This is a genomic window from Rheinheimera sp. (assembly GCF_037442525.1).
GTDB lineage: Bacteria > Pseudomonadota > Gammaproteobacteria > Enterobacterales > Alteromonadaceae > Pararheinheimera.
Genome location: NZ_JBBIQD010000006.1, coordinates 114584 through 171466, shown reverse-complemented (window position 1 = coordinate 171466; position 56883 = coordinate 114584). Strand labels below are relative to the sequence as shown.

56 protein-coding genes (2 of these 56 only partly in view) are annotated in these 56883 nt (G+C 53.0%); 32 read left to right on the top strand and 24 right to left on the bottom strand.

Going from position 1 to position 56883, the window contains the following annotated elements; translation table 11 throughout:
* The 5 genes from WKJ03_RS11215 to WKJ03_RS11195 form a co-directional block, all read left to right on the top strand.
* Nucleotides 1-296, top strand: the final stretch of a protein-coding gene (locus WKJ03_RS11215) for a glycosyltransferase (protein WP_337842296.1). Its footprint begins 502 nt before the window's first position; the window shows 296 of its 798 coding nt (coding positions 503-798); its start codon lies off the left edge, out of view; its stop codon occupies nt 294-296.
* 87 nt (nt 297-383) lie between these two features.
* On the top strand, nt 384-1361 hold the full coding sequence (dusA, locus tag WKJ03_RS11210; protein ID WP_337842295.1) for a tRNA dihydrouridine(20/20a) synthase DusA: 978 nt from the start codon (nt 384-386) through the stop codon (nt 1359-1361).
* A gap of 166 nt (nt 1362-1527) precedes the next feature.
* Nucleotides 1528-1806 carry a hypothetical protein gene (locus tag WKJ03_RS11205; protein WP_337842294.1) on the top strand — a complete coding sequence of 93 codons (279 nt, stop codon included), beginning with the start codon at nt 1528-1530 and terminating at the stop codon, nt 1804-1806.
* A gap of 3 nt (nt 1807-1809) precedes the next feature.
* Complete coding sequence (locus tag WKJ03_RS11200; RefSeq protein WP_337842293.1) at nt 1810-1935, top strand: hypothetical protein; 126 nt, start codon at nt 1810-1812, stop codon at nt 1933-1935.
* A 521-nt stretch (nt 1936-2456) separates the two neighbouring features.
* On the top strand, nt 2457-2663 hold the full coding sequence (locus WKJ03_RS11195; protein ID WP_337842292.1) for a PspC domain-containing protein: 207 nt from the start codon (nt 2457-2459) through the stop codon (nt 2661-2663).
* Between the two features lie 46 nt (nt 2664-2709).
* On the opposite strand, the gene prmA is transcribed toward WKJ03_RS11195, so the two are convergent.
* The 6 genes from prmA to cutA all read right to left on the bottom strand — a co-directional run bounded on the left by prmA (nt 2710) and on the right by cutA (nt 8323).
* On the bottom strand, nt 2710-3588 hold the full coding sequence (prmA, locus tag WKJ03_RS11190) for a 50S ribosomal protein L11 methyltransferase (RefSeq protein ID WP_337842291.1): 879 nt from the start codon (nt 3586-3588) through the stop codon (nt 2710-2712).
* A 103-nt stretch (nt 3589-3691) separates the two neighbouring features.
* On the bottom strand, nt 3692-5035 hold the full coding sequence (gene accC / locus WKJ03_RS11185; RefSeq protein ID WP_337842290.1) for an acetyl-CoA carboxylase biotin carboxylase subunit: 1344 nt from the start codon (nt 5033-5035) through the stop codon (nt 3692-3694).
* Between the two features lie 14 nt (nt 5036-5049).
* Nucleotides 5050-5502 carry an acetyl-CoA carboxylase biotin carboxyl carrier protein gene (gene accB / locus WKJ03_RS11180; RefSeq protein WP_337842289.1) on the bottom strand — a complete coding sequence of 151 codons (453 nt, stop codon included), beginning with the start codon at nt 5500-5502 and terminating at the stop codon, nt 5050-5052.
* Between the two features lie 29 nt (nt 5503-5531).
* Nucleotides 5532-5990, bottom strand: a complete 459-nt coding sequence (gene aroQ, locus WKJ03_RS11175) for a type II 3-dehydroquinate dehydratase (RefSeq protein ID WP_337842288.1) — start codon at nt 5988-5990, stop codon at nt 5532-5534.
* Nucleotides 5991-6243: 253 nt separating this feature from the next.
* Nucleotides 6244-8016: a protein-disulfide reductase DsbD gene (locus WKJ03_RS11170; RefSeq protein WP_337842287.1), complete on the bottom strand. Its 1773-nt coding sequence runs from the start codon at nt 8014-8016 to the stop codon at nt 6244-6246.
* Nucleotides 8009-8323, bottom strand: coding sequence for a divalent-cation tolerance protein CutA (gene cutA, locus WKJ03_RS11165; RefSeq protein WP_337842286.1), 315 nt, complete (start codon nt 8321-8323; stop codon nt 8009-8011). The genes WKJ03_RS11170 and cutA overlap by 8 nt, the downstream gene beginning before the upstream one ends.
* Before the next feature lie 221 nt (nt 8324-8544).
* On the opposite strand from cutA, the gene WKJ03_RS11160 reads away from it, so the two are divergent.
* From WKJ03_RS11160 to WKJ03_RS11150, 3 genes are all read left to right on the top strand, one after another.
* The gene (locus WKJ03_RS11160; RefSeq protein ID WP_337842285.1) at nt 8545-8835 is read left to right on the top strand and encodes a co-chaperone GroES; all 291 of its coding nucleotides are present in this window, start codon (nt 8545-8547) and stop codon (nt 8833-8835) included.
* 42 nt (nt 8836-8877) lie between these two features.
* Nucleotides 8878-10512, top strand: coding sequence for a chaperonin GroEL (groL, locus tag WKJ03_RS11155; RefSeq protein WP_337842284.1), 1635 nt, complete (start codon nt 8878-8880; stop codon nt 10510-10512).
* 216 nt (nt 10513-10728) lie between these two features.
* Complete coding sequence (locus WKJ03_RS11150; RefSeq protein WP_337842283.1) at nt 10729-11457, top strand: hypothetical protein; 729 nt, start codon at nt 10729-10731, stop codon at nt 11455-11457.
* Between the two features lie 46 nt (nt 11458-11503).
* Here the strand turns inward: WKJ03_RS11150 and WKJ03_RS11145 are convergent, their stop codons facing one another.
* Nucleotides 11504-13558: a S9 family peptidase gene (locus tag WKJ03_RS11145; protein ID WP_337842282.1), complete on the bottom strand. Its 2055-nt coding sequence runs from the start codon at nt 13556-13558 to the stop codon at nt 11504-11506.
* A gap of 182 nt (nt 13559-13740) precedes the next feature.
* On the opposite strand from WKJ03_RS11145, the gene WKJ03_RS11140 reads away from it, so the two are divergent.
* The 6 genes from WKJ03_RS11140 to WKJ03_RS11115 all read left to right on the top strand — a co-directional run bounded on the left by WKJ03_RS11140 (nt 13741) and on the right by WKJ03_RS11115 (nt 18677).
* Nucleotides 13741-14778: an FAD:protein FMN transferase gene (locus WKJ03_RS11140; RefSeq protein ID WP_337842281.1), complete on the top strand. Its 1038-nt coding sequence runs from the start codon at nt 13741-13743 to the stop codon at nt 14776-14778.
* A 3-nt stretch (nt 14779-14781) separates the two neighbouring features.
* Complete coding sequence (locus tag WKJ03_RS11135; protein WP_337842280.1) at nt 14782-15678, top strand: virulence factor BrkB family protein; 897 nt, start codon at nt 14782-14784, stop codon at nt 15676-15678.
* Nucleotides 15659-16612, top strand: a complete 954-nt coding sequence (gene pip / locus WKJ03_RS11130) for a prolyl aminopeptidase (RefSeq protein ID WP_337842279.1) — start codon at nt 15659-15661, stop codon at nt 16610-16612. Before WKJ03_RS11135 ends, pip begins: the two co-directional genes overlap by 20 nt.
* The gene (dtd, locus tag WKJ03_RS11125) at nt 16613-17050 is read left to right on the top strand and encodes a D-aminoacyl-tRNA deacylase (RefSeq protein WP_337842278.1); all 438 of its coding nucleotides are present in this window, start codon (nt 16613-16615) and stop codon (nt 17048-17050) included.
* 9 nt (nt 17051-17059) lie between these two features.
* Complete coding sequence (locus WKJ03_RS11120) at nt 17060-17959, top strand: bifunctional GNAT family N-acetyltransferase/hotdog fold thioesterase (protein WP_337842277.1); 900 nt, start codon at nt 17060-17062, stop codon at nt 17957-17959.
* 100 nt (nt 17960-18059) lie between these two features.
* The gene (locus WKJ03_RS11115) at nt 18060-18677 is read left to right on the top strand and encodes a restriction endonuclease (protein WP_337842276.1); all 618 of its coding nucleotides are present in this window, start codon (nt 18060-18062) and stop codon (nt 18675-18677) included.
* Nucleotides 18678-18859: 182 nt separating this feature from the next.
* Here the strand turns inward: WKJ03_RS11115 and WKJ03_RS11110 are convergent, their stop codons facing one another.
* Together WKJ03_RS11110 and hutC are read right to left on the bottom strand one after the other, a co-directional pair.
* Nucleotides 18860-20887, bottom strand: coding sequence for a methyl-accepting chemotaxis protein (locus WKJ03_RS11110; protein ID WP_337842275.1), 2028 nt, complete (start codon nt 20885-20887; stop codon nt 18860-18862).
* Between the two features lie 227 nt (nt 20888-21114).
* Nucleotides 21115-21849 carry a histidine utilization repressor gene (gene hutC, locus WKJ03_RS11105; RefSeq protein ID WP_337842274.1) on the bottom strand — a complete coding sequence of 245 codons (735 nt, stop codon included), beginning with the start codon at nt 21847-21849 and terminating at the stop codon, nt 21115-21117.
* A 110-nt stretch (nt 21850-21959) separates the two neighbouring features.
* Here hutC and hutI point away from each other — a divergent pair, with 110 nt between their 5' ends.
* Complete coding sequence (hutI, locus tag WKJ03_RS11100; protein ID WP_337842273.1) at nt 21960-23189, top strand: imidazolonepropionase; 1230 nt, start codon at nt 21960-21962, stop codon at nt 23187-23189.
* Nucleotides 23190-23244: 55 nt separating this feature from the next.
* Entirely contained in the window at nt 23245-24756 is a 1512-nt protein-coding gene (locus tag WKJ03_RS11095; RefSeq protein ID WP_337842272.1) for a bifunctional diguanylate cyclase/phosphodiesterase, read from the top strand.
* Here WKJ03_RS11095 and WKJ03_RS11090 read toward each other — a convergent pair.
* A complete protein-coding gene (locus WKJ03_RS11090; protein WP_337842271.1) occupies nt 24753-25802 on the bottom strand; it encodes a formimidoylglutamase in 1050 nt (349 codons plus the stop codon). The two genes, WKJ03_RS11095 and WKJ03_RS11090, sit on opposite strands and share 4 nt — an antisense overlap.
* Before the next feature lie 5 nt (nt 25803-25807).
* A complete protein-coding gene (gene rraA / locus WKJ03_RS11085) occupies nt 25808-26293 on the bottom strand; it encodes a ribonuclease E activity regulator RraA (RefSeq protein ID WP_337842270.1) in 486 nt (161 codons plus the stop codon).
* A 183-nt stretch (nt 26294-26476) separates the two neighbouring features.
* On the opposite strand from rraA, the gene WKJ03_RS11080 reads away from it, so the two are divergent.
* From WKJ03_RS11080 to WKJ03_RS11065, 4 genes are all read left to right on the top strand, one after another.
* Complete coding sequence (locus tag WKJ03_RS11080) at nt 26477-28471, top strand: bifunctional diguanylate cyclase/phosphodiesterase (RefSeq protein ID WP_337842269.1); 1995 nt, start codon at nt 26477-26479, stop codon at nt 28469-28471.
* A 57-nt stretch (nt 28472-28528) separates the two neighbouring features.
* Nucleotides 28529-29053 carry a phosphatase PAP2 family protein gene (locus tag WKJ03_RS11075; RefSeq protein ID WP_337842268.1) on the top strand — a complete coding sequence of 175 codons (525 nt, stop codon included), beginning with the start codon at nt 28529-28531 and terminating at the stop codon, nt 29051-29053.
* A 124-nt stretch (nt 29054-29177) separates the two neighbouring features.
* On the top strand, nt 29178-31058 hold the full coding sequence (locus WKJ03_RS11070) for a methyl-accepting chemotaxis protein (RefSeq protein ID WP_337842267.1): 1881 nt from the start codon (nt 29178-29180) through the stop codon (nt 31056-31058).
* A 2-nt stretch (nt 31059-31060) separates the two neighbouring features.
* Nucleotides 31061-31741, top strand: a complete 681-nt coding sequence (locus WKJ03_RS11065; protein ID WP_337842266.1) for a transporter substrate-binding domain-containing protein — start codon at nt 31061-31063, stop codon at nt 31739-31741.
* Here the strand turns inward: WKJ03_RS11065 and WKJ03_RS11060 are convergent.
* The 5 genes from WKJ03_RS11060 to priA form a co-directional block, all read right to left on the bottom strand.
* Nucleotides 31731-32120, bottom strand: coding sequence for a DUF971 domain-containing protein (locus tag WKJ03_RS11060; RefSeq protein WP_337842265.1), 390 nt, complete (start codon nt 32118-32120; stop codon nt 31731-31733). The genes WKJ03_RS11065 and WKJ03_RS11060 overlap by 11 nt on opposite strands.
* Nucleotides 32120-33451, bottom strand: a complete 1332-nt coding sequence (gene hslU, locus WKJ03_RS11055) for an HslU--HslV peptidase ATPase subunit (protein WP_337842264.1) — start codon at nt 33449-33451, stop codon at nt 32120-32122. The genes WKJ03_RS11060 and hslU overlap by 1 nt, the downstream gene beginning before the upstream one ends.
* Before the next feature lie 11 nt (nt 33452-33462).
* A complete protein-coding gene (hslV, locus tag WKJ03_RS11050; RefSeq protein WP_337842263.1) occupies nt 33463-33981 on the bottom strand; it encodes an ATP-dependent protease subunit HslV in 519 nt (172 codons plus the stop codon).
* A 94-nt stretch (nt 33982-34075) separates the two neighbouring features.
* Complete coding sequence (locus WKJ03_RS11045) at nt 34076-34609, bottom strand: SPOR domain-containing protein (RefSeq protein WP_337842262.1); 534 nt, start codon at nt 34607-34609, stop codon at nt 34076-34078.
* Nucleotides 34610-34706: 97 nt separating this feature from the next.
* Nucleotides 34707-36878, bottom strand: a complete 2172-nt coding sequence (gene priA, locus WKJ03_RS11040) for a primosomal protein N' (RefSeq protein ID WP_337842261.1) — start codon at nt 36876-36878, stop codon at nt 34707-34709.
* Nucleotides 36879-37083: 205 nt separating this feature from the next.
* Between priA and rpmE the strand changes: the two genes are divergently transcribed.
* The 7 genes from rpmE to WKJ03_RS11005 all read left to right on the top strand — a co-directional run bounded on the left by rpmE (nt 37084) and on the right by WKJ03_RS11005 (nt 44926).
* Nucleotides 37084-37296, top strand: a complete 213-nt coding sequence (rpmE, locus tag WKJ03_RS11035; RefSeq protein ID WP_337842260.1) for a 50S ribosomal protein L31 — start codon at nt 37084-37086, stop codon at nt 37294-37296.
* A 680-nt stretch (nt 37297-37976) separates the two neighbouring features.
* On the top strand, nt 37977-38294 hold the full coding sequence (locus WKJ03_RS11030) for a hypothetical protein (protein ID WP_337842259.1): 318 nt from the start codon (nt 37977-37979) through the stop codon (nt 38292-38294).
* A 458-nt stretch (nt 38295-38752) separates the two neighbouring features.
* The gene (locus tag WKJ03_RS11025) at nt 38753-42007 is read left to right on the top strand and encodes a winged helix-turn-helix domain-containing protein (RefSeq protein WP_337842258.1); all 3255 of its coding nucleotides are present in this window, start codon (nt 38753-38755) and stop codon (nt 42005-42007) included.
* A 36-nt stretch (nt 42008-42043) separates the two neighbouring features.
* Nucleotides 42044-42409, top strand: coding sequence for a DP-EP family protein (locus tag WKJ03_RS11020; protein ID WP_337842257.1), 366 nt, complete (start codon nt 42044-42046; stop codon nt 42407-42409).
* A gap of 115 nt (nt 42410-42524) precedes the next feature.
* Nucleotides 42525-42971, top strand: coding sequence for a DP-EP family protein (locus WKJ03_RS11015; RefSeq protein WP_337842256.1), 447 nt, complete (start codon nt 42525-42527; stop codon nt 42969-42971).
* Between the two features lie 373 nt (nt 42972-43344).
* Nucleotides 43345-44457 (top strand): diguanylate cyclase, encoded by a 1113-nt coding sequence (locus WKJ03_RS11010; RefSeq protein ID WP_337842255.1) that lies wholly within the window; start codon nt 43345-43347, stop codon nt 44455-44457.
* Nucleotides 44458-44551: 94 nt separating this feature from the next.
* Complete coding sequence (locus tag WKJ03_RS11005; protein ID WP_337842254.1) at nt 44552-44926, top strand: rhodanese-like domain-containing protein; 375 nt, start codon at nt 44552-44554, stop codon at nt 44924-44926.
* A 313-nt stretch (nt 44927-45239) separates the two neighbouring features.
* Here WKJ03_RS11005 and suhB read toward each other — a convergent pair whose 3' ends face one another.
* The 3 genes from suhB to WKJ03_RS10990 form a co-directional block, all read right to left on the bottom strand.
* On the bottom strand, nt 45240-46043 hold the full coding sequence (gene suhB / locus WKJ03_RS11000; RefSeq protein ID WP_337842253.1) for an inositol-1-monophosphatase: 804 nt from the start codon (nt 46041-46043) through the stop codon (nt 45240-45242).
* Between the two features lie 80 nt (nt 46044-46123).
* Entirely contained in the window at nt 46124-46630 is a 507-nt protein-coding gene (locus WKJ03_RS10995; RefSeq protein WP_337842252.1) for a response regulator, read from the bottom strand.
* Nucleotides 46627-47859 (bottom strand): HAMP domain-containing sensor histidine kinase, encoded by a 1233-nt coding sequence (locus WKJ03_RS10990; protein WP_337842251.1) that lies wholly within the window; start codon nt 47857-47859, stop codon nt 46627-46629. Before WKJ03_RS10990 ends, WKJ03_RS10995 begins: the two co-directional genes overlap by 4 nt.
* A 172-nt stretch (nt 47860-48031) precedes the next feature.
* On the opposite strand from WKJ03_RS10990, the gene sixA reads away from it, so the two are divergent.
* Complete coding sequence (gene sixA, locus WKJ03_RS10985) at nt 48032-48520, top strand: phosphohistidine phosphatase SixA (RefSeq protein ID WP_337842250.1); 489 nt, start codon at nt 48032-48034, stop codon at nt 48518-48520.
* 74 nt (nt 48521-48594) lie between these two features.
* Nucleotides 48595-49548: a kelch repeat-containing protein gene (locus tag WKJ03_RS10980; RefSeq protein WP_337842249.1), complete on the top strand. Its 954-nt coding sequence runs from the start codon at nt 48595-48597 to the stop codon at nt 49546-49548.
* A gap of 65 nt (nt 49549-49613) precedes the next feature.
* On the opposite strand, the gene purH is transcribed toward WKJ03_RS10980, so the two are convergent.
* The 4 genes from purH to WKJ03_RS10960 form a co-directional block, all read right to left on the bottom strand.
* Nucleotides 49614-51200, bottom strand: a complete 1587-nt coding sequence (purH, locus tag WKJ03_RS10975; protein WP_337842248.1) for a bifunctional phosphoribosylaminoimidazolecarboxamide formyltransferase/IMP cyclohydrolase — start codon at nt 51198-51200, stop codon at nt 49614-49616.
* Nucleotides 51201-51543: 343 nt separating this feature from the next.
* A complete protein-coding gene (fis, locus tag WKJ03_RS10970) occupies nt 51544-51834 on the bottom strand; it encodes a DNA-binding transcriptional regulator Fis (RefSeq protein ID WP_008897208.1) in 291 nt (96 codons plus the stop codon).
* 18 nt (nt 51835-51852) lie between these two features.
* Complete coding sequence (dusB, locus tag WKJ03_RS10965) at nt 51853-52824, bottom strand: tRNA dihydrouridine synthase DusB (RefSeq protein WP_337842336.1); 972 nt, start codon at nt 52822-52824, stop codon at nt 51853-51855.
* A gap of 69 nt (nt 52825-52893) precedes the next feature.
* Nucleotides 52894-53100: a hypothetical protein gene (locus tag WKJ03_RS10960; RefSeq protein ID WP_337842247.1), complete on the bottom strand. Its 207-nt coding sequence runs from the start codon at nt 53098-53100 to the stop codon at nt 52894-52896.
* A gap of 20 nt (nt 53101-53120) precedes the next feature.
* On the opposite strand from WKJ03_RS10960, the gene WKJ03_RS10955 reads away from it, so the two are divergent.
* The 3 genes from WKJ03_RS10955 to WKJ03_RS10945 all read left to right on the top strand — a co-directional run bounded on the left by WKJ03_RS10955 (nt 53121) and on the right by WKJ03_RS10945 (nt 56567).
* Nucleotides 53121-53546 (top strand): copper chaperone PCu(A)C, encoded by a 426-nt coding sequence (locus WKJ03_RS10955; RefSeq protein WP_337842246.1) that lies wholly within the window; start codon nt 53121-53123, stop codon nt 53544-53546.
* A 38-nt stretch (nt 53547-53584) separates the two neighbouring features.
* Nucleotides 53585-54340 (top strand): TIGR04219 family outer membrane beta-barrel protein, encoded by a 756-nt coding sequence (locus WKJ03_RS10950; protein WP_337842245.1) that lies wholly within the window; start codon nt 53585-53587, stop codon nt 54338-54340.
* A gap of 91 nt (nt 54341-54431) precedes the next feature.
* Complete coding sequence (locus WKJ03_RS10945) at nt 54432-56567, top strand: response regulator (RefSeq protein ID WP_337842244.1); 2136 nt, start codon at nt 54432-54434, stop codon at nt 56565-56567.
* A 13-nt stretch (nt 56568-56580) separates the two neighbouring features.
* On the opposite strand, the gene WKJ03_RS10940 is transcribed toward WKJ03_RS10945, so the two are convergent.
* On the bottom strand, nt 56581-56883 hold the 3' portion of the coding sequence (locus tag WKJ03_RS10940) for a TIGR03899 family protein (protein WP_337842243.1). It continues 609 nt past the right edge of the window; 303 of the gene's 912 nt are visible here — the last part of the coding sequence; its start codon lies off the right edge, out of view; it ends in the stop codon at nt 56581-56583.

Genomic DNA, 56883 nt, shown 5'->3' with positions numbered 1-56883 from the left:
CGTATCAGGGGGCTGGCCAGGTGCAGTTGGAACCAGGAGCTGTAATTTACCCGAGTCATTACTTCTGTACACCGGAAGCCGGGTTGCCTAACTACAGTATTCACCACTTTAACGGTTCATGGTTTCCTGAGTATGAACGCCGGCCACTGCTGCGTATGACGGGTTACCAATTGGCTTTGCTGAAGAGGAACAAGGTACGTTCAGGTCAGTTGCCTTTGTTGCAAGGTGAGCATTTGATTGGCTGCCTGCGCCTGTTTAAACGTTACAGTCTGATGCTGGCCAGCTATCAAAGCTGAAATTTCATGGAAAATCGGCTAGAATCGCTGCCTTGCCCGGGCCAGCCTGTCCAGGCAGCGAAACCTGATAACTGAGCCGATTGCCACATGCCACACAGCCAACTCTCCCACCGTTTCTCCGTTGCGCCCATGCTCGATTGGACAGACAAACATTGTCGTTATTTTCATCGTCTGTTGTCACAACATGCAGTGCTGTATACCGAGATGGTGACGACAGGAGCCATTATTTATGGCCAGGGTGATTATCTGGGCTTTAACGAGGAAGAACATCCTTTAGTGGTGCAGCTGGGCGGTTCTGATCCGAAAGATATGGCGCGTTGCGCCAAACTTTGTGAAGAACGGGGCTATGACGCTATTAATATCAACGTAGGCTGTCCGTCGGACAGAGTGCAAAACGGTATGTTTGGCGCCTGCCTGATGGCACAACCACAACGGGTGGCTGATTGCGTGAAAGCCATGGCAGATGCAGTGGACATACCGGTGACAGTAAAAAGCCGCATTGGCATTGATGAGCTCGACAGTTACCAGTTTCTGGTTGATTTTATTGGCACCATCAGCGACGCAGGTTGCCAGCAGTTTATTGTGCATGCCCGTAAAGCCTGGCTCAGTGGTTTAAGTCCTAAAGAGAACCGCGAAATTCCGCCGTTGGATTACCCGCGTGTGTACCAGTTGAAACAGGATTTTCCGCAGCTTGATATCAGTATTAACGGCGGTGTCAAAACGGTGGATGACTGCCTGAGCCATTTGCAGCATGTGGATGGCGTGATGGTAGGGCGCGAGGTGTATACCAACCCCTTATTGCTGGCTGAAATTGACCAGGCCATTTATCAGGACAACAGGGCTGTTCCAACACCGCATCAGGTGGTGGAACTGATGATCCCTTATATAGAACGGCAGATGGCCACTGGCAGCCGATTTTGGCATATAGCCCGTCATATGCTTGGTTTGTTTCAGGGAGTGCCCGGAGCCCGCTTGTGGCGACGTCATTTAAGTGAGGTTGGGCATTTGCCTGACAGCGGTCCACAGGTGTTATTGGATGCCTTGGCCAAGGTGCCAAACAGATAGCTAAAAAGTGGTGAATTTCACCACTTTTTTTATTCCTACGGTTTTCGCTGAAATGGATGAGTAAAGCTAATACTCCAAGTTGTTGTTTATTAAAATATTATTTTTTTATTCAGTTTGGCACAGCAATTGAACTATCTGATTGTCCTTAACCCAATGGAGAATCACGATGAAAACTTTAATTGCTGCCGCTGTACTGTCTGTATCCGCTATCTCTGTGCCTGCTCAGGCAACGCAGGTTGATTTAGCAACCCTGACTGATTTCAGTGTAAAAGCCCTGACGGCTGATTTTATTGCCAAACAGATCAGTGACATTAAATACTCTGTATTGATGCAGGCAGAGCAAAGCATGGCTCAGTTAACTGCTGCAGCCGCACCACAACAAACTGAGCAGGCAGTGACTGACAAAGCCCCGGTGGTGAAAATTATCGATCAGACCGGAGAGTAACGGATGCTGATGTTAACTGTCTGGCTGTTAGGGTTGTTTTTATTACCTGTCGCCAGTGTCGGAGTGATCTCCCTGTTGTGGCACTGGCTGAGTCAGCCGCTAAAAATCCCTACGATAACCCGGTCTTAGCAGTACCGGGTTTTTTACATCTGCTCTGGGCTTCTCGTTTGCATTGGCTGATTCGCCATTCTGTTACAAAGCCTGTTTTCATTTCTTTGCCCATTGGTCCACCTTTACCTGCAACATAATCATTTTGACTAAAAAGTGGTCAAAAATTTATTTGTGCGATATTTAATCGTCACGCCGGGTTAATTAGCTTGCATTTAATGCAGTTAACTTATTGATATTTATAGTGAAAAAATAATTTCAAAATTTGGCATCAAAGTTGAATTAGATAGATATCAGTAAATCGCTGATCACTAAATTGACTAACTTGAGGAGAGATAAAATGGAAATGGTAGCTTTCGCTGTCGTAATGGCTTGGTTAAGTGTTGTGGCTGTTTGGGCTTACGACGAGTGTTAATAAATTCACCACTGCAGGCAAATAACATGACGCTGGTAATGCTTAACATTGCAGTCGTCTGGGCTCTGGCAGCAATGATGTGGTTTCTGGATCAGAAGGTCAGACAACAGACGGGGGAGTATGACAAATGAGAACAATCAATGATGGTTCGTGGTTTATCAACAAAGCGCGACGGAAAATTGCAGGGGTCTGCGCTGGCTTTGCCAGTTATTATGACCAACCCGTCTGGCTGGTCAGAGCCTTGGTGATCCTGCTGGCTTTGTGTTTTCCAGTTGCGGTCCTGGTGGCTTACGTGGCGGCTGCGGTATTTTTACCGGCGCGTTGGGTGATTTAGTATGAAGTGCTGTACCGCAGGTGGCTGTGGCCACCTGCCGAATTGATTAACGCTTACGGGCCGTCAGACGAACCCATTCTTCTTTGACCGCCACAGGGTCAAATTCGAATTCAGTCTGATAGGCAGCAATCACGGAATCGGCCTGGCTTTCCAGAATGCCAGACAATGCAAGTAAACCTCCGCTGCGAACATAAGCACTGATCACGCTGCTGAGTTCCGCCAAAGGCCCCGCCAGAATATTGGCCACCACCACATCAGCCTGCAGACTTGGCTGGTCTTTTGGTAAGTACAGCTCAATTTGTCCTGCAACACCGTTGCGCTCTGCATTTGCTTTGCTGGCTTCAATGGCCTGAGGGTCGATATCAATGCCAATCACCCGGGCAGCACCCAATTTCAATGCGGCTATGCCTAAAATGCCGGAGCCACAACCAAAATCAACCACTGTACTTTGGCTTAAATCCTGCGCATCCAGCCATTCCATACATAAGGAGGTTGTCGGGTGGGTACCAGTACCAAAGGCCAGGCCTGGGTCCAGCATCACATTGACTGCTGACGGGTCCGGAATATCACGCCAGCTGGGACAGACCCACAGCCGTTTGCCAAACTGAATAGGGTGGAAGTTATCCATCCATTCGCGTTCCCAGTCTTTATCTTCCAGCTGTTCCAGCTTGTACTGCACACCTTGTTTAAAGATGGCGGCTTGTTCCAGCTGGCGGATCACTTTGGGCATCGGGTGTTCAGCATCAAACAGACCCACTACGACCGTATTGGTCCAATACAGCACTTCCCCAGGCATGGGTTCATAAATAGGGGTGTCGGCGGCGTCGACAAAACTGACGGCCTGGGCTCCCCAGCTCATCAGCATGTCACTGACCTGTTCAGCTTGTTTTTCTGTGCTGTGCACACGAAGTTGGATCCAAGGCATACAAAAACTCGTTCAGCGGTAAAAGCAGGGGGCGAATTGTAGCAATAAAAAACAAAAAGGGTCAGAGCTTTGGCTCTGACCCTTCAGGTTATTTTCAGCACTCTTACTTCAGACCGAGTTTATGCTCTAAATAGTGGATATTGGTGCCACCTTTATTAAAGTTTTCGTCGTTCATAATCAGCTTATGCAGTTCGATATTGGTTTTAATGCCACCGACCACCAGCTCGCTCAGTGCGTTGCGCATCCGCGCTAAGGCGATATCACGGTTTTCACCGTAAGTGATCAGCTTGCCGACCATGGAGTCGTAGTTTGGCGGCACTGTGTAATCTGCATAGATGTGTGAATCCCAACGCACACCGTTACCACCCGGTGGGTGGAAGCGGGTGATGGTGCCAGGCGACGGGATAAAGGTCTTGGCATCTTCAGCGTTGATCCGGCACTCCACTGCGGCGCCGCGGATCACTACATCACTTTGTTTCAGACGCAGCTTTTCGCCGGCGGCAACACGCAGCTGCTCTTTGATCAGATCCACACCTGTGATCATTTCTGTCACAGGGTGTTCAACCTGAATACGGGTGTTCATTTCAATAAAGTAGAACTCGCCGTTTTCGTACAGGAACTCGAAAGTACCGGCACCACGGTAATTCAGGTCAATACAGGCCTGCACACAACGGCCGCCGATAAAGTCACGTTGCTGCTGGGTAATGCCCGGCGCCGGTGCTTCTTCCACTACCTTCTGGTGACGGCGCTGCATGGAACAGTCACGTTCGCCCAAATGGATGGCATTACCCTGACCGTCCGCCAGCACCTGAATTTCGATGTGGCGTGGGTTTTCCAGGAATTTCTCCATGTACACCATGTCGTTACCAAAGGCAGCTTTGGCTTCTGCTTTGGTCATCTCGATGGACGATACCAGCTCTTCTTCAGCACGAACCACCCGCATACCACGGCCACCACCGCCGCCAGCGGCTTTGACAATGATCGGGTAGCCAATACGTTTGGCAATAGCTTTGTTCGTCTCAGCGTCGTCACCGACGGCACCATCGGAGCCCGGTACACAAGGTACACCAGCTTTTTTCATCGCTTCAATGGCAGAAACCTTGTCACCCATCAGACTGATGGATTCGGGGCGCGGGCCGATAAAAATCAGGCCACTTTCTTCCACTTGCTGCGCAAAGTCGGCCCGTTCAGCCAAAAAACCATATCCAGGGTGAATAGCCTGGGCATTGGTCACTTCCGCGGCCGCAATCAAAGCCGGAATGTTCAGATAACTTTGTGGTGATGGGGCCGGGCCGATGCAAATGGTTTCGTCGGCCAGCAACACATGTTTCAGGTTGCGATCGACAGTCGAATGCACCGCCACTGTTTTAATACCGAGTTCTTTACAGGCGCGTAAAATACGCAGCGCTATTTCCCCCCGGTTGGCGATCAGGACTTTTTCTAGCATGGGACTGCCTTCTGTTATTCGATCACAAACAAGGGCTGGTCAAACTCTACCGGCTCGCCGTTTTCCACCAGAATTTGCGTCACAGTACCGGCTTTATCGGCCTGGATCTGGTTCATCATTTTCATCGCTTCCACGATGCACAGGGTATCACCGACTTTGACGCTCTGACCTACCTCAACGAAGGATTTGGCGGTTGGCGACGCGGCACGGTAGAAAGTACCGACCATAGGAGAACGCATCTGGTGACCCGAGATGGCTGGTTTGGCCGCCTCAGTCGGGGCTGCTGCGGCAGCTGCTACAGGGGCTGCGACCGGAGCCGGAGCTGCGGCGTATTGAACCGGTGCATACTGCTGAACAGGGCCGTTGCGGCTGATTCGAACCGATTCTTCACCTTCGGTGATTTCCAGTTCGTTAATACCTGATTCTTCCAGCAGTTCGATCAATTTTTTAATTTTTCTGATATCCATGACATAAGTGCCTGTGTTGTAGTGGATAGTTAATTGGTTGATTTTGTTGATAACTGCGATACAGCTGCTTGCAATGCAAACTGGTAACCCATGGCGCCAAAACCACAGATCACCCCTTTGGCTATATCGGACAAATACGAGTGCGCCCGGAAGGGTTCGCGGGCATGTACATTGGACAAATGCACTTCAATAAAAGGAATGGCGACGCTGAGCAGCGCATCACGAAGTGCAATACTGGTATGAGTAAAAGCGCCCGGGTTAATCAGAATGTAATCCTGTTCGCCCATCGCCTGATGAATGGCATCAATCAGCTCATGCTCGGCATTGGATTGCAGATGGCTGAGCTCGACCTGCATTGCTGCGGCTTGTTCGGTCAGTTGGCTGACAATCTGGGCCAGAGTCTGGGAACCATAGATCTGAGGCTCACGTTTTCCGAGCATGTTCAGATTTGGGCCATTGAGCAGCAAAATCTTTAATTTTGACGCCATAATACGCGAAGTTCCCCAAAAATTCTTATTGTGCAGTTTATCCTGCCAGAGCAGCTGTACAATTGCATCTTTTTTAAGCAGAGGCCAGGTGGTCCTGCAGTTTTGCGCCTTATTATAGTGAAATCGTTGCAAATGGCAGCAAAATACTGGTCTTATCAGCAGAGCGGAACTTTTTTGGCTGGTGGTGGACGATGGCAGCTAAAAGAGCGCAAAGCCAGTACAGAACTGACTTTGCTTGTGACCAATGCCAAGATTATTGGTTCAGTATTGCGGTTAAATGACGCTGAAAATCAGCAGGTCCCATAAAGCCGGTGACGCGGGATTGCGTCAGTTCCTGGCCGTTTTTGCCAAAAAGCAGCAAGGTTGGCAGGCCAATCACCTGAAAATGATCCAGCACTTGCTGATCAATCTCGTTGGCTTCTGTCACGTCGATTTTAATCAACACAAACTGGTTCATCAGGGTTTTGACGTCGGCGTCAGCAAAGGTGATGTGTTCAAACTCTTTACAGGCCACACACCACTCAGCAAACAAATCAACCAGCACAGGTTTGCCTTCTGCCGAGGCTTGCTGCACCGCTTGTTGCAATTCTTCCAGTGTATCCAGAGTCCGGAAGCCGGCTTGTGCCACAGGCTGAGCGGTCGTCACAGCAGGTGCTGGCAGCCAGTACCATAAGTTTGCGCCGACGGTACCGAGCACCAGGCTAAGGGCCAGCACCCAGCTGCTGCTTTGAGCCAGAGGCTGCTGTAACTGACGGGATAACGCATGCAGATACACCGCCAGCATCAACAGCAGCAGGCTCGACGCAACCACCACGGCGGAAAACGGCACAAAACGGGATAACAGCCAGACCGGCACTGCCAGCAGCAAAAACGCAAAAATGGTTTTGACCGCATTCATCCAGGCGCCAGCTTTGGGTAAGAATTTCCCGCCTGTGCTGCCCAGCACTAATAAAGGTAAGCCCATGCCCATACTCAGGATGTACAGCGTCAGCGCACCAAGTGCCAGATTGCCGGATTGCGCCACATACAAAAGCGCTGCTGTCAGCGGTGCTGTGGTGCAAGGGGAGGCCACCAGACCGGACAACACGCCCATCACAACGGCGCCTTTGACACTGCCACCTTGCTGTTGGTTGGACAGCTGGTTCACTTTACTGAGCCAACGTTCTGGCAGGCTCAGGTTAAACACACCAAACATCGACAGCGCCAGCAGCACAAATAAGACACTGATGGCCACTAACACCGCCGGGTGCTGAAAGTAAGTCTGGAATTGCAAGCCCAGGCTGGCCACCAATAAACCTAACAGAGAATAACTGATGGCCATGCCCTGCACATAAGCCATCGACAGGCTGAATGCGCGTTTACCACTGAGCTGCTGGCCCTGTCCGACAATAATGCTGGTCAGAATAGGGTACATAGGAAAAACACAGGGCGTGAAGGCCAGGCCCAGTCCCAACAGGAAAAACAGCGCCAGCGTGGTGACCAGGTTATCGCCCTGCAATTGCCCCAGCAGCTGCAGTTGTTCAGATACCGGGGCCTCTGTTGTCGTTGTGGCTGATGCCTGCACCAGAGCTGTTGCCGCCGCCGTGGTGGCGGTAAGCGGAATTTCGAGGGTCTGTACCGGGTAGCAGAGCCCGGCTTCAGCACAGCCTTGATAACGCACTTTAAGCAAGCCATCAGGCCCAACCTGGCTCAGCGGAATTTCCAGGATCACCTGGTGAAAGTAGACCTCAGACTCGCCAAAATATTCGTCGGTGATCAGGCGGCCTGGTGGAAACTGCGGGTGGGAAAAACTCAAATCCACGCCGGCAAATTTAAATTTATCTTTATAAAGGTAATACCCGTCTGCAATGGTAAAGCTGAGTTTCAGTGCGTTACTGTCCTGACGAAAATCGGCCACAAAGGCCTGTTCAACAGGTAAAAATTGCGGTTGTTGAGTCAGCTGAGCCAGTACGCCGCCAGGTTGCACCTGAGCCAGGCTGAGATGGGAAAAAAGTAAACACACAAAGAGCAGTAAGGATCTAATCACGTTCAGTTACCTCATACAGCCAAGTCTGATACGACGCCAATGCAGATTCTACAGGCAAAGCGATAATTTCCGGAACCTGATAAGGATGCAACGCCAGAATGGCCTGCTCTATCTGGACATAATCCTGCTTACGGGCTTTCAGCAGCAGAGGGATCTCTTGTGTCTGCTCTATTTTTTCTTGCCAGTTGTAAACAGAACGCACTGGGGGCAACAGATTCGCACAGGCAATTAAACGCCGTTGCAGCAAGTCATGGCTGATTTGCTCAGCGACGGCTGTAGTGGGGCAGTTGCAGAGAATAAGCAACATCATGGTCTCCTGATTTGGACATACCTTCACTGACCTGAGCGGCACAGTTTTTATTGCATGGTTTGGGTCTGTTTGCTGGAAAAATGTGCAATCAGTCTGGCTCAGGCATTTTTTTCGGCAGCAGCCCTTGGGATTGTAAGGGCTTTGCCCCATATAGCCAGTACTCAATTTTTAGCGTCAGCTAATTTATAAACAAACTCGCTTTTAGGAGATAAAAAAGCATGAACATTCGTCCATTACACGATCGCGTGATCATCAAGCGTCTGGAAGCTGAAAGCAAATCCGCTGGTGGCATTGTGCTGACTGGCGCTTCTGCTGAAAAGTCTACCCGTGGCGAAGTGGTGGCAGTAGGTAACGGCCGTATTCTGGAAAACGGTTCAGTGAAGCCATTAGACGTCAAAGTAGGCGACAAAGTGATTTTCGGCGCTTATGTAGAACGCACAGAAAAAATCGACGGTCAGGAATATGTCATCACCAAAGAAGACAACATCCTGGGCATTATCACTGAATAACTGAATTTTCCGTCTGAAAACCAAATTTGAGGATTAGTAAACATGGCAGCAAAAGACGTACGTTTTGGCGATGACGCCCGCAATAAAATGTTAAAAGGCGTAAACATTCTGGCGAATGCTGTTCGCGTTACTTTAGGCCCGAAAGGCCGTAACGTGATTCTGGATAAATCATTCGGCGCTCCGCTGATCACCAAAGACGGTGTGTCAGTGGCCAAAGAAATCGAGCTGGAAGACAAGTTCGAAAACATGGGCGCTCAGATGGTGAAAGAAGTGGCGTCTAAAGCCAATGATGAAGCCGGTGACGGTACTACTACTGCTACTGTACTGGCGCAAAGCATCATCAACGAAGGTGTCAAAGCTGTTGCCGCTGGGATGAACCCAATGGACCTGAAACGTGGTATCGACAAAGCTGTTGCTGCCGCGGTGGAAGAGTTAAAGAAACTGTCTCAGCCATGTGCCGATAGCAAATCAGTGGCTCAGGTAGGTACTATTTCTGCCAACTCAGACACTGAAATTGGTGAAATCATTGCCAGCGCCATGGACAAAGTGGGCAAAGAAGGCGTGATCACCGTCGAAGAAGGCCAGGGTCTGGCGAATGAGCTGGCTGTGGTGGAAGGGATGCAGTTTGACCGCGGTTACCTGTCTCCGTACTTCATCAACAACCAGGAAGCGGGTCAGGTGGAACTGGACAACCCATTCATCCTGACAGTGGACAAAAAAGTCAGCAACATTCGCGAGCTGTTGCCAGTGCTGGAAGGTGTGGCGAAATCTGGCAAGCCACTGCTGATCATTGCTGAAGACATCGAAAGCGAAGCCTTAGCAACCTTAGTTGTAAACAACATGCGCGGTATCGTGAAAGTGACTGGTGTGAAAGCGCCTGGTTTCGGTGACCGCCGTAAAGCCATGCTGCAGGACATTGCCGTACTGACAGGTGGTGTGGTGATTTCTGAAGAAATCGGTCTGGAACTGGAAAAAGCCACGCTGGAAGATTTAGGTACTGCTAAACGTGTGGTGGTCACTAAAGACAACACCACCATTATCGACGGTGCCGGTGAGCAGGACGCCATTGATGGTCGTATCAAACAAATCCGTCAGCAAGTGGAAGAAGCCACTTCTGATTACGACAAAGAAAAACTGCAAGAGCGTCTGGCCAAACTGGCTGGCGGTGTGGCTGTAATCAAAGTCGGTGCTGCTACTGAAATTGAAATGAAAGAGAAAAAACACCGCGTTGAAGACGCGCTGCACGCAACCCGTGCTGCCGTTGAAGAAGGTGTGGTGCCTGGCGGTGGCGTGGCTCTGGTGCGTGTTGCAGCGAAAATTGCTGGCCTGACCGGTGCCAACGAAGATCAGACGCACGGTATCAAAATTGCGCTGCGCGCTATGGAAGCGCCACTGCGTCAGATCGTCGACAACGCAGGTGACGAACCTTCCGTAGTCGTCAATGCAGTGAAAGGCGGTGAAGGCAACTACGGTTACAACGCGGCCAACGGCACTTACGGTGATATGGTCGAAATGGGTATTCTGGACCCAACCAAAGTGACCCGTTCTGCACTGCAGTTCGCTGCTTCTGTCGGTTCACTGATGATCACCACCGAAGCTATGGTGACTGAACTGCCGAAGAAAGATGCACCAGCTGCACCAGATATGGGTGGCATGGGCGGCATGGGCATGATGTAAGCCTGGCTGTTTAAGCACTGCACAAAACCCGGCCTGGTGCCGGGTTTTGTTTTTTTCGCTTTGCTTCAGCCAGGGTACAGCCTGGTTGCCTTAGCGTTAGGCCAAGCGCTGTGTTTTTGCTACACTGCCGCTCCTCTGACGATGTCTGGACTGACGGCACCTTTTGGCTGACCCTTGGTCTAACCCCGACCCTAAACAAAGGCTGGATACTAATTGATGCGAATTTTTTTGCTCCCTCTGCTGGTGTGCAGTGCAGTGCTGATGGCAGAAGAAACCGGTCAGGCCAATGCAGAAGGCAATGCGTTGTCTTATGCACTGAAGGTGGCGAAACCATTGAAAGCCAGTGTGCAGAGCCGTTGTCCGGATGACACGGCGTTGTCAGTCGTGCTGGATGCGGAAAAACAACAACTCTGGCAGGATTACTGGCTGGATCAGGCCAAAGCGGCAAAAGGTTCAGCACTTTATGCCTGGGTGTATGGCCCGGACTGGCTAACCCGCTTCAGGCACCAGTTGTTTCCTTTAACTGGCGAACTGCAGAGGCCAGCCCGCCTGGGTGACAGCTACCGTTATGAATACAGCTTTGAGCAGTCTGAGCAGGCAAATGTAGCCTTCCCGGATATGCTGGTGTTTGATATCCGCTTCAACGGTTTTCTGAACGCGCAGACGCCGGATTTACAAATCCAACTGAATAAAGACTTGAGCCGGGTGGCTGGAGTGGCGGATCTGGATTTGGCACTGAATCAGCGTATGGTGCACAACCCTTGCCTGGTGGCGACACTGAACAGTGCCGTGGAAGCAGAACAGGTGGAACTGAAAGTTGCAGGGAAATCAGTGAAACAGCTGCGCTTGAGTGATGAGTTATTACCCAGCCGGCTCTGTGTGGTGGAAATCCACCAGCAACAGCAGGTCGTCGGCTCATTTATGATGCCAGCCACACAATGCTGACCCTTGATGACAGGGGCCAGAGCGGGACTCTGACCCCAAGGCCTGTTTAGGGCTGGGTTCGGTATTTGGCAAACCAGGCCAGGCTGTATTCCACTTTACCAATCATTCGGCTGGGTTTGTTTGAAATTCCGTGTGGCGAGCCAGGGATACGTACCATCACAGTGTCGACCTTGCGCAGCTTCAGCGCCTGATAAAACTGTTCTGATTCGCTGATCGGCGTGCGTCTGTCTTCTTCGCCTGTCATTAGCATCACAGGGGTTTTGACATTGCCCACCAGCGATAAGGGCGAACGTTGCCAGTAGTGCTCCACATTTTCCCAAGGCGTGCCCGGAAACTGATGGTAAGTCTGGTACAGGTACGAATCCCCAGTCAGTACTTTACTCAACCAGTTAATAATAGGTTTAGCGACCACAGCCGCTTTGTAGCGGTCAGTCAGGCCAACGGCATAAGCTGAGGCGATACCCCCGGCTGACCCCCCGGCAATAAACAGGTTATCCGGGTCAACAAAACCCAGTTCAATCATCGCGTTGACCCCTGAATCGTGGTCGGCGTAATCCTCTTTCGAACTGTATTTACCATGCAACAACATGGCGAAACGCTCGCCATAGGAGGTGCTGCCTCTGTGATTGTCGTAAAACACTACATAGCCTTCTTTAGCAAACCGCTGCATTTCGGCGCTGAAATGCGGGCCATAGGCCAAATGCGGGCCCCCATGGATCTCCAGCAGCAGAGGGTACTTTTTGTTAGGGTCGAAATCGGGCGGGGTGATATACCAGCCCTGAATGGCTTCGCCATCAAAGGACGATTTGTAGTGAATTTCATGCACCTGCCCAAGCTTTTTATGGCCCAACAGGTCTTCATTTAATTCGGTCAGTACCCGGGTTTTGCCATCCACCAGCAGCGCTACATCGGCAGGCCGCTGCGGGGTGCCACGGGTAAAAGCTATCACTTCATTATTCAGGCTGTATTCGCCGCTTAAATACGGCTGTGGTAAACCGGCACCGGACAATTCATTGGTCAGTGGCGTCAGTTTGCCGGATAAACTGACCCGGGCCAAAGTGCGTTTGCCCTGGTCGTCAAACTGCACCACCAGTTCGTCATTATCCAGCCACTGCGGATTCTCAATGTCTCTGTCCAGCCCGGCCTGAAGGTCGGTTACTTTGCCGCTTTTCAGATCCATCACCTTCAGTTTGCCATTGGTGTAAGGCACCTTGGCATTGTTGCCCCAGACAAAAGCCAGCTTTTTGCCGTCTGGTGAAAAAACCGCTGCGCTTTCCTGGCCAGGCATGGAGGTCAGCTGGGTCAGTGCGCCAGTCTGCAGGTTGATTTGATGCAAATCGCTGTCACGTGGCTGATACTCCCAGTCTCTATTCAGATTGGCAGAAAACACCAGCCCCTGACTGTCCGGCGTCCAGCTCAGGTCAGCGCCGTAGTTGAAGTCGCCATCGGTCAGTTGCCGCTCTTTGCCCCCTGTGGCGGGCACCACAAACAGATGACGGTATTCCGACTTCAGAATACCGGCACCATCGGCTTGGTAATTGGCGCGTTCAATCAGGGTAAAAGGCGCTGACCATTTGGCACCTTCAGGCTTTTTCGGCAGCTTGGTGCTTTTCATCAAGGCTGTCGGTGCGGCTGGCACACTCATGGTGAATGCCAGTTGTTTGCCATCCGGTGACCAGCTCAGGTTACCGGGACTTTTTTGCAACTGACTGACCAAAGCGGTTTTATTCTGATTCAGGTAATGCACATGAATTTGACGTGAGCCGCTGCGATCGGAAATAAAGGCAATGCGGGAGCTATCATCAGACCAGCGTGGTTGACTGTAATTAAACTGGTCCGCAAAAAGTGGTGTCTGGGCACCGGTTTTCACATCAATCAGCCACAAACTGCTGTGGGTGCCGTCGGTCATGATGTCATTACTGTTCCGCACATAGACCACAAAACGGCCGTCCGGCGATACCTGCGGATCGGCGGCGTACTCCAGTGCAAAAATATCTTCGGATTCAAAATAGGCGGAACTGGCAGCGAATGTGGCCTGGGGCAAGGCAGCCAGCAGGCTCAGCCCCAGCAGGGCATGACGGAATAAAACAGGGTGTTGCATAGGAAACCTCAGTATTTTTTCTTATCTCGCTTACCCTAACGCAGAGCAGCCTTTTTGCCCACCACTGCAGCGACCAGCTCCCGTATTCTGGCGTCTAATCTGGCGGCCAGGCGCGCTGCGGCTGGATTTTAGCAGGCTGATAAATTACACTGGCCGCATCTTTTCCCGCCAGTTTTATTGCTATGTTATTGAATCGTCTGTGTTGTTTTGTTGTGGTCAGCTTATCTGTGTTGGGCTGTTCTGACCCTGATCCCATTCAGCGGATCTCAGGCCCGGCTCAGGGCTCGACTTTTATGGTCAGCTATTGGTCAGAGCAGCAGGTCGATAAAGCTGCACTTGAGCAAAAACTGAAGCAAGAGCTGGATCGTATTGATCAGTTGATGTCGAACTACAGACCTGATTCGGTGATTGAAGGCTTTAATGCCCAGCAAAGTGCCGAACCTGTGGAAGTTGGCACTGAGCTGGTGCAACTGGTGCAAATTGCCCGTGAGGTATCGGCCCACAGCCAGGGCTGTTATGACCTGACGATTAAGCCATTTTTTGAGCTTTGGGGTTTTCGTGGTGACAAGCTGACCAAACCCTCGGATGAGCAAATTGCAGAAACCAAAGCCTTGATTGGTCTGGATAAAGTGAAAACCGTCAGCCACAGCCAGCTGGCAAAAACTCAAGCGTCACTGCGTATTGATGTGTCGTCCATTGCTCAGGGCTACACAGTGGCGCAACTGGCCAAACTGATGGACCAGGCCGGTATTGAGAACTATCTGGTGGAAGTGGGGGGGGAACTGATAAGCCGGGGCCGCAAACCTGAACAAAAGCAATGGCGCATTGCGATAGAAAAGCCACTGCCAGATTCGCAGACCTTACAGAAAATTATTGCTGTTGAGCAAACACAACCGCTGGCCATTATGACGTCTGGTACTTACCGGCATTTTTATGATGAGGCCGGTGTCCGTTACAGCCATGTTCTGGACGGTCGCACCGGCGCGCCTGTCACGCACCATACAGTCTCAACAACTATTCTGATCCCGGATGCCACCTGGGCCGACGCCTGGTCCACGGCTTTTTTGTGTCTGGGCAGCGAGCAGGGCCTGCCGCTGGCGGACAAGCTGAAATTACCAGTGCTCTTTATTGACCAGCAAGGCAGCAGCTTTGTTGAGAAGCCCAGCCAGGCGTTGACCGAGGCTCTGGCGTCCAAACAAGCCTTCAGTTTTGTGGAGTAACCCATGATGCCTGCAGGACGGCCCTGGCAGCAGTATCTGCATCAGACATATAGGGTGCTGGCATTGTATGTTCAGCGTTGTCTGCAGGATCAGATTAATGTGGTGGCCGGCTATCTGGCCTATATTTCCTTGTTGTCCCTGGTGCCGCTGATTGCGGTGATGTTTTCGGTGATGGGGGCTTTTCCGATGTTCGCCGAATGGCGTACTCAGCTGGAGGCCTTTATTTATGCTAATGTCGTCCCTTCACGGGGGGATGAACTGCGGCTCTATATTGCTGGTTTTGTCGAAAATATTGGCCGGATGACGGCGGTAGGTGTGGGCGCTCTGGTCCTGGTGGCGCTGATGCTGATTCATAATATCGACAAAAGCATCAATAAAATCTGGCGGATAGAAAAACGACCGCGACTGATTATTTCGTTTTCAATTTATTGGATGCTGCTGACTTTTGGTCCTATTTTGCTCGGGGCCTCAATTGCTGTGTCGTCTTACCTGCTGACTTTGTCAGGTTATGCCGAAGATTACACGCCGGGTCTGAGTAATCTGTTGCTGACGCTGACGCCATTTTTCTTTTCCGTTGCCGCCTTTTATCTGCTGTATTTATTGGTGCCCAATACCAAAGTGAAGTATCGCCATGCGCTGGCTGGTGCTGTGCTGGCCAGCCTGTTGTTTGAACTGTTGAAAAAAGGCTTTGCGCTGTACATCACTTATTTTCCGTCCTACCAGACCATTTATGGGGCTCTGGCCTTGGTGCCTATTTTGTTTTTGTGGGTCTATCTGGTGTGGTGGCTGGTGTTGGCGGGGGTGGAATTCACCGCATTGTTGCAGCAGCTCTACCCCTTAAATCAAGCCGAGCAACAGCAACAGCGCGAAGGAGAGGTTAATGAGTCCGAAAATACCTGAGCCTTATGCAATACAGTGGTTACCGACTGCAGACGGCCATCAGCTGTACCTGGAACAAAGTGGCGCACCTGACGGAATTCCTGTGCTGTATTGCCATGGAGGCCCTGGTGGTGCCAGTTCACCTTTTCATCGCAGCCTGTTTGACCCCCGCCGCTACCGCATCATTTTGTTCGATCAGCGTGGTTGTGGTCAGTCCAAACCTCTGTACAGCCTGACCAACAATGATACGCAACACCTGGTGGCGGATATGGAACTGATCCGCGAGGCTTTGGGGATAGAGCGCTGGCTGGTGTGTGGCGGTTCCTGGGGCAGTACACTGGCGCTGGCGTATGGGCAGGCGCACGCATCACGTTGTCTTGGCTTTATTTTGCGCGGTATTTTCCTGGCCAGGGATGAAGATATTCAGTGGTTGTATGGCCAGGAAGGTGGGGCAGCCCAGGTGTTTCCTGATTTTTACCGTGATTTTTTCGAACCCATAGCTGGCTCGGAGCTGGATGACCCGATCAGGGCTTATCATCAGTTGTTGCACTCTGATCAGCACAGAACCCGATTGGATGCAGCCTTAGCCTGGAGTTTATGGGAATCGCGTATTGCCAGCCTGCGCACGCACCCTGCTGCTTTTGCCGGAGAGCAGGAAGAAGATGCTGCGCTGGCGTTGGCGCTGATTGAAAATCACTATTTTATGCATCAGAGCTTTTTGCAGCCGAACCAACTGTTGAATGGTGTTGCCGCGATACGGCATTTGCCCTGCATTCTGGTGCATGGGCGTTATGACATGGTGTGCAAAGCAGAAAACGCCTGGCAGCTGGCGCAGCACTGGCCGCAGGCCGAACTGGTCTGGGTGGAAGACGCCGGGCATTCTGCGTCTGAACCGGGTATTACAGCGGCTTTGTATCAGGCGTCGGTGCGGATGGCGCTGAAATTGGGAGCGTAAATGAAGGCGTTGTTACAACGGGTCCGACAGGCGAAAGTTGAAGTGGCGGAGCAGATTGTTGGGCAGATAGGCTGTGGATTGTTGGTGTTGTTGGGAGTGGAGCAACAGGACACTGAACAGCAACTAAAAAAATTGGCAGATAAAGTACTGAAATACAGAATGTTTTCTGATGAAAACGGCAAAATGAATTTGAACGTGCAGCAGGCCGGTGGTGCTTTGCTGGTGGTGTCGCAGTTTACGCTGGCTGCGGATACCAACTCAGGTTTAAGACCCAGCTTTACCCCTGCAGCTTTACCCGATCATGCACAGCAGCTTTACCTGCAATTTGTCAGCTATTGCCGCAGTCAGGGGATAGAAGTGCAAACCGGCCAGTTTGCTGCTGATATGCAGGTCAGTCTGACCAACGATGGTCCCGTTACTTTTCTGCTGCAAAGCTGAGGTGAGTTGATGAAATGGCAACTGCGTTCCCCACAAACTCCCGCTGAATGGCAGGCTTATTACCTGTTGCGCTGGCAAGTGCTGAGGGCTCCCTGGCATCAGCCCCAAGGCTCTGAACAGGATGAGTTGGAACAGGAGGCTTTTCATGCTGCGGCCTGGACTGAACAAGGCGAGGTAGTGGCCGTCGGGCGGGTGCATAAAATTAACGCGCAACAAGCTCAGGTGCGTTATATGGCGGTGTCGCCAGATTGGCAGGGGCATGGTCTGGGTGCTTTGGTGTTACAACAATTGGAACAACAGGCACTGCAGTGGCACGCGCAACAGTTGGTACTGAACGCCCGGGAGAGCGCCGCAGGTTTTTACCGTAAGCTGGGTTATCAGTACCTGGAACCTGCCAAAGCTTTGTTTGGTATTGCCCATGACCGTTACGGCAAAGCTTTGGCATTTCAGGCGAATACCAGCACGCTGGCTGACTGGCGTGCCGAGTTGCAACAAACCTGGCATCAGACTATTCCACTGTCAGCCTATATGCAGCTTGGCATTGAGCAACTGAGTCCCTGGTGCCTGGAGACTCAGGTGCCGTTGCCGCCCAATATCAATCTGCATCAGACGATGTTTGCTGGCAGTATTTATACCACAGCGACACTGACCGGCTGGGGCATGGTCTGGTTGCTGTTACAAGAGCATCAGCAGCACGGTCATATAGTGCTGGCCGACGCACAAATTCGTTATCTGAAACCAGTACCAGGCGCAGCCACAGCACGTTGTTACCGCTATCTGCATCAGGTGGACTGGACCGCCTTGGCTCAGGGGCGGAAAGTCAGGGTGCCTGTGACAGTCGAGCTCTGGTCTGACTCGGTTCTGGCGGCTGAATTTCGTGGCCAGTTTGCGGTGTTGCCTAAGCATTAAACAGAAACCAACCCCTTATTATTCCTTTATCAACAGATGATCAGGTAATCAGCTGTTGCCAGAGCCACACTCACACCTCGTTTTCTGAGGAGAATTAGTGATGAACAACAAGTGGCTGATTTGCTCCTGTATTGCAACTGGTATCGGAATTCTTGCCGGTGCAGGTTACCTGATGTTTTCTGAGTATTCGGTGCTGTCTGGTTATCAGGACTGGGTGCTCAGCAGCTTTTGGTCGAACTCATTGCTCTGGACCTTTGTTGTGATGTTTTTAATGGCTTTGGTGTTTAATGTGCTGGCTTTTCTGGAGCTGGAGCGGCAGGAAGACCTGCTGAACCCGATGGCCTGGCTGAATGACGGCAAAGGAGAGCGGTCACAGCAGCAGTACAAATACAGCACTGATTTGCTGCTGGAACATTTACAGCGTGATATGGAGTCGCTGGAGCGGCATGACTCGCATTATCTGGTCCGTAACCGGCATCAGGCATTGCTGGTGTATATCCAGCAGGATGCCGAAGCTCCGCTGACCGTGTCTTTGGTGCGCTCTGTTTTCCAGCAAATGCTGATGCAGAATTGTCAGCGAGGCCTGATTGTCAGCTGTCAGCGTATCAATAGTCAGGTGCGGCTCTTCGCTAACGAAGCCGGGATAGAGTTGTTTGACCATCAGAAGCTGAAACGTTACCTGAGCAATGAACAAAGTGGTCAGTTAGTGCTGATATAACGGCTAAGTAAGGCTTTCGTCATGTTTTATCCGAAGATAAATACGATGATGTTCAGGTAGTTACCAATCTGATTAACGGAATACACAAAGATAAAGGATGACACACTTCCTGCCTGGCCAGAGATTCTCTGGCCATTTTTTTTGCTGTAATTTGGGTGGCAGCTGGTGATGAAAGAGCTGGGTTAATGCAATCTGAAGTGCTGAACTGATGCCTCCAGCCGGCCTGCTGCGGTGGCCACTTGCTGGCTTTGTTCCAATGTGCTGGTTGCCCGCTCTGTACTTTGTTCAGCCAGCTCGACCATGCTGTGCATCCGCTCTTCAATGGCGTGCCCGAGCTGACGTTGTTCTGCGCTGGTTGTCGCAATGTGGTCACTTACCTGATGCATACTGCTGATCGCTTGATTGATGTCCTGCAATGCTTGCATCAGTTGCTCGTTCTGGCTGACACAGAGGTTGGCGTCTTGCTGACCTTTCTCCACTGAACTGACCGCCTGCACACTTTGCTGTTGTAACTGACTGATCATATCCCGGATTTCATCTGTCGCCTGCTGGCTGCGTACGGCCAGAGAGCGGACCTCATCAGCCACTACCGCAAAACCCCGGCCTTGTTCGCCGGCACGTGCTGCCTCTATCGCTGCATTCAGTGCCAGCAAATTGGTTTGTTCGGCAATACCCCGGATGGTTTGCAGAATGCCGCCAATATTGTTGGACTGGCTGTTCACCTGCTGCATCAGCTGGCTGGTCTGGTCCAATTGACCTGCCAGTTGCACCACGGCCTGGTTATTCGCGGCAGAGATCCGGTCTATAGCCTGGCTTTGCTGCAGGGCTTGTTGCATTTGCAGCTGAGCCTCGTCGGCCTGCGCAGCTATTTGTTCAGTCTGACCCGCTAATTGCACGGTAATTTGATTCACTGTGGCCACTTGCTGGTTCTGGGTACTCAGTGCCTGGTGAATCGCAGTAATTTCTTCGCTGGATCGGTGTGCGCTGTGGTTCAACTCCAGCACCCCTTGCTGAATTTGTTCAATCAGCTGACGCAGCGCCCGGGTCAGGCGGTTGACGTTGGCCGACAGCTCGCCAAATTCATCCTGCGAACGAATATCCAGCTCGCGGCTTAAATTGCCGGAGGCGATATCCGCCAGTACTTTATTAATGCCGGACAATGGCTGAATCATCGCTTTAATGGTCAAATAGGCGGCGGTCAAAGCCAGCCCGACCAGAACCACCATCATCAGAATGGTCCGCACCGTGCCTGAGTTGACCGACGAGGAAAGGTCTTGCTGCAGGCTGTTAAACTGCTGCTCGGCGCCAAGAATTAACTGGTCAAGCGCAGCAATAGCTTCCCGAACCTGTTGCTCTGACTGCAGAAACTGTTCACGGGCGCGCTGCAGTTCGTCCGCCTGCTGCAGTTTGATGCTGACCAGGTTGGGGCTGGCCTCCAGCCGGGTTTTGGTGTCGTTCAGCTGACTGAGAAAGTCCTGCCATAAATCACCGGCCTGAACCTGTGGAATCAGGTTGGCAATATAGTCCAGATTGCCTTGCATATCGCTGAAGGTAAAACTCAGGTTTTCCTGGCTGCTGGCCAGTGGTTGCCTGCTGCTGTAAGCCGCAGTTTCCCGCACCGTTTGCAGCAATTGCAGCAACTGACCATCGACCCGGCTGGCGGCTCCGGCAATCAGTTCCACTTGGGCAGATTTGCCTGGCACCTCCAGAAAGGATAAATCCACCAAAGTGGCCCCGGCAGTATCAATGAGTTGCTCCAGTTGTTTCAATTCGGCTTGAGCCAACTCGCCGTGCTCTAAGGCTTTTAAACGTGCATCGAACAACGCACTGACCGCCTGCTGATAATTCTGGTAATGGCCTGAAGCTAATGCCAACTGGCTTTTTAAGCTGTCATCCTGTTGCACCAATTGTCCCAGCGTCTCTATCAGTTGCCGATAGCTGTCGGACGTGTTGCTGAAGTCGGTTTGAATGGCTTTAATTTCGTCTGCTTTTTCGACGGTAAAACCCATAGCGGACAACTTGGCTAACCGCAGTAGCTGAATCTGGGCTTTATTGCTATGTTGTTGAACAGGCACTGCGGTTTCATTGATTTGATTGCTGGAGCTGCTGACGACCGCAAAACTCCATAAAGACGACAAACTGGCAATCAGTAACAGCAAGGCAATAAAGCCAAAGCCCAGATAAATCTTGTGAGCCACCCTGAGTTTCATAAAATCATCCCAACTTCTGTTCTTGTTATTAGTTTTAGAGCATGTTGACGCTGATGCGCACAGCCGTCTGACACTAACAGAGTTTTCACAACTGGTCTAGCCAGACTGGTGCAGCGTTACTGGGCTTTCGCTGAGATAAAATGCAGCCCGGCTGCGGTTAGCGGCTTGATATGTTCAATGTGGGGCCTTTTGGAATAATTTGCACCAGATTGGGGCGCTCTGTTGGGTCAAGGGGCAGGTTTTTTCTGTGACACCGTCAGCTGACCACCCAGCCGGTAACGGCTGCCAGCTGAGGTCAGGTAAGCAAAACTGACGGCTCCGCCCCGGCTGAAGGTGCGCCGGGTCAGGCGTAAACAAGGTTCAGAGGGCGGGATCTTCAGGTATTTCTGGCACAGCTCGTCAGGCAACACGGCTTCAATTAAATGTTCGGCATCGGTCAGCGGTGCCACTGCACTCAAATACTCATGTGGAGTCTGGTAGTGGAAATCCTGAGCCAGATAGTCTGGAATCATCATCGGGTTGACATAACGGGCTTCCAGTTGCAAAGGGGTCTGGTTGTCATAATGCACAATGAGTGAAAAAAACACTGGCTGATGACGCACCATGCCGAGTGCTGAGGCCACCAGGGCCGGGCAAGGCAGGCTGGTCAGTTGCACCAGCTGAGCACTGTGAAAATGGCCGCGCCTGGTGATATCGTCGGCAATATTACGGATTTCCAGTAAAGAGGATTGTGACTTGGGTGAGGCCACAAAGCTGCCTACCCCCTGAGTGCGGTACAGTACTCCTTGTTCTGTCAGCTCTTGCAAGGCACGGCGTGCTGTCATCCGGCTGACACCAAACTGGCCAGCCAGCTCGTTTTCCGATGGGATCCGGCTGTGTTCAGGCCAGGCGGCGCTCTCCACCTGCGCCAGAATATGGTCTTTGATGGTGACAAATTTTTTGTTGGAGGCCGGGTGATCCATGGCAGTACCAGTGGCGGTCAGTTTTATGCTTACTCTAGAGTCTATCTCTTGTATAGACAAGTTGTTCGGTTAGAATTGCTGACATCAGACAGGTTTTTTTTGGGGTGTTTATGCAAGATTTCGACGCAGTCTGGGTGAATGTTCAACTGGCAACTATGACGGATGCAGCGGAGCCTTACGGGACTATTGCGGATGGCGCTTTGGCAGTCAAAGACGGTCGTATTGCCTGGTTGGGCCCCAAGGCCGCACTGCCAGCCACAGATTTGCTCCGCACCCCTTTGTATGATGGGCAAGGCCAGTGGTTGTTGCCTGGTTTTATTGACTGCCATACCCATCTGGTTTACGCCGGCAGCCGTGCCAATGAATTTGAAATGCGTCTGAATGGTGCCAGTTATCAGCAGATCGCCGAAGCGGGTGGCGGTATCAAATCCACAGTGGCGGCCACCAGAGCGGCCAGCCATGAAGAACTCTTTGTGCTGGCAAAAAACCGGCTCAATGCTCTGCTGAGTCAGGGAGTCACCACTGTAGAAATCAAGTCCGGTTATGGGCTGGATCTGGCCACAGAACAAAAGATCCTGGAAGTGGCGGCTGAGCTGGACAGAGTGCACCCGGTCGATATTCAGAAAACCTTTTTGGGTGCGCATGCGGTACCGGCTGAGTACCAGGGCAACGCAGAGGGCTATATGGCGCTGGTGGTGGAAAGCATGTTGCCACAACTGGCAGCTTTGGGTCTGGTGGATGCAGTGGACGTATTTTGTGAAGGCATTGGTTTTTCTGTTGAGCAAAGCCGCCGGCTCTTTGAAAAGGCCCAAAGTCTGGGGTTGCCGGTTAAGGCGCATGCCGAGCAGCTCTCCTGCCTGGGAGGCACCCGCCTGGTGGCCGAGTTCAGCGGTTTGTCGGCTGACCATATTGAGTACCTGAGCGAAGAAGATGTCAAAGCCATGGCGGCGGCAGGCACTGTGGCTGTATTGCTGCCGGGCGCGTATTATTTTCTGCGTGAAACCCAACAGCCTCCCGTGGCTTTGTTGCGTCAGCATGGTGTGCCCATGGCCATTTCCACCGATTTAAACCCTGGCACTTCACCTTTTTGTAATTTACCGCTGATGCTGAATATGGCCTGCACCCTGTTCCGTCTGACCCCGGAAGAAGCCTTGTTGGGTGTCACCCGTCATGCGGCTGCGGCTTTAGGTTTATCCGACCGTGGTCAGCTGGCCGTTGGGAAAAAGGCCGATTTTGCGCTCTATGCGATAAGCCAGCCAGCAGAGCTCTGTTATCAGTTTGGCGTCAATCCACTACGCCAACTGGTCAAAGATGGTCAGGTGCTGCGACTTCCTGTCTAGACAATCATAAAATCTGAAGTAGGATTAAGAAGTTAGCGTTTTATAAGGGGTAGGTGTGCGACGAATTCTGATAGCGGTCACAGTGGTATTGGTTTGGTCGGCCCCTGCTTTGGCGCAACAACAACAGGACCCGCTGGGCTGGCTGGTCAGTGCTGTGTTGGCCCTGCTGCTGCTCTGGACCTTGTGGCTGCTGCGTAAAGCCAAAACTCAGCTGCAAGTTTCTGTACCCATGCGCCCTGACAGCTCGGATGATTTGCATGATGAACTGAGTGGTTTGCCGAATAAAGCCAGGCTCAGTCAAATTGTTAAACGATGGGACAAACAGCAGCGAGGTAAAAAGGCCGCATTGCTGGTGTGCAAAGTGCAACACTTTGACCGGGTGAATCAGGCGATAGGGGCACAAAATGCTGATTTGTTATTGGTACAGATTGCTCAGCGCCTGCAGCAGCGGCTGCTCTCTGAAGCACAAGCCTGTCTGCTGGATAAAGAGAATAAGGTGGCCCACCTGGGGGGCATTTATTTTGCGCTCTGGCTGGATGCCTCTGAAAAACAGCATGGTGCGGAACAGCTGGCGCACAAACTGGAATACCAGCTGCCCCAGTCTTTATTGATCCATGGCTGTGCCATTGATTACCAGCTACTGAGCGGTATTGCCTGTTACCCCGAACATGGTGAACAGCTCAATGAATTGCTGGATAAAGCGCTGCTGGTGCTGCAACACCGTCAATTTGGTCACAGCCACCATCTGGTGTATCAGTCGGAGCTGACACAGTATGATCAGGATAAACTCAGCCTGATGGCTGAACTGCAACAGGCGATAGATTCCCAACAACTGAAACTGCATATCCAGCCACAGCTCAGCCTGACTGATCACAAGGTGCTGGCCGGTGAAGTGCTGATCCGCTGGCATCACCCACGCCGGGGATTGATGGGGCCGGATCAGTTTTTGCCGCTGGCCGAACAAATGGGGGTCATTTACCCGCTAACCCGCTGGGTGCTGGAGCGGGCCATTCAACTGCTGGCTCAGTTACAGCAACAGCAGCTGCATTGCCAGATAGCAGTCAATCTGTCCAGTAAAGATTTGCTGCAGGACGAGCTGGTGGACACTGTAGAGCTATTGCTGAATAAGTACCAGGTGCCTGCCAGTCTGTTGATTCTGGAGCTGAAAGAAAGTGCGTTGGTGGCCGAGCCTGATTTAGCGTTACGTACTTTACATCATCTGTCTCAACTGGGAGTGGAGCTGGCACTGGACGACTTTGGGACCGGGTTCTCGTCGTTGGCCTATCTGCGTGAACTGCCTATTCAGCAGGTCAAAGTGGATTGTTCTTTTGTGTTTGACCTGCACCGTTCCGATACCCACAGCGCCATCACAGGCGCCATTATCGATATTGCGAAAAACCTGCAGTTCACAGTGGTCGCCGAAGGTATTGAACAACAGGAAGTCGAGCAGAAACTGCTGGCAATGGGCTGCAGCAGGGGGCAGGGTTACCTCTATGCCAAACCTTTTGCTCTGGACGCTTTTGTACCCTGGATGCAGCAGTGGGGTTACAGCAAAGCCAGTTACTAAACTGGCCTGGCTTGTTTCGCCATCACAAAAGCGCACACCAGTGCGGTCAGGATCTGACCCGCGTCGTTCATTCCGGCCGCCAGGCCAGAAGGGTGACGTTCTGGTGCTGCTTCGGCCAGATGCAGATACTGGCTGTCCGCATAACTGCCCAGCAGATAGACAAAATGTTCAGCCTGTTGCACCGACACCCCACAACTGTTGTAAGCGCTGACCGGCATACCGGTAATCGCATCTGTGTCCAGCTCAATCCCAAAAGGCCCGGAATGCTTTGCCAGCCATTGTTGTAACAGCGCTGGCCAGTCGGCCTGCTGACGCACAAATAACTGTTGATAACTCAGTACATCGACTTTTTCCGCTTGCAAACCTGCCAGGGCTGCTGCTGAATTTTTTAGTTCATGCAGACCCATCACCAGATAATGCTGCAAGTACCCCTGAGCTTTGGCGTAACTAAAACCGTTGCCGCTGTGCCGGCCTTCCAGCAAACGAAAATCGGCATGAGGGTCCAGGTTAATCGCGTTCACCGGCTGGCCCCGACTGCGGCTTAAGCCCGCTAACAAAGGCAATGCATTGTTGTGGCCGCCACCTATCACTACGGGCAGCAGTCCGGCGTCGAAGATCGCCAGCAGCACAGGTTCCAGCCGCTGATCCAGTTCAGCACACAAGGCTCTTAACTGCTGCAGTTGCTCTGGCTGCGCCGGGTCGAGCTGCAGACTTTGTTGCTGTAAGTCGGCGCAGTCCAGTTCACCCAACAGCATTAACTGGCTGGCATCCAGAAATGCATTGGCCTGCAGGTTAATAAATTTGCGGATAAAAGCGTTCCAGCCCTGAGTGGCGCCGCCAAAACCCAGGTTGGCACGTGGGCCTATATCCTCAGGAACGCCCAGCAGCACAATACGTACACCGGCCAGTCTGGCCTGCTGCAGGCGTTGGGTCAGGCTGCCCTCTGTTGCGGGCCAAAACAGAGCTTCACCTAAACGCTGTTCGCCAGCGCGCAGTTGTTGAAAGGCCGCCAAGTCGGCGGCCTGATAAAAAATAAACGGAGACAAACTAACTATTCCAGATCCAGAGGTTCAGGGGACAGGATCACGCCTGTACCGTCAGCATACAGATGATCACCAGGCAAAAAGGTGACACCGGCAAAGTTAACCGGCACATCGGTTTCACCAAAGCCCTGATCGTCGGCGCCAACAGGAATGGCGTTTACTGCCTGAATACCAATATCAAAATCTTCCAGCGTATCGACATCGCGCACGCTGCCGTAACAGACAATACCTTCCCAGCCATTGCTGGCTGCCATTGAAGCCAGCTCGGCATCAATAAGCGCTCGACGGGCAGAGCCGCCGCCATCAATCAGCAGTACTTTGCCTACACCGGGTTCCGCCAGCATTTTGCGCACCAGGCCATTGTCTTCAAAACACTTCACGGTCAGGATCTGACCGCCAAAGGAACGACGTCCGCCATAGTTGGCAAAAATAGGTTCCACCACATCAATCATATCGGCGTACAAGTCGCATAACTCTGAGGTGTTGTATTCCATGACGGGCTCCGTTAGATAAGTCGTTGATCAAAAACAGAGTATAACTTTATCGCCGTTAAGCTCAAGCGGATTCTGGTTTTGCTCAGTATCTGTGCTTTCAGTCAGTCCTGCAGTTGTGATGCTGCGCAGGCGATGCTAAGGTGAAAATCCACATGCTGAATTTGTTGTGACAGGGCTGACTGGTTGAGCACTGAAATACTGGCGAGATTCCTGCTTTATTTAACCCAAATTGGCTTTGCCTGCGCTATGGCCGGTCTGCTCTGGCATTTCTATACCATCTATCAGCGGCATTACCTGAAATCCTGGGCCATTGCCTTTAGCTGTTTTGCTTTGTTTGTCAGCTCCATACTGAGTGGGGTTTACCTGGCTGCAGAGCAGGCTCCTGGCTGGCTGCGTGAACTGAACAGCTTTGTAAATCTGGGCTCTTGTTATGCCTTTGCCGTCTGGCTGCTGGTGGGAGTGCATGAAACGGTCACGGCGCAACGCATTTCCAGCCGCAGTGTCAATCAGCTGCTTGCCGGGCTGGCATTACTGGCCTTTATTTCGGTCTGGCCTGTGCAGTGGTGGGCTGTCACCCGTGAATGGTCGGCTTTTTTACAACTGAATCTGCGACTGCTGCTGATAGGGCTGGCGGTCACGGTGTCCGGCGCCTGGCTCTGGACTCTGAATAAACAGCAGTTGGCAGTACGTATTGTTGCCAGCGCCATGTTGCTCTGGGGCAGTCTGTTTTTACTGACCCCTCTGCTGCTGCAGCTGTTGCCTTCTGACAGCACCAATGTCAGTTTTGTCATTAAATACCTGGAGCTCTTTGTACAGATGGTGCTGAGCCTGGGGCTGGTGATTTGGTTGCAGCAGGACGAACGTCAGGCCAATCAACAACTGGCGGCGAAAACACAGTATCTGGACACCCATGATCCGCTGACCGGCGCATTAAACCGCGATGCACTGTTTCAACAACTCACCCCGTTACTGGCGGGGCAAAAGGCCTGCCTCTTGCTGATGATTGGGCTCGACAGTTTTAAAGTGGTGAATGAATCTGTCGGGTTAAAACAAGGGGACCGTATTCTGCGTGAAGTGACCAGGCGGCTGGAGTCGTCCGTGATTAAACCTGTGCTGGTGGCCCGCACCGGTGGCGATATTTTTGCTGTGGTGGTGCAGGATTGTGTGACAGACCGGCAAAAGCTGTTTGTGTTGCAACACCTGGAGCAGCTGATTGAAAAACCTTTTAGCTCTGAGCAGGGGTTAATCAAACTGACCGCCAGTGTCGGAGTGGCCGAAGCACCTCTTCACGGTGATGACGCTGAGCTATTGCTGCGTCGTGCCAATATTGCGTTTCACCACTGCAAACGCCTGCAGCAAAGTTGCAGTTTTTACCAGCCGGGGATGGAAGAAGAATCGGCCCGTTTGCTCAGCCTGGAAAAAGATCTGCTGCTTGCGCTGGAGCAGGACCAGTTTATCTTTTATTTCCAGCCGCAATGGGATTTGCGTGAAGGCCGTATCGAAGCCTTTGAAGCTCTGGTGCGCTGGAACCATCCGGAAAAAGGTCTGCTGATGCCGGGACAGTTTTTGCCTTTGGCAGAGCAGGTGGGGCTGGCACAGGCGCTGGATTTATTGTTGCTGGAAAAAGCGGTGGCCACACTGGCCGACTGGAAACGTCAGGGCATTGCAGTGCCATTGGCTGTGAATATGTCGCCAGTGCATTTTCAGCTGGAGGGTCTGAAAAAGCGGGTGCAGCAATTGCTACTGAGGTACCAGGTGTCACCGGCCATGCTGGAGCTGGAAATTACCGAAAATACCGCGATGAATGATATGGAAAAAGGCTCCAACTATGTGGCCGAATTGCAGCAGATGGGCATCCGGGTCTCAATTGACGATTTTGGCACCGGTTATTCCTCTTTGGGTTATTTGCGCAGGATGCCGATCGACAAAATTAAAATCGACCGCAGTTTTGTTATCGAAATGGCGACCAATGATTCCGATATGATGATTATCAAAACCATGGTGACGCTGGCCCATGGCCTGGGCAAACGCATTCTGGCTGAAGGAGTGGAACACCAGTCTCAGCTGGACGTACTGCGGGCTTTGTCTTGTGACGCCATGCAGGGTTATCTGCTGGCTAAACCTTTGCCTGAACAGGACGCATTGGATTTACTGAAGCGGGACAATTTGTTGTCATAGTATTGTCACTCAAGCGTCTTAAGCTGGCCACAGCTTCAGCAAAGTGGCGGGTGAGTTATGTGGCTTGAGCGTGTCCGTCTTTGGGATCAAAAATACTTTCATTGGGTGTTCAGCCGCAGCCAGCGCCAGTCGGTACACAAATTCAGCTTCTGGTGCTCGAAAACCGGCGATGGCCCATTTTATCTGCTGCTGTTATCCGGTTTCTGGCTGGCTGATGCCTTTCATGCTTCGGCTCTGACTGAGCTGCTATTGCTGAGTTTTGCTATTGAATTACCACTGTATTTTCTGCTGAAAAACTCCATTCGCCGTCAGCGGCCGTATCAACGGCTGGCGGAAGGTATTCAGGCGCATATTGAAGCCTCAGATAAATTCAGCCTGCCGTCCGGTCATACAGCGGCTGCCTTTGTGATGGCTTGTGCTATCAGTCTGTATTACCCCTTGTGGAGTGGCATGTTGTTTGGCTGGGCCTGCCTGATTGGCTTATCCCGTATTTTGTTGGGGGTGCATTTTCCGCTGGATATTCTGGCAGGTGCCTTGCTGGGCAGTGGCAGTTGCCTGATTGCAGTGCAGTTACTGCAGTAAAAGGCAAAAGCCTCGCAGGCTTGTGCCATTTTTTTCATTTCCTACCGGTTTGCTGTCTGCTTTACTGAAATTCCTCTCTATAATCAAAGTATTTGGCGCCGCGACTTAGCCGGAGTGAAGTACCATGTTTGCATTACGTCAATTGAGTATTCGTCAGCGTTTATTACTGAATGCATGGATTGTTGGCCTGGCCATGCTTGTGATGCTGGCGTTGCTGTTGTTCCAGGGGCAAAAACTGACTCAACTGGCGCAGCTGCGGCTGGAAGTGGAGCAGCTGCAGTTGTCGGTGTTACAGCTGCGGCGTTACGAAAAGGATTTTCTGCTGAGGTCTGAGCTGGAGTATCAACAAAAATTTAATCAGCAGGCAGATTCGCTGGCGAAAAGCGGGCAGCAGCTTGAGCTGGATATGCAGGATTTGGGGCTGGATACTGCGGCACTGCAACAGTTTTTACAACTAACAGGTAACTACCGTCAGTTGTTTAATCAACTGGTGACGGTGTCAGAGCAGGTGGGGCTGGACCCGCAGTCCGGTTTGTATGGCGCTTTGCGCAAAAATGCCCATGAACTGGAACAGGCGTTTGCCAGCACCCAGGACTTTGAACTCAGTACGCAGTTGCTGCAGCTGCGCCGTGCGGAAAAAGATTTTATGCTGCGGCTGGATCTCAAGTACCTGCAGACTTTTCAGCAGGGCCTGAACCAGTTTACCGGCTTGTTGCAGCAGAAAATCACTGATCCGGCTCAGGCTGGCAGTCTGATCACGAAAGCCCAATCCTATGGAGCGGCTTTTGAGCAACTGGTGCAAGGGGAGCAGCAGATTGGTCTGGCACATGATCAGGGCCTGATGGGGCAGATGCGTCAGGCGATTCATCAGACCGAACAAAGTCTGGAACAAATGTCTGTTCTGTCATCCGCCGCCGTGGATGGTGCCACCAAAGCCAGCAAAACGCTGGCCATCAGCCTGTTTGTTTTGGTACTGCTGGCGGTGATCAGTCTGGTGCTGCTAACCAGCCGCAGTATTCTGAAACCTATAGAAAAAGTCTGTGCCACTATAGGGCTGGTGCGCAAAGACAACGACTTCCGCCTGCGTATTGACGAAGAAGGTCAGGATGAAATGACCGGGCTGGCGCGGGATGTCAACCAGATGTTGTCCGATGTGCAGGATTTGGTCCGCAGTGTCAATCAGGCACTGAGCATGCTGGATCAGGCCACAGCTGAACTGGCGCAATCCACTGCAGACACCAGCAAAGGCATGTCGCAGCAGCAACTGGAAAGCGATATGGTGGCGACCGCTGTGACGGAAATGGGCGCCACAGTCAACGAAATTGCACAGAACACCGAACAGACGGCACAAAAAGCCCAGGACACCAACCAGAACGCACAGCAGGGCCTGAACGCCGTGGAACAGACGGTGAGCCGCATTCAGCAGCTGGCGCAGCAACTGCAGCAGGCATCGACTGTGTTGAATGAGCTGGAGCGTGACAGCGTGACCATTGGTCAGGTACTGGATGTGATCCGTGGTATTGCGGAGCAAACGAATTTGCTGGCGTTAAATGCAGCAATAGAAGCCGCCCGCGCTGGCGAACAAGGTCGGGGTTTTGCGGTGGTGGCCGACGAAGTACGCTCATTGGCGATGCGCACTCAGGAATCGACCGGCCAGATTGAACAGATTATTTCGGGCCTGCAGCAACGCACAGGGAACATAGTGCAAGTGATGCAACGTTGCCAGCAGCAGGGCAAAGAAAGCGCAGAACAGGCGGGTACCACTATCTCGTTACTGCGTCAGATCACCGGCGATGTAGGTCTGATTATGGATATGACCAGCCAGATAGCCACTGCAGTGGAGGAGCAAAGCCTGGTCGCCGCCGACGTCAATAAAAATGTGGTGCGCATTCGCGATATCTCCGAACATTCGCTGGTGCTGGCGCAACAAAATGCGCAAACCAGCGAAGAAGTGGCCAGCCAGGCCAGCATGTTGCATCACACAGTCGACCGCTTTAAAGCCTGACCATGAAACGGCGTGCTGCTTTGCTGCTGGGGGCATGTGGTCTGTGGGTGCAGGCCGCCGATTTTATTGCGGTCACCGAGTCCATGCAGGAGCAAGATGGTGTTCTGAGCGGCGAAAATGTTGACAGAGTGCGTGCTGTGCTGAAACAAGCCGGTTTATCAGCTGAGTTTCGTCTTTATCCCTGGGCCAGGGCCTACAACATGGCGCAGCGTCATTCCAAAGTGCTGATTTTTGCCCTGGCAAGAACGCCGGCCCGTGAAGCCAAATTCCATTGGATAGGCAAACTGGTTGAGTTCAGGTTGGGGTTGGTGCGGCTGAAACAACGGGGAAGCCCGTTGAATAGTCTGGCGCAGCTGAAACACAGAACCATTGCGGTACAACGGGATGATTCGGCCTATCAGTGGTTAGTCCAGGCAGGGTTTGCTGAAGGCAAGCAGCTGATGGTGGCGGCCAACTCCGAACAAAGCTGGTGGTTGCTGGCCAATGGCAAAGTAGATTACGTCTTGGAGAACCCGTTGTTTTTGCCGGAAATTGAACGGCGCAACCAACTGCCACCCGGCAGCCTGGTGTTTGACTGGGCTATTCCTGAGTTGTCAGCCAGCGCTTATCTGGCGGCCAGCCTGAGCACGCCACCCGACCTGGTGCAACGGCTGCAACAGGCTTACGGGCAACTTAAGGAATAAATCTCACTGCTATCTGGTCGTCTCTGCTGCCGTTGGCCTGTTTCACCTGTGCCAGGTACTGCTGCCACAATGGCTGTTGTTGTTCGGCCAGTTCACGCAAATACACCCAGCTGTACAAGCCGGTATAGTGGCCGTCATCAAACACCAGTTTCACCGCGTAATGCCCCACAGGCACAATCGACTGAATGCCCACCTGTTTTTTATGCAGCACCAGTGTGGCCTGACCATGGCCACGCACTTCTGCTGAAGGCGAAAACACCCGCAGCAATTCGGCCGGCAAGGAAAACTGCTGGCCGTCACTGAACTGCAGGTCCAGTGTTTTGCTTTGGCGGTGGTAATGCAGCCGGGTCACGACTGCATGCGCAGGTGCCTGGCTCATTACAGAATAAAGCGGCTTAAGTCTTCATCTTGCACCAGGCTGTCCAGGTGACTTTCGACATAAGCGGCATCTATAGTGATCTGCTGGCCCTGATGGTCGGCGGCGTCAAAGGAAATATCCTCCAGCAAACGTTCCATCACTGTGTAGAGGCGACGGGCACCAATGTTTTCCAGCCGCTCATTCACCTGCCAGGCGGCATTGGCAATACGGGAAATACCGTCTTTGGTGAACTGAATATTCACTCCTTCGGTGGCCAGCATCGCTATGCTCTGCTCGGTTAAGGACGCTTTGGGTTCAGTCAGAATACGCTCGAAATCGGCGGCGCTCAGCGCTTCCAGCTCGACCCGGATCGGCAAGCGGCCTTGCAGTTCAGGCACTAAATCCGATGGTTTCGCCAGTTGGAAAGCCCCAGAGGCAATAAACAGAATATGGTCGGTTTTGACCATGCCGTGTTTGGTGTTGACGGTGCAGCCCTCGATTAACGGCAGCAAATCGCGCTGCACCCCTTCACGGGACACGTCCGGACCACTGGTTTCGCCGCGTTTGCAGATCTTGTCAATTTCATCAATAAAGACGATGCCGTTTTGCTCCACCGCATCCAGAGCTTTCAGTTTCAGCTCTTCCGGGTTGACCAGGCGGGCGGCTTCTTCTTCCACCAGTTGTTTAAAGGCGTCTTTGATTTTTAGTTTGCGGCTTTTCTTTTTATCACTGCCCAGGTTCTGGAACATCGACTGCAGCTGAGCTGTCATTTCTTCCATGCCCGGCGGCGCCATAATTTCTACACCCATTTGTGGGGCGGCCAGGTCGATTTCAATTTCTTTGTCGTCCAGCTGGCCTTCGCGCAGCTTTTTACGGAATACCTGACGGGTGGAATTGTCGCTGTCAGACTGCTGCACCTGACCCCAGCTGTCGCGGGCTGGTGGCAGTAGTACATCCAGAATACGTTCTTCGGCCGCTTCTTCAGCGCGAAACTTGTTTTTTGCCACTTCCTGCTCACGGAACATTTTCACCGCGCTGTCGGTCAGGTCGCGGATAATACTTTCCACTTCTTTACCGACATACCCCACTTCGGTGAATTTGGTGGCTTCCACTTTAATAAAAGGTGCGTTGGCCAGTTTGGCCAGGCGGCGGGCAATTTCAGTTTTGCCCACCCCAGTCGGGCCAATCATCAGAATGTTTTTTGGGGTTACTTCCTGGCGCAAGGCCGGGTCCAGCTGCATCCGGCGCCAGCGGTTCCGCAGCGCAATGGCCACAGCGCGTTTGGCTTTGCTCTGACCAATAATATGGCGGTCCAGTTCGTGCACTATTTCACGGGGTGTCATATCAGACATAAGGCAGTCTCTTACAATTCTTCGATGGTCTGGTGATGGTTGGTGAACACACAAATATCACCGGCTATGGTCAGGCTCTTTTCGACAATGTCGCGTGCTGACAATTCAGTATTCTGCAGCAGCGCTGTGGCGCTGGCCTGGGCATAAGGGCCGCCGCTGCCAATGGCAATCAGGTCATGCTCGGGTTGGATCACATCGCCATTGCCGGTAATGATCAGCGAGCAATTGGCATCAGCCACTGCCAGCAAAGCTTCCAGCCGGCGCAGCGCCCGGTCCGTGCGCCAGTCTTTCGCCAGCTCGACGGCCGCACGCATCAGATGGCCCTGGTGCATCTCCAGTTTGGCTTCAAAACGTTCAAATAAGGTAAAAGCATCGGCGGTGCCGCCGGCAAAACCTGCCAGCACTTTGCCATGGTACAAACGGCGCACTTTACGGGCATTGCCTTTCATCACAGTGTTGCCCAGTGACACCTGGCCATCACCGCCCAAGGCCACGTGGCCGTTGCGACGTACAGAAACAATAGTGGTCATGATAAATCCGGTAAGGACAGAAACATGCTGATGAAGTGGGGCAGTGGCGGCCGCTTTTCAAGGTTGCGGCCGTTTTTATAACTGAGCTTGCCGCTTAAATGGCCGCTATCCGGCAATCTGCTACTTTTTGCCGGTTCAGCCGGCTTTTTTCGCTTTCGGCCTGCCTTTTACTGGCATAAGGCCCTAAAGTGACCCGAAAGAATACGCCGTTTTTGCCTTCAATACGCCGTACTGTTGAGGCATAACCGGCAAAGGCAATTTTGGCTTTGAGCTGCTCGGCAGTTTCTTCTACCCGGTACACCCCACAGTACATTTCAAAGGGGCCTTTGTTTTCCAGCTCTTCCACTTTCACCTGAATTTCTTTGTTTTCCAGCTCTTTAATGTACTGGTACGGCTCAGCTTTTGGCTTAGGTGGCAGCTCTTTTTGTGGCGTAATGGCCGCTCTTTTCGCCGGTTCAGAGATGGCGACAGGTTCGCGGGTACTTAAATGGTATAAAAACCAGGCGAACGCCAGCAGCAGCACGGCCGCCAGCACCATCAAAGGCCAGGGGTAGGTTTTTGGCGGTGGTGCAGTTTTCTTCGGGCGGGGCTTGGCCCGGCCAGCTTTGACATAATCGCGTTGAGGCATAACAACTACTAAAACAACCTAAAAAAGGCATTCTACTGAAGTTTTATGAAAAAGACAGGGTTGGGGTCAGAGTACTACTCTGACCCCAACTTGCAGGTTAGCTTAAATCCAGCGGGTCCACATCCAGCTGCCATTTCAGTTTGCGGCTTAGCGGCCAGTCTTTTACGGTTGCGACGGCCTGCGCTAAGGCCTGGTGCAGCACCTTGCGGTCTTTGCAAAACAGCTGCAGCTGCCAGCGGTATTTACCGGCTTTGCGCTCCATAGGGCAGGCCAGCGGGCCGAGCAGTTGCAGTGTTGGATAAGCGCCCAGCAATTGGGTCAGTTGCTGCAGCCATTGCTGGCACAGCTCCAGTTGCAGTGCTTCGGTGCGAAACAGCGCCAGGTGCATATAAGGCGGCAGCTGGGTGTACTGCCGCTCCAGCAAGGCACTGCGGGCAAAAGAGGCATAGCCGTTTTGAATCACGTCCTGCAGCAGCGCATGGCCTGGGTAATGGGTTTGCAGCAATACTGTGCCAGGCTCAGAGCCACGGCCAGAGCGGCCAGCCACCTGGGTCAGCAGCTGGGCCAGTTGCTCAGGGGCACGAAAATCACTGCTGTACAAGGCGCCATCGACATCGACAATGACTGCCAGTGCTACATTGGGGAAATGGTGGCCTTTGGCCAGCATCTGAGTGCCGACAATCAGCTGCGGCTCGCCCTGATGAATTTGCTGCAATGCCTGGTCCAGGCTGCCTTTACGTCGGGTCGAGTCGCGGTCCAGCCGGGTAATGGGTACCTTTGGGAACAACACTTGTAGCTGCTCTTCCAGTTGCTCTGTGCCCTGGCCGACTGTTGATAGCTGAGTGCTGCCACAGCCACCACACTGGCGTGGTACCGCTTTGATGCTGCCGCAGTGGTGACACACCAGCTGGCGGCTTTGTTTGTGGTAGGTCATAAAAGCACTGCAGCGCTGGCATTCGGTCAGCCAGCCACACTCATGGCAAATCAGCGCCGGGGCAAAACCACGGCGGTTTAAAAACAGCAGCACCTGACGGCCTTTGTCCAGGTTTTGCTGAATACGCTGACGGGTGAGGCCAGCCAGGCCTGCCTGCATCACCTGCTGTTTTAAGTCCACCAGTTCCACTTTGGGCACTGCATGGCCGGTCGCCCGTTCTGGCAATGGCAGCGGGAAAAACCGGCCGGCCTGCACATTGGCCAGGCTTTCCAGGCTGGGCGTGGCTGAGCCTAACAATACTGGCAGCTTGAGTAAGGCCGCACGTTTAATCGCCAGGTCGCGGGCGTGGTAACGAAAGCCGTCCTGCTGCTTAAAGGAGGCGTCATGTTCTTCGTCCAGAATCAGCAGCTGCAGCGTTAAAAAGGGCAAAAACAGCGCAGAGCGGGTGCCGATCAGAATGGCCAAATCGCCTGTCTGGCAACGTTGCCAGACGGTAAAACGCTCCAGGTCGGTCATATTGGAATGCCAGACCCCAACAGGCACGCCAAAGCGTTGTTCAAAACGTGCCAGTGTTTGTGGCGTCAGGCCAATTTCTGGCACCAACACCAGCACCTGACCGCCTGCGGCAACCACAGGGCTGATGCTTTGCAGGTAAACTTCGGTTTTGCCCGAGCCTGTGACACCATCGAGTAAAAAAGTGGCAAACTGGCCCAGGCTTTGGGTGACCCGGCTGACCGCCAGCGCCTGCGCCGGGTTCAGCGGCAGTGCTTTTTGTGTTTCAGGCTGGGGTGTATAAGGCCCATAAGGCACCTCAACCGCTTCGGCGTACTGCAGCTCTAAAAAGTAATTCAGCTCACTGCGGCTGAACTGGCCACTCAGGGCTTGCTGTTCTGGCGCCGTTTTCAGCAACTGCCACAAGGCCAGACGTTTGGGAGCGCGTTTAAATTGCTGTTCGTCCAGTGCCTGCCCGGCTTCGGTGAGCTGGTAACGCACAGTGCGGATGGGGTCGGCATTTTTGCCTTCACGCAGCAGAGCGGGCAAGGCGCTGGTCAGCACTTCGCCCAAGGGGTGGTGGTAATAATCGGCGGCAAAAGACAATAACTGGCGTAAATCGGCCGCCAGCACCGGGGCTTTGTCCAGTACCTTCAGCACGGTTTTTAATTGTTCGGCAGGGTAATGGTCGGCCGGCTGCAATTGCCAGACAATACCAATAAGTTCGCGGTTGCCAAAAGGCACCTGCACCCGACAGCCCGGACTGACAGATTCGGACTCTGGTAACAGATAATCAAAATGCTGACGCAGCGGCAGCGGTAAGGCCACCCTAAGCACAATCACAACAGTTTTCCCGCCTAAAAACAGGTGTTTAGTCTACTGAGGCCGCGTCCTGAACGCCATCGAAAATAAATGCCGGACGGCGTTGTTTTTTAGGTTGAAACTTCAGCAGCTATCCATTAAGCTACGCGCCCTAAATTCACTGTAATACGTATGGTGTCTGACACATGGGTGATCAGATAGCGATACGGCCTAACGAGGTAACGCCATGAAACCAGGTATCCACCCGGAATACAAAGAAATCACTGCAACCTGTACTTGCGGTAACAGCTTCAAAACGCACTCAGCACTGTGCAAAGACATCCACTTGGACGTTTGCTCAGCTTGCCACCCGTTCTACACTGGTAAGCAGAAAGTGGCTGACGTGGGTGGTCGTGTTGACCGCTTCAAAAAACGCTTCAGCGTTCTGGGTGCCCGTTAATACTGGCGACCGAAATAAAAAAAGCACCGCAAGGTGCTTTTTTTATGTCTGCCTTCCATGGCAGACACCCTACGGGCCAGCGCTTCGCACTGTTAAAAATCGTTCCTGACGATTTTTTATGTCTGCCGTCCATGTCTGACACCCTACGGGCCAACGCGTTGCGTTGTTAAAAATCGTTCCTGACGATTTTTTATGTCTGCCGTCCATGTCTGACACCCTACGGGCCAACGCGTTGCGTTGTTAAAAATCGTTCCTGACGATTTTTTATTTGTGCCATCCATGGCACCAACCCTGCGGGCGGGTCAAGACCCGCCCCTACAACCAGAATTTGAAATCTCAGCATCCAGAAACGTAGGGGCGTAGCTTGCTGCGCCCGTTTAAGATCATCCCCTACAACCGGCATTTGAAACCACCGCACCCAGAGACGTAGGGGCGTAGCTTGCTGCGCCCGTTCAAGACCATCCCCTACAACCGGCATTCGAAACCTCAGAACCCGGAGACGTAGGGGCGTAGCTTGCTGCGCCCGTTCAGGACCATCAGCAGCGCCGCCACTTTGCCTGCTGCTGTGAATCATCTGTTAAAAAACTGCTTGAAAATCAATAAGGCAACCAGTAGTTTGAGCCTTAATTAATTTAGGGACAAAACTGCGGCTGCATTGCCAGCCGGAACAAGGAGTTGTTATGAATGTGCTTTTGATTGTTCTGCTGATCAGCCTTAGCACCGCTCTGGTGGTTGCTGGTCTTGGTTATCTGGTGGGGGTGAAACGTCAGCATCAGTTGATCAACGGCGTTGATTTCTCCAGCCTGACTGACGTGAATGAATTTGGCCGCATTTTTGGGCACAGCATGATGCTCTCCGGCCTGTTGATGGCGCTTTCAGGCCTGTTGGCTTATTACCAGCTGATAAGTTTAATCGGCTACCTGCTGCTGTTTATGCCGGTGTCGTTGCTGCCAATTTGCGGTTTTATCTACGCCAAAAACAAATACACAGCCGCCTGAGCCGGGCAGCTGCCTCACCGCGGGCGGGTCAAGATCAGCCCCTACAACCTGCATTCGACACCTCAGCATTCAGAGACAAAGATGTTGCGGCGTAGTTTGCTGCGCCCGAACCGGGCGGACGCCCGCGGGCGGGTCAAGACCCGCCCCTACAACCCACATTCGAAATCTCAGCATTCAGAGACAAAGATGTTGCGGCGTAGTTTGCTGCGCTCGAACCGGACGCCCGCGGGCGGGTCAAGACCCGCCCCTACAACCCACATTCGACACCTCAGCACCCAGAAACGTAGGGGCGTAGCTTGCTGCGCCCGTGACGACGCGAATTTGTTCGCCAAAATGTTCATTTTTGCCGAATTTTTTGATCTAAATTGAAATATTCATGAAATCTTTACCATTTTAGCTACTGTGTTCTGCGGCCCAGTCCGATATAGTAAAAACAGAACAGCAATAATAATGACGGTATGGATACAACTTTTTTCTTTGGTGATTGGCAGGTAGACCCCAAAGCCAACACAATCCGCTTCGGTAAACAGCAAATCCCACTTGAGCCTAAGGCTATGGATGTGCTGGTTTTTTTGTGCCGTCATGCGGGCGAGGTGTTAAGCGCTGACCAAATTAGCCAAGAGTGCTGGCCTGAGGTTACAGGCGACAACCCGCTGCATAAAACCATTACCGCCTTGCGTAAAGCGCTGGGCGACAGCGCCACCAATTCTGTCTATATCGAAACCATCCGCAAACGGGGTTACCGCACCCTGGCACCGGTGCGTTTTCCTGTCGGCCAGTTGCAGTTGGTCGAATCGACCCCCTGGCAAAAAGGCTCGCCTTTCCCTGGCCTACAGGCCTTTGACGCCAGCCAGGCCCAGGTGTTTTTTGGCCGCGGCAAAGCCATAGACGCCCTGCTGCAGGCCATTGCCCGTCAGGTGAATTTAGGCCGGGCTTTTTGCCTGGTGCTTGGCCCCAGCGGCAGCGGGAAATCCTCCTTAGTGCAGGCCGGTGTTTTGCCCAATTTGCAGCAAGAAACTGGCTACAACGGCGTGCGGGTGCTGTCGGCCAGCGGCCTGGATTTAGCCGACGTGGCACCGGGCCTTTTATTTACCGAACTGGCCAGCGCCATGCTGGACTGGGAGCTGGACGACAAACCTGTGTTTGTCGGTGAAAGTGCCGACAGCCTGGCGGAAAAGCTGCAGTTTTCATCCGAGCAGCTGCTGTTTCGTTGTCGGGCAGCGCTGAAACCCTACCAGCAGCATAAATGCCGGCTGGCACTCTTTATTGATCGGCTGGAAGTGCTGTTGGCGTCGCCACAATTTAGCCCCGACGAGCGGCAGTTATTCGTCGAGCTGCTGGACCAGCTGGCCCAAAGCGGCGCCGTGCTGGTGCTAAGCGCCTGTCGCAACGAATTTTACCCCCAGCTGGCAACCTACCCGGCGCTGATGGCCGACAAACAGCGCGGCGCGCATTTTGACTTAGAGCCCCCCAGCAAGCTGGAACTGCAGCAAATGATCCGCCTGCCTGCGCTGGCGGCCGGGCTTAGCTGGCAAACCGACGCCATCAGCGGTATTGCGCTGGACGAACAGCTCTGTAACGAAGCCGCCGACAACCCGGACGGCCTGCCGATGCTGCAGTACCTGCTGCAGCAGCTGTATTTAAAACGCAGCGACAGCAACAGCCTGCTGTGGGACGTGTACGAGCAGCTGGGTGGTATTGAAGGGGCGATAGGCCAAACCGCCGAACAGGTGCTGTGCCAGCTAAGCGCTGAGCAGCAAGCGGCCTTACCCACTGTGTTATCGCTGCTGGTCACCTTACGTGACGACGAGCAGGTGGTGACCAGCCGCAGCGCGCCCTGGTCTGCACTGCAGCGCCCGGAACAACAACAACTGGTGCAGGCCTTGGTAGAACAGCGGCTGCTGGTGTCGCACCTGGACGAAACCAGCCCCAGCTTCAGCATTGCGCACGAAGCCTTGCTGCGGCGCTGGCCCCGCGCCAGCGACTGGATAGCTGCGCATTATCAGGCGTTGGCAATCAAAAGCCGGTTGCAGCAACAAAGCCGGCGCTGGCAACAAGAGCAGCAACAGAGCGCTTATTTGCTGAGTGAGGGCAAACCCCTGCAAGAAGCTCAGTGGGTGCAGGCACAAGGCACAGTGCTGCTGGAACCAGTGATCGATCGCTATATTCAGGCTTCTGTCCGCAAGGCCAGCACCAAACGTTGGGCCAAACGCGGCATTATGCTGGTGCTGACCTTATTGACCATGGTGGCACTGCTGATGAGTGTACGCAGTGTGCAGGCAGAAAAAGACGCCCAGCAAAAGCGGCTGGCTGCCGAAAACCTGGTGGGTTTTATGGTGGGCGGTTTTGCCGACAAACTGCGGCAAATAGGCCGCATGGATTTACTCGACGGCATTAGCAACAAAGCCCTGCAGTATTTTACCGACTTTACCAGCGCAGGCTCGGGCCAGTATTTAAGCCTGGAATCACGCCTGCTGCACGGCCAAACGCTGGAAGCCATGGGCGAAGTGGCCTATTCCCGCGGTAAAACTGACGAAGCCACAACCGCCTTATTGGCAGCGCGTGAGCAACTGACCGCTGTATTAAAAATGCAGCCGGATAACCTGCCGTTACTGAAAACCCTGGGGGCCAATGCCTTTTGGTTGGGCCAAATGCCTTATGACGACAAAGACTGGGCTGGAGCCGCTGCACACTGGCAGCAATACCAGGACTACAGTGAACGTATGTATCAACTGGCGCCTGACAATTTTGATGCGGTGATGGAGCTGTCTTACGCCACCAATTCATTAGGTTCAGTGGCGATGAAACAGCAGCAGTTTGATCTGGCTGTGGCTAATTTTCAGCAATCATTGGAGTTAAAACTAAAAGCGCAACAGTTATCGGCTGATGGCAACTCTTTACTAGGGGATATTGCAGATACTCGCTCTTGGTTGGCCAGCGCAGCGCTGGCCAAAGGAGACTTAAATGCAGCGGTTTCCGCACACTTGCAGGTACAGACAGAATTTGATAATCGTCCGCAGAATGCACCTTTAGATCTTTATTTGCTTGAGCGCGTGGCTAGCAGTCAAGAGCAGCTCGCGTTAATTGAAGAGTTAAGAGGGTTAAATAAGCAGGCTTATCAGCTGGTATTAAATGCTTATCAGCTGACAGAGAAAAACCTGCAGCAGGACCCCAGTAATAAAGTTTGGCAGCGGGACTTGTTCAGATTCAAATTGCAGTTGCTCAGACTGAGCACCAAATTGGGATTTACCCAGCAAGACTGGAGTTATGCAGATTTAAATTTATGGGTTGAAGCCAACTATAAAGATCTCACGGCTTCAGCTCCTCTACGTTGGTTAGCTAGATTGAAACTAGAAAAAAGCCGCAAGTTTATTAATGAAAAAAACTACATGCAGGCATTAAATGAAGCACAACAAGCCATTGATTTGTTTGGTTCACTTGTTAATGGCTCCGAATCTGGTGTGACATCAGTGCGGTATTTTGCTGATGCTCTTTTACAAAAAGCTTTAACTCAGCGAGCGCTACAGCAACCGACATTGACAGACACTTGCCGACAAGGGAAAGAGTTGCTGGCTCCCGTGGTTGTAGTAAATAAATCCCCCGAATATTTATACCCTTATGCCCGTTTTTTAAGTTGTCTTGGCGAGCTTAGTGCTAACTCTGCCGTGGTGCAGTTAGTGAATCAGCAAGGCTTGGCCGATGTGGAATTTTAACCCTGAGTTTTTTCATCAACCTAAGGAAACCAAACGATGACATCCTATGTAACAGGTGCGTTAATTGAAGTAACAGTACAACTAAATGCTGCCAATGAACCGGTATTTGGTTATACCCAAAATGGTGAGCCAACAGACGGCAATGTGGTGGTAGCTGTTGGCCAGAATATTGTGTATCAGCTGAAATCTGCCGGTTATAGCTTTGTCGGTGCTGGTTTTTTAACGCCAAACGACGGCATTATTGATGAGATGGAAGTGTCGGCTGACGGCAATCAGTTAACGCTGGTCGATACTGACGCAACCCCAGGCACTACCAAGTTCCAGTTGGTATTAAAAAATGCGCAAAATTCATTGTTTGTTATCAGCCCCGATCCGCAAGTAGTGAATAAAGGCGAAGAGTAGTCATCCTGCTAATTTTCGTAAAACCCGGCTTTATGCCGGGTTTTTTATTGCAAGAAAAAGCTATTTAAGGTACAAAGGTTTTGGGTTGTATCTCTCTAGTTTAAAAGGATATTTTATGAAGAAGTTCGTATTTTGTTCAGCCTTGGCGCTGCTGTCGGGGCTTAGCCAGGCAGAAAGCACATTGCCGTATTGCACGGCGGGGCAGGTTATTCAGTTAAGTGTAACTTTAGACAGCGCACGGCAGGCGCATTTTGCTTACCAGCAAAACGGGGTGTTGTGTGACGGTAATGTTGAACTTAGCCAAAATGGCTTAATTACTTACGACCTGCTGGCAACCAATCAATCGCCACAAGGTTTACGTTTTGTTGGCGCAGGTTTTACCAACCCCTTTGACGGCCATATCGACTTAGTTACGGTCAGCGGCGACGGCCAGCGCATTGAGCTGCAAAACAATATTAACCAGCTCGGTGTCAGTAAGTTTCAGTTTATTTTTGCCAGCGACGAAACTGATTTACTGCTGGTCAGCCCGGATCCGCAAATACTTAATAAAGGCGACGAGTAATAGGCCTAAAGAATTAGCCGTGATTGCGAGCACTGTGCCAGTCCTTTAACGGGCTGGCTTTTTTTCGGCTGCAGACTGGCAATCCCGATGGACACTGTGCACTGGCTTTACCCCTTGTTGTGCCGGGTAAAAGGGAATGTTTACAGGAATAGCGCCGTTAAAAACCAGGTGTTGGCACTGCCAGCTGGCCGGGCGAAGAGCTGGTTTGGGCGAAACCGCCGCAAAAAAGCGGCGGAAGCTTGGCAAAATTTTGTGTTTTACTTGATTAAAATCAGTAGCTTAAATTGGAAGGTAACCAGAAGGTTTAAAGGGGGGAGATTTTTTATAGTGTGCTTATCAACACATGGCCAACAGGGCCCAGGGAGTGCACATAATGAAAACATCCACAGACACTTTTCCACCATTTCCGGAAAAAACCACCGCCGATGCAGGCACCAATGTGCTGGCCTTTCACCCGCAGCAAGGCAGCCTGGCCGATTTACCGGCTGAACCCAAAGCCTCAGCCAAAGCTGCTGTCAGCCCGCCAGTCGCTGCATCGCAGCAAGCCCCTGCGCCGCAACCAAGCCCAGCACAACCTCAGCCAGCCAACCCGGCACAGCAGCAGCTGAATACTGCATTGCTGTGGGTGCATGCCATGGTGGATGCGGCGGTACTGGTGAATGCCAAAGGCAAAATTTTAGGCATTAACCGTTTTGCTGCCCGTTACTTGGGCACCACACCAGATGCCTTAATGGGCCACTGCTGGCCAGATTTTTTGTTAAAGCGCCATCAGCCACGTTATTTAAGCCTGGTCGATTCGGCGTTAAAAGAGCTGTCGTCGCCGCAACATGGCCTGGCCGAAGTCAGCCTGATTAAAGTCAATGGTGAGCTGAAGGACGTGGAGCTGACGGTGTCACGCCTGCCATTGGCCGAGCCAACCTGGCTGGTGCTGATGCGCGATTTAAGCTTTTACAAAGAAGAATGCCTGAAGCTGCACACCCTGGCGTCCACCGACGCCTTAACCGCGCTGCCAAACCGCCGTTTCTTTGATCAGCAACTGCAGCAACTGTGGCAAGAGTGCCAGAGCAAACAAAGCCCGCTCAGTGTGCTGGTGATTGACGTCGATTTCTTTAAACAATTTAACGACGAACACGGCCATGTGCAGGGCGACGAATGCCTGCGCCGGGTGGCGGCGGCCATTTCGCTGGCCTTGCCTGCGGGCGTGGGGCTGGTAGCCCGCTATGGTGGTGAGGAATTTGCCATGTTGTTGCCGCACCACAATGCCGAATTGGCGCAGCAGGTGGCGCTGAATGTGCAGCGCAAGGTGCAGCAACTGGATTTCAGTGAGCAAGGCCTGTCTGCTGAGGTGACTGTGTCGGTCAGCCAGGGGATTGCCACCGAAAGCCGCGGTTTGTACCCCAACGCCCAGGCCTTGCTGGCAGCGGCCGACACCGCGCTGTACCGCGCCAAAAGCGAAGGCCGCGACCGTATAGGCCAAAGCTGCTAAGGGGTTGGGCTTTTCAAAGGTAAACCGCGGCGGTTGCCAATTTGGGCATCGCCGTTACAATCGAAGGCTTTGGGGTAACACACAAGGCCTTCTGATGAGCAAACAACATTCTGCCGGGTTTCTGGCGCTGGTGCAGGACGCCAAAAACCGGGTGACTGAACTGAGCATTACGGAGCTGCAACAATTTAACCGGCCTTATGTGCTGGTGGATGTGCGTGAAGATCATGAATGGCAAGCCGGGCATTTACCCGGCGCTTTGCATTTAGGCAAAGGCATTCTTGAACGCGATATCGAAAAGGCGGTGCCAGATATGCAGCAAACCCTGGTGCTGTATTGCGGCGGTGGCTTCCGCTCGGCTTTAGCAGCCGATGTATTGCAAAAAATGGGTTACAAAGACGTACTCAGCCTGGCTGGTGGCTACAGCGCCTGGGTAGCCGCCGGTTTGCCATTGCATCAGCCTGGGGCTTAACGACTACAGAGCGGGCGTGTAGGGGAGGGTTTTAACCCTCCCGACCCAGAGCGGGCGCAGCAAGCTACGCCCCTACGCAATCAATCGATGTACGCAGGCCAGGGTTACAGAATTGAACGATGCGATACGTAGGGGAGGGTTTTAACCCTCCCGAACCAGAGCGGGCGCAGCAAGCTACGCCCCAACGCAATGAACGATGCGATACGTAGGGCAGGGTTACAGAATAAACCGATGCGTTACGCAGGGCAGGGTTACAGAATTAATCGATGCGATATGTAGGGGAGGGTTTTAACCCTCCCGGTCCAGAGCGGAATTACTTCAGCAGAGAATCGCTTAAATGCGGGCGCATGGTTTTCAGCATATTGCCCAGCAGTTTCGGGCTGGCTGCTACTGTGTTGCCGCTACGCAGGTAGTTGTTGCCACCGGCAAAGTCGCTCACCAGGCCACCGGCTTCACGCACCAGTAAATCACCTGCTGCAATGTCCCATGGCTTTAAACCAATTTCCCAGAAACCGTCCATACGGCCTGCAGCAACATAAGCTAAATCCAGCGCGGCAGAACCGGCGCGGCGCACGTCAGCGGCGTCTGTGATAAAGGCTTTAAAGGTGGCCAGATAGGCATCCATATGGTGCTTTTGTTTAAACGGGAAACCTGTGGCTAACAGGGCGCCGTTCAGATCTGGCAGGTTGGTGGTACGAATACGGCGGCCGTTTAACTGGGCACCGGCACCACGGCTGGCGGTAAATACTTCGCCGCGCAGTGGGTCAAATACCACAGCTTGCTCGGTGCGGCCATTGACACGCAGAGCAATAGAAACGGCAAAGTGAGGAATGCCTTTGATAAAGTTGGCGGTACCATCGAGCGGGTCGATGATCCATTGGTAATCGCTGTTGTTGTTGCTGTGTTCGCCAAACTCTTCGCCGATAATATCGTGGTCTGGGAAGGATTTACGCAAAACGGCCACAATGGCGTGCTCTGCTTCCTGGTCAACGTTGGTGACAAAATCGTTGGTGCCTTTTTGGCTGGTCTGAACCCGGTCCAATTCGCCATAAGCTTTGGCGATAATATTACCCGCGCTGCGCGCAGCACGAATGGCGATGTTTAACATCGGATGCATAAGCGATTACCTTATTGTATAAAGAACAGTCAAAAGAGCGGCGCGTATTGTAGCGGCTCAGCACAAAAAGTAAAGCAAATTCAGGGGCGGTGTTTTTGCAGTTTACGCTGCAGGGTGCGCCGGTGCATGTTGAGTAATTTCGCGGTTTGCGACACATTGCCCTGCTGCTGCTCCAGCACCCGCTGAATATGGCCCCACTCCAGTTGTTCGGGCGATAACAAGCCGCTTGATTGCTCTGGCAACGGCTCGCCTTCCAGCGCACTTTTCAGTAAGGCAAAATCCAGCGGTTTGGTCAGGTAATCGTCGGCACCGGCTTTAACCGCCTGTACCGCCGTGGCAATGCTGGCAAAGCCGGTCAGCAGCAAAATGCGGCAGTGCGGCAGGGCCTGGCGCAGCGGAGTGATAAAATCCAGCCCGGACTGTGGGCCAAAACGTAAGTCGAGCAGGTAGCAGTCGGCCTGGCAGTCCACCAGCGCTTGCGGGCTTTGTGGCTGGCTGAAGCTCTGCACCTGGTGGCCTTGCTGTTCCAGTCGCCGGCTTAAGGTGCGGATTAAGGTTTCGTCGTCGTCCACTAACACCAGTTTCATCGCGTTTTCGCCCCGGCAAAAAAAATTTCTGTGCAGCTGCCACCGTCCGGCAGGTTGTAGCGTTTTACCTGGGCGCCTAAACGTTGCAGCGAGACGGTAGCCAGAAACTGGCCCAGCCCCAGGCCCTGTTCACTGGGTTGTACGACCCGGCCCAGTTGCTGCAGTTGTTGTTCACTCAGGCCGGGGCCAAAGTCGCGGATGCGCAGCAGTACTGTGCCGCTCTGGCTGGTCAGGTCCAGCTCCAGCTGATTGCTGTCACACTGGGCGCTGGCGGTGGCCGCGTTGTCGAGCACATTAAACAAAGCAGCGGTAATGCTTAAGGCTTCGCTGACCGGCTGGGCTGAACCGTCGTGCTGGTGGCGCAAATTGGCGCTGATCTCAGGCCGGCTGACCAGCCACAGCTGCAGGCTTTGTGACAGCAGTTGGGTGAGATCCTGCGGCTCTTCATCCCGTAACTGCTGCGCACTGTGGCGCAGTTGCTGCACCAGCGCACTGCATTTATCCAGCTGTTGCAGTATGTCTTGTTTTAGCTCGCTGGGCAGTGGGTGCTCCTGCAGTTCGTCGGTCAGCAAGGTGAGGTTTTGCAGTGGGGTGGCCAGATCGTGGGCCGCATTGGCGGCATAAGTAGCCACCACCAGCAGCTGTTCGTGTTGCGCCTGCTGGTGGTGTAACTGCGCCAGTTGGTTATTCTGCCGGCGAATTTGTTGGGTCTGCGAGCTGATAAACCAGCTGACGATCAGCGCCGAAACGGTAAAACCCCACCACATTTGCTGTAAATGCTGGGCCATGGCTTCGCTTTGGTGGTGCATCGCATGCGGGTTGCTGCTGAGCTGCCATTGGGTCAGCAGGCTGTAACAGCAAATAGCCAGCGCGGCAAACAACTGGCTGGACAGCGGCGGCAATAACATAGCACTGACCGCCACCGGCAGCAGCAACACCGCTGTCAGGCCATTGCTGGCACCACCGCTTTGTGCCAGCTGCAAGGTCATCACGGCAATATCCAGCAGCAGCGCCAACGCCGCCAGCCGCAGTGGGTAGCTGGCGTGGCGACTCAGCCTGTCCAGCACAGGGTTGGAGAGCAGATGCAAGGCTGCCAGGCTCAGCAATAAGGGCCAGGACCAGACGGGCTGGTCAATCAGCCAGGCAAACAGCAAGGCCGCCGCTTCCAGTGCCAGCAGGCCCCAACGAAAACGGATGAGTTGCATCAGCGGATGATCAGGGGTTGGCATGCCAAAAGCCGGGCTCCGGGAAAGCAGGTCAGAACTGACAGCAGTCTAACGGATACGGCGCTGTTGGGGAATGCGACAAAAAGTCGCAGAGGCAATCAAAACCTTGCTGGTCATACGGCTGTCATTTAGCTTGGTTAGAGTGCCGCGCAGCAAAACTGGAGGCGAAAGCGCGATGAAATCTGTGTTGTATCTGATGCGGCATGCAACGGCCGATGTACGTTCGGGCCTGGTGGATGATATGGATAGGTGCCTGAATGAAAAAGGCCGGTTGCAGGCGCGGCGTGTGGCGGCCTTTATGCAAAAACACCAGTTGATCCCGGATAAAATTTTGTGCAGCCCTTATGCCAGGGCGGTGCAGACCGCGGCGCTGATGCGCAAAGATTTAGAGCTGACCGAAGCCGTGGCTGAACAGGACTGGCTGGCTCCGGGTGCCAGTGCCACGCACATGGCCGAACAGCTGAAAGCCCAACTGGCTGACGGCCAGGCGCTGCTGGTGGTTGGGCATGAGCCCGAACTTGCCATGCTGATCCAGCAGTTGCTGGGGTTGTCGGCGGCTTTTGTTGAACTGAAAAAGGCCTCGCTCAGCTGCCTGGAGTTTGACCACGACCCCGGCCTGCCGGTGCGTCTCGCCTGGAGCATTCCGGCGCGCTTAATGGGCTGATTGGCTGTTGCTGTGACCGAGTCGTGTGTTAAGTTACGCGCTGTTAACATTTTACCTCTGATAAGGATATCCAGATGCAAAAGTTGTATGCGTTTTGTCTTGTAGTGTTTCTGTTGGCGGGCTGTAGCAGTACGCCGCAATCCAACCCACACTTTAGTCAGTTACACAGGGCCCGCATGGGCCACGCCGCTGTGCCTATTGGCGACCAGATTTATGTGCTGGGGGGCAGCAACGACAGTGGTTTTCTTGGCGATGTGGAAGTAATAGACACCCAGAGCGGCCAGGTGCGCCAGCTCAGCAGCACATTGTTGCCTCGGCGCTATTTTTCTGCTGTTTGGGATGGCAAAGAATCCATTTATATTCTGGGCGGTGAGGTTGCGCTGGCGCAGGCGGTTCGGTTGGAGCGGCGGGTGGAAGTACTGAATATCCGCAGCGGTGACGTGAGCTTTGCACCGAATTTGCCGGAACCCACCCGGATGAATGCCGCAGTACGGCTGAACAACGAGATTTGGGTGTTGGGTGGTTCTGATGCACACAAAGGCACCCTGACAGCCCGTGATTTGGTGGCTGTTTACCATTTAGAGCGCGGCAGCTGGCGACGCGGCCCCGCCATGTCGGTTGGCAAGGATGTAGAACTGGCCGCACTCAATGGCCAGCTCTATCTGGTGGGTGGTTTTAATGGCAAGACGGGCTTAAAGACGGTGGAACGGCTGGATACATCCAGCCAAAGCTGGCATGCCGAGCCTGAATTGCCTCTGGTCACCAGTGCCAATGCGGTGGCCAGTTGTGACAATGCGCTGGTGAGTTTCGGCGATTACCAGCAAATGGACAGAGTGATGCTGTGGCAGCCGGGCAGTGCCAGCTGGCAGCAGCTGCAGGTCCCTATGTTGCCTGCCCGCCATGCGTCGGCGGTGCGGGTGAATACCAGCCTGTATCTGATTGGTGGCAATACAGGTAGCAGTGGGCCTTATGTGGGTGCAGTGCAGCGGTTTGACTGTGCTGAGTTACAGGCCGCCGCTGGGCTGTGATATCGGCCCTGAGGGCCAATAAAAAAGGGCAGAGTTTAACTCTGCCCCTGGTGTTTACGTCAGGATTAGTGACGGAAATGACGCACACCGGTAAATACCATCGCCATGCCGTGCTCGTCAGCCGCGGCAATAACTTCAGCGTCGCGCATGGAACCACCTGGCTGGATCACGGCGGTGATGCCAGCGGCAGCTGCGGCGTCTATACCGTCGCGGAACGGGAAGAAGGCGTCAGACGCCATCACTGAACCTTTCACTTCCAGGTTTTCATCCGCGGCTTTAATACCGGCAATTTTTGCACTGTACACACGGCTCATCTGGCCAGCGCCCACACCAATGGTCATGCTGTCTTTCACATAGACAATGGCGTTGGATTTAACGTACTTGGCCACTTTCCAGCAGAACATGAGATCACGCAGTTCATCTGCTGTTGGCTGGCGTTTGGTCACAACTTTTAAGTCGCTTTCGCTGACCATCTTCTGGTCACGGTCTTGCACCAGTACACCGCCGTTAACGCGTTTAATGTCAAAACCCGTGGTTTTGCTGTGCCACTGACCACAGACCAGCAGGCGCACGTTTGGCTTTTTCGCCACCACTGCAGCCGCTTCTGCCGTGGCTGTTGGCGCAATAATGACTTCCACAAACTGACGGCTGACAATGGCTTCGGCTGTGGTCGCGTCCAGCTCACGGTTAAAGGCAATAATGCCGCCAAAAGCAGAAGTCGGGTCGGTTTTGTAAGCGCGCTCATAGGCCGCCAGAATGTTGTCGCCAATAGCCACACCACAAGGGTTGGCGTGTTTGACGATGACACAGGCAGGTTCAGCGAATTCTTTTACGCATTCCAAAGCGGCGTCGGTGTCGGCAATATTGTTATACGACAGCTCTTTGCCTTGCAGCTGAGTGGCGCTGGCTACGGACGCTTCCTGAATTTGGCTTTCCACATAAAAGGCCGCGGCCTGGTGGCTGTTTTCGCCGTAACGCAGGTCTTGTTTCTTCACAAACTGGGCGTTAAAGGTACGTGGGAACTGGCTTGGCTGGGCGTCGGCCACATCATAGGCTGGCAGCATAGTGCCAAAGTAGTTGGCGATCATGCCGTCGTACTGGGCCGTGTGTTCAAAGGCGCTAATGGCCAGACTAAAGCGTAGGGCGTGCGTGGTGGTGCCATTGTTGGCTTCCAGCTCGGCCAGTACTTTGGCGTAGTCAGAGGCATTGACCACAATAGTCACGTCTTTGTGGTTTTTCGCCGCAGCGCGCACCATAGTCGGGCCGCCGATATCGATATTTTCCACCGCGTCTTCCAGGCTGCAGCCTGGTTTAGCCACGGTTTGAGCAAAGGGATACAGGTTTACTACCACTAAATCGATAGGCGCGATTTGGTGTTGCTCCATCACGGCTTCGTCGGTACCGCGACGGCCTAAAATGCCGCCGTGAACTTTCGGGTGCAGGGTTTTTACCCGGCCATCCATAATTTCCGGGTGGCCTGTGTAGTCAGATACTTCAATCACTGGAATGCCTTGTTCGGCCAGCAGTTTGGCGGTGCCGCCGGTGGACAGTAATTCCACGCCGCGCTGATGCAGCGCTTTGGCAAACTCAACAATACCGGTTTTGTCTGACACACTTAATAAAGCGCGACGGATTGGACGGGCTGCGTTCATTGGATCATTCTCCGCTGTAATGGTTAATTCGGACCAGCGCTACTGTGTTTCACAGCTTTGGGACAACAAAACAGCCTGGACATAAGCATAGAGAAAAAAGGCTTTGCTGTGTCGCTGGGATCGCCGGTGAAATCCCTTATTTATTCAACGTATTCTTTAAAGTGATTCCGCTAAGTAGTTGGCGTTGCAGCAAGGCGGCAAGGATTCGAGTCCCCAGGAGCATAGTCCACTATCTGACTGGGGCGAGAATCAGCAGCCAACGAAGCTGCAGCGTCAAAGAGGACGCGGAAAAACAAAAAAGCACCCGAAGGTGCTTTTTGGCGGGACTTCTCCCGCAGGGGCATTAACTCATGCCGTACTGTTTCAGCTTCTTACGCAGCGTACCGCGGTTGATGCCCATCAGGTTGGCGGCGCGGGTCTGGTTGCCGCGGGTGTACTTCATCACTTCTTCTAACAATGGCTTTTCTAATTCAGATAACACCAGCTCGTACAGGTCGTTGACGTCCTGACCATTTAATTGCTGTAAGTAGTTCGCCACTGCCTTCTGAACCGCGTTGCTCAGAGGCTGCGGTTTTTCCTGAGTCTGTACATGGGCATTGGTGATAAATGGCGAAGTCACGTTTTGATTAAACATTGCCTATTCTCTTTTACGTTAGGTTGCTGCTAGTTGTTCGAAATACACATTAAGTGCATCCAGCTGGACATTGCCCTGCTCGATGCCATTAAACTCACTGCGGAACACGCCTTCGCTGTCATGTTCTGCCAGGTACCAACCCACATGTTTGCGGGCTATACGCGGGCCTAACACCTCTCCATACAACTGGTGTAAACCGCGGACATGCTCCAGCATGATATCCCGCACCTCGCTGATGGCCGGAGCCGCCAGCGTCTGGCCTGTGGCCAGATAGTGCACCACTTCACGGAAAATCCAGGGACGCCCCTGAGCCGCACGACCAATCATGATGGCGTCGGCCCCAGTGTAATCCAGCACAAACCTGGCTTTTTCCGCTGTGGTGATGTCGCCATTGGCGATCACCGGAATGGACACATTTTGTTTGATAGTGCGGATCGTGTCGTACTCCGCCTCTCCTTTATACATACAGGCTTTGGTGCGACCATGCACAGCCAGTGCCTGTATGCCATTGTCTTGGGCTATCCGGGCTATGTGCACCCCGTTGCGGTGCTCCGGATCCCAGCCGGTACGGATCTTTAGGGTGACTGGTACTTTCACTGCATTGACCACAGCACGGACGATTTGCTCAACCAGCTCCGGGTATTGCAGCAGGGCAGAGCCCGCCAGTTTTTTATTCACCTTTTTTGCCGGACATCCCATATTGATGTCGATGATCTGGGCGCCGTGTTCCACATTAAACACCGCCGCTTCGGCCATCTGCTCCGGGTCCGCTCCTGCGATCTGAATCGAGCGAATGCCACTTTCATCCTGATGTGTCATCCGATTTAGTGATTTTTCGCTTTGCCAGACCAAAGGATTGCTCGACATCATTTCTGACACAGCTAAAGCTGCGCCAAAACGTCGGCAAAGCTCGCGAAAAGTGTAATCAGTCACTCCGGCCATCGGAGCACAAATCACATTGTTCTCAAGTTGGTATGGACCTATGCGCACCGCTAAAACCAAGGCTCGACCCTGAAGGGGCGCCAAGTTTACGGATTTTTGCCAACAATGCAAAGGTTATTATTTAAACAAAATTTCTGTTTTATAGTGGTTTGCTGGGTTGACAATCGCTAAAGGGCTGAAATTTCGACTTTCAAAAAGCGAAACCTCAGCAAAATCAGCCAATGCTTTGATAGATAATTGTGTTGCTGTTGTTTTTTGCAGCACTGACTTACTGGAAAAAGGCGTTGACGGCGCGGCGGCCGCTTCCGTTAGAATGTTCTGCATCCCCACTGATGGAGTCTGTGATGAATAAATTAAGCCTGGTGGCGCTGCTCTCGTTATTTTCTGCCGCTGCGTTCTCAGCCAGTGTTCAGTTGAGCGATGTCAAAGTGCGTGAGCTGTTGCCTGGCCGCAGTATGACGGCCGGTTATCTGACGCTGGAAAACACCGGCAAAGAAGCCGTTGTACTGACCGGCGTGACCAGCCCGGCTTTTGCAGAGATTGAGCTGCACGAGCATGTGCACCAGGACGGCATGATGAAAATGCAGCAACTGCAACAGGTGGATGTGCCAGCGGGCGGGACTGTAACCTTTCAACCTGGTGGCCTGCATTTAATGCTGTTTGACGCCAAAACTGCACTGAAGGCCGGGGACAAAGTGCCGCTGACGTTCAGCTTCAGTGACGGCAGCACGGCGCAGCAGCAAGCCGATGTGGTGGCGGTAGCCCAATAACTCCCTAACGAATTGAATAAAAGAACAAGGATCTCACAATGAAATTTTCGATGAAGGCATGGCTGTGCGGCGCGGCACTGATGTCGCCTCTGGTGTGGGCAGACACTGTGGCCGGGGTGTACCTGAACGCGGATCTGATGGATGCATCTGTGGACGGTGGCTTTGGCCAGCCAGGTCAGCAGCAGGATTTTAGTTTTGCCAACAAAACTCTGGGCAGCTTTGCGCTGAAAATAGAGCACCCGGTGCCACTGATGCCCAATATCCGTTTGCAATACAACAACCTGAAGTCGGGCGGCAGCACAGTGCTTAACCGCACTTTTGTGTTTGACGGCCAGCAGTTTGATGTGGCGAGCACTGTGATGCAGGACGCCGACCTGAGCAATCTGGACGCCACCTTTTATTACGAGTTGCTCGACAACGAGCTGTTTGCCTTTGATTTGGGTGTAACGGCCAAGTACATCGACGGCGAACTGAGTGTGGTCAGTCTGCAAAATGGTCAGAGTGCCCGTCAGGACATTTCGGCGATCGTACCCATGTTGTACGGCTACGGCAGCTTTGGTCTGCTCGGCACAGGAGTGACTTTGTTTGCCGAAGCCAATTACGCCAGCTATGACGGTAGCTCCTTGTCGGATATCAAATACGGTTTGTCCTATGAGCTGGTGGATGTGCCGGCGTTCGATCTGCAGTTTCAGGCAGGCTTTAAACGCAGCAAGTTGCAGTTGGATGATGTGGATGACCTGGATGCAGATCTGACGTTTGACGGGGCTTTTGCTGGCGTTCAGCTGCATTTTTAAGCCTGGCTCTGGCTGAATGCAGAATTCCTGTTGTTCTGCATTCAGGTCCGCCCTATAGTGGCTGCTGTATTTATCCGGGCAGAATTTATTGATGAAACTCCGTGCTTTACTGCTGACCACTTTGTTTGCTATCGCCTTAATTGGCCTGGCCGGGACTTTGAGCTGGCATAGCCAATGGCAGCAGCAGGAACGCAGCCGCAGTGAAGCCGAACAGCAACTATTGACCAGTCTGGCCCTGATGGTGGAGCCTTTGCTGGTCAAAGGGGCTGCGGAACAGATTAAAGCCAACCTGCTGGCGTCCAGCTTTGCCAGTACCTTACCACTGAAATCCATTCTGGTGTTTGATGCCTCCGGCCAGTTGTTTGCTGCCAGTCAGGGCTACAGTGCGACTGTAGACTGGGCGATTTCAAAGAATATGACAGGGCGCCAGGCGCTGCCGGATGGCTCTGATTTGTTGTGGTCTGCAGTGCTGGTCAGTCCGGCCAGCATGGTGTTTTTTGCGCCTGATACCGCCAAAGCCGAAGGGGACGTTTTAGGCTATGTAGCACTGCAGATTGCACCTTTGCAGCTGCATGCCAGTTGGTATCATCAAAGCGCCTACTGGCTGGTGGCATTATTGCTGACCGCTGCCGCACTGGCGTTATGGGTTCGCAAGTACCGCGTTGAACAGCACCGTATGATGATGGATCTGAACAGAGAACTGCACCTGTTGCTGCAGCGCCCTGCTCCGGCTGTGTCAGGGGACGCGCTGTGGACTGAACTGCAGAATGCGCTGACCGAACTGAACTGGACCCATCACAGTCTGAAAGGTCAGGTGGCAGAACGCCTGCAGCTGGCCGAACCGAGCAAAGAACAATTTGACCAACTGCAACAGCGTTGTGCCGCATTGTCGGCGCAGCTGACCCAATGTCAGCAGCAACAATTGCAGGCGCAGACAGTGCAGCAGCAATGGCAGCAGCAGCTGCGTCTGCTGTGGCCGCTGACGGAAGCGGAGTTAAAAAAACAACTGGAATTCTGGCAAATGCAGTGGCAGCTGCGTTGCACCGAAGCCGCGCCTGAACACTGGCAACCCGGGGTCTGGCTGCAGCAGGAAAACACTGAATGGCAGCAGTACCTTGGCCCGGCCGGTGTTGAACTGGTGCTGGTGGAAGACCCGGCTTTGCATCAGAACGGATTTGAACTGGACCTGCAGGCGCTGACCTGGACCTGCCGCGCCATTATTCAACTGATTTGCAGTGGTATGCGTGACCAACCCCTGACCTGGCACTGTTATCTGCAGAATTTCCAGGACAGCAGTCTGTTGTTGCAATGGGACTTTGCCGGACGCAGCACAGCGTTGCAGTTTTTGCTGACACCGGAAAGCGGGCAGGATTTATTGCCAGCGCAGTATCTGGTGCAACAGCTGATCCGACAGGCAGGCTATAAGGTACGTTTATCGTGCCTGGAGGAATTGGGCTGTTCGCTGGTGTTGGAGGTTCCGCTGCATAAAGTGTGGAGTCAGCCGTCCGCGGTGAAACAGGCGCTGGCTTATCTGGATGCACAACCTGCCCGCAGCGCTTTAATCAAACCCGCCCTGTCTGCGGTGGCTGAACAGGTGTTTCAGGTGCAGGGGCCAGCAGAATTGTTGCTGGAGCGCAAGCTGCGTTTGCTGGACCTGGTGGTGCTGCAATTGCCTGACCAGCTGCAGAGCAATGAGTATCAGCAACTGTTGCAACAGCTGGATTGCCCTGTCATTGCTTTTGCCTCACCAGCACAGCAAAGCTGGTGGCGCTCGCAATTAAGTTGCCCTGTGCTGAGCCGGCCTTTGCAGATCCTGCCAGTACTGCAGTTACCCAAACACACCCAGCAACAACCCCGTATTTTGCTGGTGGATGATAATGAGACCAATCTGGCTTTTGTGCAGGCTTTGCTGGCGCGCCAGGCGTTAAAACTGGACACTGCCGTAACTGGGCAACAAGCGGTGCAGCTGGCAAAAACCAATCATTATCAGATGATCCTGCTGGATATTCAGTTGCCGGATATGCAGGGCACTGAGGTCGCCCAGCAGATCCGGCAGCTTCCTCATCACCAGCACAGCCTGATCCTGGCGTTTACCGCCCATGCGCTGCCAGCGGAACGTGAAAGTTTTCTGGCCGCTGGCATGGACGATGTGGTGATTAAACCCCTGGACCTGCCTAAAATTGTCGACTTGCTGCAGCGTTGCAAAGCGGCGGCTCAGCTGGTCTGACTCAACCGTACTTTCATTCAATCAGCAGTACAGGGCTCAGCAGCTGTTTGAGTGTCTGCAGGTAAGCGCTGTTAGGCTGGCTGCTCAGCAAGGGCAGCAGTTCAGTCCCCATAGGCGTAAACTTGTAGTACTGCAGCACCAGACCCGGCACTTTGGCTTTGACCTGTAGCTGTTGCTGGTGATACCAGAGGTTCAGTGGGGTGGCCGGGTCCAGAGCGCCACTTTCAATTTCACTGGGGTGCAATAAATTCAGTTCGGTCAGGCTCAGAATTTGTGGGTAGGTCAGGCCAAACTGGCTCAGGTTCAGCACAGCTTT

Bases quoted from the DNA above. Each gene is read 5' to 3' on its own strand.
- dusA (WP_337842295.1), top strand. From the start codon at position 384: ATGCCACACAGCCAACTCTCCCACCGTTTCTCCGTTGCGCCCATGCTC.
- WKJ03_RS11205 (WP_337842294.1), top strand. From the start codon at position 1,528: ATGAAAACTTTAATTGCTGCCGCTGTACTGTCTGTATCCGCTATCTCT.
- WKJ03_RS11200 (WP_337842293.1), top strand. From the start codon at position 1,810: ATGCTGATGTTAACTGTCTGGCTGTTAGGGTTGTTTTTATTACCTGTC.
- WKJ03_RS11195 (WP_337842292.1), top strand. From the start codon at position 2,457: ATGAGAACAATCAATGATGGTTCGTGGTTTATCAACAAAGCGCGACGG.
- prmA (WP_337842291.1), bottom strand. From the start codon at position 3,588: ATGCCTTGGATCCAACTTCGTGTGCACAGCACAGAAAAACAAGCTGAA.
- accC (WP_337842290.1), bottom strand. From the start codon at position 5,035: ATGCTAGAAAAAGTCCTGATCGCCAACCGGGGGGAAATAGCGCTGCGT.
- accB (WP_337842289.1), bottom strand. From the start codon at position 5,502: ATGGATATCAGAAAAATTAAAAAATTGATCGAACTGCTGGAAGAATCA.
- aroQ (WP_337842288.1), bottom strand. From the start codon at position 5,990: ATGGCGTCAAAATTAAAGATTTTGCTGCTCAATGGCCCAAATCTGAAC.
- cutA (WP_337842286.1), bottom strand. From the start codon at position 8,323: ATGTTGCTTATTCTCTGCAACTGCCCCACTACAGCCGTCGCTGAGCAA.
- WKJ03_RS11160 (WP_337842285.1), top strand. From the start codon at position 8,545: ATGAACATTCGTCCATTACACGATCGCGTGATCATCAAGCGTCTGGAA.
- groL (WP_337842284.1), top strand. From the start codon at position 8,878: ATGGCAGCAAAAGACGTACGTTTTGGCGATGACGCCCGCAATAAAATG.
- WKJ03_RS11150 (WP_337842283.1), top strand. From the start codon at position 10,729: ATGCGAATTTTTTTGCTCCCTCTGCTGGTGTGCAGTGCAGTGCTGATG.
- WKJ03_RS11145 (WP_337842282.1), bottom strand. From the start codon at position 13,558: ATGCAACACCCTGTTTTATTCCGTCATGCCCTGCTGGGGCTGAGCCTG.
- WKJ03_RS11140 (WP_337842281.1), top strand. From the start codon at position 13,741: ATGTTATTGAATCGTCTGTGTTGTTTTGTTGTGGTCAGCTTATCTGTG.
- WKJ03_RS11135 (WP_337842280.1), top strand. From the start codon at position 14,782: ATGATGCCTGCAGGACGGCCCTGGCAGCAGTATCTGCATCAGACATAT.
- pip (WP_337842279.1), top strand. From the start codon at position 15,659: ATGAGTCCGAAAATACCTGAGCCTTATGCAATACAGTGGTTACCGACT.
- dtd (WP_337842278.1), top strand. From the start codon at position 16,613: ATGAAGGCGTTGTTACAACGGGTCCGACAGGCGAAAGTTGAAGTGGCG.
- WKJ03_RS11120 (WP_337842277.1), top strand. From the start codon at position 17,060: ATGAAATGGCAACTGCGTTCCCCACAAACTCCCGCTGAATGGCAGGCT.
- WKJ03_RS11115 (WP_337842276.1), top strand. From the start codon at position 18,060: ATGAACAACAAGTGGCTGATTTGCTCCTGTATTGCAACTGGTATCGGA.
- WKJ03_RS11110 (WP_337842275.1), bottom strand. From the start codon at position 20,887: ATGAAACTCAGGGTGGCTCACAAGATTTATCTGGGCTTTGGCTTTATT.
- hutC (WP_337842274.1), bottom strand. From the start codon at position 21,849: ATGGATCACCCGGCCTCCAACAAAAAATTTGTCACCATCAAAGACCAT.
- hutI (WP_337842273.1), top strand. From the start codon at position 21,960: ATGCAAGATTTCGACGCAGTCTGGGTGAATGTTCAACTGGCAACTATG.
- rraA (WP_337842270.1), bottom strand. From the start codon at position 26,293: ATGGAATACAACACCTCAGAGTTATGCGACTTGTACGCCGATATGATT.
- WKJ03_RS11075 (WP_337842268.1), top strand. From the start codon at position 28,529: ATGTGGCTTGAGCGTGTCCGTCTTTGGGATCAAAAATACTTTCATTGG.
- WKJ03_RS11070 (WP_337842267.1), top strand. From the start codon at position 29,178: ATGTTTGCATTACGTCAATTGAGTATTCGTCAGCGTTTATTACTGAAT.
- WKJ03_RS11065 (WP_337842266.1), top strand. From the start codon at position 31,061: ATGAAACGGCGTGCTGCTTTGCTGCTGGGGGCATGTGGTCTGTGGGTG.
- WKJ03_RS11060 (WP_337842265.1), bottom strand. From the start codon at position 32,120: ATGAGCCAGGCACCTGCGCATGCAGTCGTGACCCGGCTGCATTACCAC.
- hslU (WP_337842264.1), bottom strand. From the start codon at position 33,451: ATGTCTGATATGACACCCCGTGAAATAGTGCACGAACTGGACCGCCAT.
- hslV (WP_337842263.1), bottom strand. From the start codon at position 33,981: ATGACCACTATTGTTTCTGTACGTCGCAACGGCCACGTGGCCTTGGGC.
- WKJ03_RS11045 (WP_337842262.1), bottom strand. From the start codon at position 34,609: ATGCCTCAACGCGATTATGTCAAAGCTGGCCGGGCCAAGCCCCGCCCG.
- rpmE (WP_337842260.1), top strand. From the start codon at position 37,084: ATGAAACCAGGTATCCACCCGGAATACAAAGAAATCACTGCAACCTGT.
- WKJ03_RS11030 (WP_337842259.1), top strand. From the start codon at position 37,977: ATGAATGTGCTTTTGATTGTTCTGCTGATCAGCCTTAGCACCGCTCTG.
- WKJ03_RS11025 (WP_337842258.1), top strand. From the start codon at position 38,753: ATGGATACAACTTTTTTCTTTGGTGATTGGCAGGTAGACCCCAAAGCC.
- WKJ03_RS11020 (WP_337842257.1), top strand. From the start codon at position 42,044: ATGACATCCTATGTAACAGGTGCGTTAATTGAAGTAACAGTACAACTA.
- WKJ03_RS11015 (WP_337842256.1), top strand. From the start codon at position 42,525: ATGAAGAAGTTCGTATTTTGTTCAGCCTTGGCGCTGCTGTCGGGGCTT.
- WKJ03_RS11010 (WP_337842255.1), top strand. From the start codon at position 43,345: ATGAAAACATCCACAGACACTTTTCCACCATTTCCGGAAAAAACCACC.
- WKJ03_RS11005 (WP_337842254.1), top strand. From the start codon at position 44,552: ATGAGCAAACAACATTCTGCCGGGTTTCTGGCGCTGGTGCAGGACGCC.
- suhB (WP_337842253.1), bottom strand. From the start codon at position 46,043: ATGCATCCGATGTTAAACATCGCCATTCGTGCTGCGCGCAGCGCGGGT.
- WKJ03_RS10995 (WP_337842252.1), bottom strand. From the start codon at position 46,630: ATGAAACTGGTGTTAGTGGACGACGACGAAACCTTAATCCGCACCTTA.
- WKJ03_RS10990 (WP_337842251.1), bottom strand. From the start codon at position 47,859: ATGCCAACCCCTGATCATCCGCTGATGCAACTCATCCGTTTTCGTTGG.
- sixA (WP_337842250.1), top strand. From the start codon at position 48,032: ATGAAATCTGTGTTGTATCTGATGCGGCATGCAACGGCCGATGTACGT.
- WKJ03_RS10980 (WP_337842249.1), top strand. From the start codon at position 48,595: ATGCAAAAGTTGTATGCGTTTTGTCTTGTAGTGTTTCTGTTGGCGGGC.
- purH (WP_337842248.1), bottom strand. From the start codon at position 51,200: ATGAACGCAGCCCGTCCAATCCGTCGCGCTTTATTAAGTGTGTCAGAC.
- fis (WP_008897208.1), bottom strand. From the start codon at position 51,834: ATGTTTAATCAAAACGTGACTTCGCCATTTATCACCAATGCCCATGTA.
- WKJ03_RS10960 (WP_337842247.1), bottom strand. From the start codon at position 53,100: ATGCAGAACATTCTAACGGAAGCGGCCGCCGCGCCGTCAACGCCTTTT.
- WKJ03_RS10955 (WP_337842246.1), top strand. From the start codon at position 53,121: ATGAATAAATTAAGCCTGGTGGCGCTGCTCTCGTTATTTTCTGCCGCT.
- WKJ03_RS10950 (WP_337842245.1), top strand. From the start codon at position 53,585: ATGAAATTTTCGATGAAGGCATGGCTGTGCGGCGCGGCACTGATGTCG.
- WKJ03_RS10945 (WP_337842244.1), top strand. From the start codon at position 54,432: ATGAAACTCCGTGCTTTACTGCTGACCACTTTGTTTGCTATCGCCTTA.